Source organism: Legionella oakridgensis ATCC 33761 = DSM 21215 (genome assembly GCF_000512355.1).
In the GTDB taxonomy this organism is placed as follows: Bacteria; Pseudomonadota; Gammaproteobacteria; order Legionellales; family Legionellaceae; genus Legionella_A; species Legionella_A oakridgensis.
Genome location: NZ_CP004006.1, coordinates 1 through 57,671, shown reverse-complemented (window position 1 = coordinate 57,671; position 57,671 = coordinate 1). Strand labels below are relative to the sequence as shown.

Below are 57,671 nucleotides of genomic sequence, written 5' to 3'. Positions count from 1 at the left end.
ACCGATGGTGCTTTGGTTTACCGGGTTGTCTGGCGCTGGGAAATCAACCATCGCCAACCTGGTTGAGCGCCAGTTAAATGCCCTAGGGAAACACACCATGTTGTTGGATGGTGATAACATCCGCCATGGTCTTAATCGTGATTTGGGATTTACCGAAGCCGATCGAGCTGAAAATATCCGCCGTATTGCCGAGGTAGCCAAACTGATGACGGAAGCAGGTCTTATTACTCTCGTCTCCTTTATCTCCCCTTTTGCCGCCGAGCGCGACATGGCGCGATGTTTAATTGGCAATGACCAATTTTTGGAGATATTCGTCGATGCTCCTCTCCAAGTGGTGGAAGCTCGTGACGTTAAAGGTTTATATAAAAAAGCCAAAGCTGGAAAAATCAAAAACTTTACCGGCGTAGACAGTCGCTATGAAATACCGGAAACACCGGATTTAGTCATTAATACGGTAAATCTTTCGCCGCCAGAAGCCGCCGAGCAAGTACTGAAATTGTTAAAACTCTCTGAATGAGGAGATAATCCATTGCCTGTTCAACTCACTGAATCATTGCTCAACCAGCTTATTGATATCGTTTGGGAAGCATCGGATGTTGTCTTGAGACTGTATCAAAACCATTTTGACTATTCTGTTAAATCAGACGGCAGCCCTTTGACCCAAGCCGATCTCGCTTCCCATGAAATTATCGTCCAAAAACTCCAAGGATTAACACCTGATATTCCCATTATTTCTGAAGAAAATGCGGATTTTGAACACATGGAATGGAAAAATCCCCGACAATTCTGGTTGGTCGATCCTCTGGATGGGACCAAGGAGTTCATCCATCGCAACGGCGAATTCACCATTAACGTTGCCTTAATTGACGAGCATCAACCTGTATTGGGCGTTGTGGCTGCTCCTGCCCTAAAAACGCTGTACGCAGGCTTTAAGAAAGGAGGGGCAATCAAACTAGATAGGGCTGGAAATAAAAAAACATTCACGTCATTAGCCCAACCAATCAAGGCCTTTATGTAGTAGGCAGTCGTTCACATGGTGATCAAGCAGCCATGGAGGCGTATTTGGTCAATAAAAAGTAACGCAATTTATCGCCATCGGCTCTTCATTAAAATTCTGCAAAATTGCCGAGGGAGCCGCCCATCTTTATCCACGGCTTGGACGCACCATGGAATGGGATACAGCCGCAGGGCATGCCATTTTAACTGCAGCCGGAGGCAAGGTTGAACGACTTGATGGCAGACCGCTGTCTTATGGAAAACAAGGATTTGAAAATCCTCATTTTGTTGCTAAGTCTTAAATACTCCTTCAATTATTACCCATCAGAAAAGGAATGTCACTTATGCAACCAAGTGAAAAGAAAAGCATCATCGCGGGATTATATGGCAATGCCCTTGAATGGTATGACTTTTTACTGTACGCAAGTTTCGCCCCCATTTTCTCAGACATTTTTTTCCCTACCAACGTTCACTTTCTTTCCATGATCGCCACTTTTACGGTATTTGCCATAGGCTTTCTGGTAAGACCTATAGGAGGCGCTTTACTAGGCCACTACGCCGATCATGTTGGCCGACGAAAAGCACTGATTGCTTCCGTTGCCATCATGACGGTTACAACCACTTGCATTGCGTTTTTGCCTACTTACCAACACGCAGGGATCATTGCCCCCATCTTATTCACACTATTCCGACTTATTCAAGGCATTGCCATTGGCGGAGAATTACCAGGCTCGGCAACCTTCCTGATTGAGCATATGTTTAATTACGGCCGGGGATTTGCAGGCAGCCTGGTTTTATGCACCGCATTTTTAGGTATTTTTGCAGGCTCTCTTACTGCTTCTTTACTTAGTGCAGCTATTTCTTATGAACAACTTGCTGACTGGGGTTGGCGCCTGGCCTATTGCATAGGAGGAATACTAGGCATCTTAGGTATCTATTTACGCTTTAAAAGCGTTGAACCCTCTACCTTTTTACAGGAAAAACCTAGCGAAGAATTGCCAGTAAAACTCGTTTTCACCCGTTACAAAAACAATTATTATTGGCAATCATTTGTACCAGCATTCTTGCAGTAGTCAACTATATTCTCATTGCTTATGTGACTTCTTTTCTGGTTAAGTCAGCCAAATTTTCATTAAATGACGCATTATTCATTAATTTCATAAGTTTGTTTTTGCTGACGTTGCTTATTCCTGTCATGGGATTACTGTCTGATTACCTTGGCCGAAAATTTGTTTTTCTTGCGGGAATTATTGGTATTTTTCTATTTGTATTTCCTGTTTTTTGGCTTTTAATGAGTGGAAACTGGTGGTATGTTTTGGGAAGTGAGGTATTACTTGCCATCATACTGGCTCCTATCAATGCAACCGTACCAACCATCATCGCAGAAATGTTTCCCACGGCCGTACGCGCCAGCGGCACCTCGATTGGTTATAACATTGGACAAGCCCTCTTCGGTGGTACCGCCCCCTTAATCGCCCTATTATTAATAGAAGTAACAGGCAATCATTATGCTCCTGCCTGGTACATTTTTATTTGGACAATCATCGTCATTTTTGTTTCAAAGTTTTTGCAAGAAACAAATCAAAAGGCTTCTTCTAAAAGCCCGCCAGGGACGAAAACAGCCCCCCACTGTTGAATAAAAAAGATTACTTGAAGGCAGGAAAAAATTCTGCCAAATAACTTAATCCTTTTTATAAATTAAGACTTAACGCTGCTTTTTTAAATCACGGTAAAAATTTTCATGCACACCCAATGCTAAAAGTAATCTTTTCTTTGTATCCCATTCATAAGCTAACAACATTTCTTGATGTTCTACCTTAGATTTATAGACATATACGCCAGCTAAATCTCCTTTTTACGTTCACCAATTTCAGGATTTTCAATAATCTTTCGGATCATCTCATTAATTATTGATTTCTGATTTGCATAAAGCTTTTTATAAGCCTTTTTAAAAGCGGGCATCTGGCTTACAATAATTTTTTTTCAGACATCCCTTTCCTCTTCTCCAAATTCAAATGGTTCTGCCAGTGAACGATCTTGATTTTTTGAGATCAAAAGGTCCTTGATAAATTCAATAGGCAGATCCGGATTATCAAGCGCACATTTTCCCACCTTCGCCCAAAATTCAATCTGACCGGGTATAGATCGGCATTCAGCGCGAGCTACTTTTTTTGCATCATTATAAATTGCCTCATCAATTCGTATTGGTATACCCATAATAGCCATCCTACTTAAGTTGCTATAAACTACATTTGTAGTATAGCAAAAACACATTCATGCACCAAACTACAAATGACCTCAAATAACATTTAAAGCCTTTACAAACTGCCCCAAACTCTATACGTTGAAGGACGCGAAAAAATATAAACCCAGCAAACGAGGACAAAATGGACTTGATGTATCCAGTTGCCGGTGCCTTCACCGGATTTATTGTTGGCTTAACCGGCGTTGGGGGCGGCGCTTTGATGACGCCTATCCTGCTTCTCCTCTTTGGCGTTGCTCCAACCGCTGCCGTAGCCACGGATTTATGGTTTGCCACCATAACCAAAATTGCTGCCTTACTCATTCATCATCGTGAACAACAAGTGGACTGGCAAATTGTTCGCAAGCTCTGGCTCGGCAGCCTGCCCGCTGCATTCGTTGTGATTTTGGCTTTATTAACCGGGCTTTTAACCACAATCCACTCAAAATTTCTCACCACCCTTATTGGCAGCGTCATTTTACTGACAGCATTCGGTTTGCTGACCAAAAATTGGTTAAAAAACCATCTTTCCCGGTTCCAATCTTCTCGTGCGCAATCCTTCAATCGTAAGCAAAGCCTCTTAACCATTATCTCAGGCATCATTCTTGGCGTGCTCGTTTCGCTTACATCAATCGGAGCCGGAGCACTCGGTAGCGTGGCATTATTGTATCTTTACCCTGCGAGAATGACACCCAACAGGCTCGTTGGCACAGACATTGCGCACGCCATTCCTTTAGCTCTGGTTGCAGGCCTTGGCTATTTGATTGGCGGACATGTGGACGGCTCACTGCTGTTTTCTTTACTACTCGGTTCGGTACCTGCCGCGGTTTTAGGCAGCATTGCGGCAACACGATTCAAACACGGCAAGCTAAGACTTTGTATCGTCGCAATTTTAAGTGTTTCGGGACTAAAGTTAATGTTTTAACATCACAAACGTTCTCTTTTTATGGTGTTGCCTTAACCTCTTTTTTAAGAAAGAGAGGAAGCGTTAATAATAACCATCTATTTGTCATGTATGAATGTTAGAAAGATCTTAATAACTCGTGCGAGAAAAAAAAGGAGGCAAGAAGAAGACATTAGCAGAAATGCCAATATCATAAGAACTCTACTAAATGTCGGCCAAGATACAGCAAAATTTATTTCTCTACAGTATCTTTTTGTAAAAACCGCATTAAATCAGCTCAAATTTCCCTTAAACCTGCTTAACCTCAGCCTGCAGATAATAGTAGTTCTGTTTGATAAAAATTACCCGAAAAAATTAAAAATCATTACCGTGGCATCCCTTGCCTTTGTGCTTTTATTGACTTGTGCAGCCTGGTCAGTAGCCCCTACCATGACTCTTGCATTAATTGCGCTGGCTATTAGCTCTAATTTAACCATGCTTTTTTATAGGGCAAATAAATTTAAATTAAGTCTGGATAATTACAGAAGAGAAGAAGCCTCCAAGAACCAAGATAACCAACAGGATACGCTTTTTACAGAGCTCGTCAGTCAATATAGACATTTAAAGAACCTGGTGTTTCGCCGCGAACAGCAAGAAATCATTATGAGCGCCGAAAAACATTTGGAATCCTCGCTAGAACAATACTGTCGACTTACGGAAAAAAGACCAACAAAATACAAACAATTTCTAAATCTTATTAATTCAGGCACGGGTGTGGCCCTTATTATATTGCGAGGAATTTCTGCAGTACTGCTTTTAACGGTGGCAACCTCCACGCCACCGCTGGTGCTACCTCTTCTTTTACTAACCTTTTTCACTAACCTAGGTGATTTAATTCGTAATCTCCATTCTAAATATGAAGCGTCATCTTCTTCTGAAAAAAAATTACAGCAAAAAATTCGCTTAATTAATAAACTGGAAGCCTGTTACACAGCCCCCCTGCCGACCAGCGATTATGAAACCATATTCAGCACACTGCATCAGCACACAGGCCAAGTTTCCAGGAATATGAACGACTCTGCACAGCCTACTGCACATTTTAAAAAGACAAGCACCCGCTTTTTGGATATGATCGTTTTCCCGAGTCTAATCCTCCGCTCCCTGCAACTACAACACTCCATCTCTAATAAAATAAGCCTCGTTATCATCTATTGTCATCTAATAGGGATCGATATCAATATAGAGCGTGATAAAATCTATATCTGACTGAGAAATACTGGCTCGAAGTTAAGCTATTCTATGTATGCCTTAAAATAAATTTGAAAATCGATAATAAAAATTATAACTATTTGATGACATATGCCACAAATAGTTATACTATTTGATGGATGCGTTCACGAGAATAGGCATGTTTAAACGTCAGTTAAAAATGGATTTGCCGAAACATCAGTCTGCTTTTTTATGGGGAGCAAGGCAAACCGGTAAATCTTCTTTTCTAAAAAGTAACTATCCTAAATCAATTTATTATGATTTATTAGATACACATGAATTGGCTCGTTTATCAAAAGCGCCCTATTTGTTACGAGAAGAAATTCTTGCTGCTCCAAAAGAACAAATTAAAAAACCGATAATTATTGATGAAATACAAAAAATCCCGGAGCTACTCAATGAAATCCATTGGTTAATTGAAAATAGTCCAGCCCATTTTATTCTGTGTGGTTCAAGTGCTAGAAAATTAAAAACTCAATCCACTAATATCTTGGGAGGAAGAGCTTGGCCATTTTATTTTTCCCTTTAGTCTATCCGGAAATTTCTGATTTTAGTCTGTTAAATGCGTTGCAAAAAGGTCTAATTCCCAATCATTACCTGGCATCTGCTCAATACATTGATGATTATCTGCAAGCCTATGTAGATGTTTATTTAACGGATGAAATTAGAAATGAAGGATTAGTCCGCAACCTGCGAGGCTTCGCACAGTTTTTGGATATTGCAGGGCTAACCAATGGAGAAATGATTAATGTCACAAACATAGCACGAGACTGTGGCATTGATAGATCAACCGTGCAATCCTATTTTCAAATTTTGGAAGATACCTTACTCGGCTATCACATTTACCCATATAAGAAAAAGTGAAGCGTGATATTGTTTCTGCAACCCCAAAATTTTATTTATTTGATGTGGGGGTCGCTAATTACCTTGCCAAACAAAAAATCATAGCCTTAAAAGGAGCCGCAGCTGGCAAAAGTTTTGAACACTATATTCTAATGGAACTTAAGGCCTATATTGGCATGAAACGAAAACGAACCGAAATCTGTTATTGGCGAACAAAAAATGGTTTAGAAGTGGATTTTATTTTATCTCAGGCACATCTTGCCATTGAAGTAAAAATCAATGAGCAAGTACATCAGCAGGATCTTAAAGGCTTAATCGCATTTTGCGAAGAAAATCCCCAAATTAAAGCCATGGTTGTGTCCCAAGACAAACGACCTCGGGCTTTAAAAATCAACGATGAGCTCACTATTAACATATTACCCTGGCAAGAATTTCTAGAATATCTATGGGAAGATAAGCTGTTCTAATAAAAATCTTTGTCTGTTGTTTAAATAAATGAAATTATCGTTTAATTGGCCTATAATGATTAAATCGAACGAAATAATTGAGATTATATTATGGAATCATTATCAGCCAATGAAGCAAAAACCCATTTTGGCGATCTGCTTCTTAGAGTACAACGCGAACCCATTCAAATTAATCGAAATGGCAAAGCAGTTGCTGTCGTATTGTCTGTTGACGATTATCTGAATTTAGAATCTCTTAAAATGCAATATCTAAAAACCTGCATAAAACAGGCAAAAGAGGATATTGCTACTGGTCGAACTATCGAAGGGAGTATCTTTTTCGATGATTTATTAAATGGAAAATTTGACTGATAATGAACCCATATCAATTTTCAACTCAAGCACAAAAAGATCTCATTAAAATCAGACAATTTACTTTAAAGCATTGGGGGGCGAAACAGTCCACTAATTATTTGGAAAAATTAAAAAACACATTGCAACTGCTATCGGAAATGCCATTGATTGGAAAAAAGCTGTGCGGATGACTTAGGAAGAGATATTTACCGGTTTTTATATGGTAGTCATATGATTTATTATCTCACTATGCCAAACTCAATAGTGGTTATTGCTATTCTTCACCAAAGTATGATTCCAGCAAATCATCTTGGAAATCGATTATAAAAATTTCTTAATACTCCCCAAGCATCATTATTGTCTTTAGTAAAACTTATTAAACAAAACTATTTGATGATATATTCACGAAGATAGGTGTGTTTAAGCTTCAATTTACCCTGGCAAGAATTTCTAGAATATCTACGGAAAGATAAGCTGTTCTAATAAAAATCTTTATCTGTTGCTTAAAAATAAATGGAATTATCGTAACCCAGCCCGTCATCCTGAAAACAGCATAGCCGTTTGAGGGATCTCCTCAAGGTGGTCAATCGTAGCCAATTAAACTTTGCTGAATATAAGAATTTAATTCCTTTGGCTTACCAATAAAACTCCACAACTGTTCGCTGCCCGATAAACTTAAATCATTCAAGCGCTGATTTTGACTGACGTGGATCATTTCAAAATTTAGCGATAACTCATGGTAACATTGAAGAATCTCATTAACGCTTACATTAAAATCATAAATATTGTACAAGCCGCCACTCTCTTTATAATCCTCTGATAAAAAGTAAGCGATGCTCTTTATCGCTCTATGGATGTGAATATAAGGTCTAATTTGATTACCACAACCATGCACCAATAAAGGCTCATTAAACGCCATTGCCAAATTGAATTTGTTAATTAAAGAACCATAATGCATGGCCGGACTATAGCCAAATACACTCCCCAAACGCAAAATAACTAAATTCATTTGTGACTTGATGCGAGCTAATTGCTTTTCACCATTTAATTTTGAATGACCATACGACGTACTTGGGACTGGTTCATCAATCACTGAAAATGGTTGCGACGACATTCCATAAATAGCGCCGCTGCTTAAGTAAATTAATTGTCTCACTTTGCTCGTTTCAAGCAATGAGCAGAGTACTGCCGTACCCCAATGATTAACCTGCTCAAACAAATGGGTAAACTCTTCATTGTAGGGGGCTCGCACAACAGCGGCCAAATGACAAACAACATCAACATCTTTCAATGCTTTTTTGAGTTTGCTTTCATCTAAAATATCGCCACGGATGAAACGAATATTGGGAGCATGCACAAATTCTTTTAAACATTGATAATTAGCGCGTAAAAAATTGTCATAAATGGTGATGCGATGGATTTCCGGATCACTCAACAACATCTTGGTCAATTCATAACCAATATACCCCGCTCCTCCTGTAATTAAAACATTCACTCGCTTTCTACTCCCATCAATTCAGTATGCAAGCCACACTCTTCTTTTTTCATCCCAGCCCAGCGTCCTTTTCTTGATAGGGTGTTTGCATCCATTAATTTTGCAGTGCAAGGGATACAACCAATACTGACATAACCCTGGGCTTGCAAGGGATGTTCCGGAAGTCCATAGTATTTTGAATAGTAATAAATTTCTTTTGAAGTCCATTTTAATAAGGGATGATAGCGAACAATACCATGTTTACCCTGGTTTTCTTCATTGAACCCTTCTCGAACTTTGCTTTGTGATTCTCTTACCCCGCTTATCCAAACATCATGTGTTTGAATAATCGATTCTAATGGCAAAATTTTGTTGATATGGCAGCAGCGGTCAGGATCCGTCATGAATAAAAATTGATGGTGTTTATCTATCTGCATCAATTTTGAAACAGTCGATTTAATCGTAATAACGTGCAGCCCTAATTGAGCAATCAATTGCTCTTTAAAAAGGTAAGTTTCCGGAAATAAATACCCCGTATCAATGAAATATATTGGGATAATAAAGTCCAATTCGGAAAGAATATGCAACAATGGCACACTCTGGGTTTGAAAAGAGGAGGTTGCAAAAATCTTTTTTCCCGAGAAATGATAATGAGCAAGTTTTTCCTTAATCATTGTAACTCGCCCGGATAATTCCCCAATCAGTTTCTCTGTAAAACGAATAGATTCCATAAATGACGATTAGCTACTGTGTTTTAATAAAAAGTAATATACAAAGACAAAATGCTACTAAAATCGTGGAAACATTCATAGTATCAACCTCAATATTCCTTTTTTGAATATGCAGTTAACATCATTGAAATCTATCAAAGAAAAGCCAGGTTAATGCTGGATAATCAATCCATCTTATGTTAATTTCAGCAACGCTATGGAGTATTTTTAAATCTATTCTATTTGTTTGAGGGAATACATGGAGAATGTATACAAGGGAAAAAGAATTCTAATTACAGGCGCTGCCGGAACCATTGGAAGTGTTTTAATCAACAAACTTTTGCAACAAGATGTTAAAGAAGTAAAAGCCCTTGATAACAATGAATCCGAACTCTTTTATTTAAATGACCAATATAGAAAAGAGCCACGCTACAATGGATTTTACGCGGATATAAGGGATCTGGATAGACTTAAATACCTCGCTAAAAACATCGATATTATCCTGCATGCCGCAGCGATGAAACATGTCATCATCAGTGAATTAAGCCCCTTTGATGCCGTCAAAACAAACGCCGAAGGCACTTTGAATGTCATCAGTGCCGCCCTTGAATCGCCTTCCGTCAATCGCGTCATTTACACCAGCAGCGACAAAGCAGTCAACTCCACTAATGTGATGGGAACAACCAAATTATTAGGTGAACGACTAATGACATCAGCGGCCAATTTGAAAGGAACTCGCAATATCATTTTCAGCAGCACGCGTTTTGGCAATGTCATTGGCTCCCGCGGTTCTGTCGTACCCATTTTTTACAAACAGATTAAAGAAGGCAAAAATCTTACCATCACCGATGAACGCATGACGCGTTTTTTTATGACCGCGGAAGAAGCCGTCAATTTGGTTATTGAGGCATCCCTGCTCGCAAAAGGCGGAGAAGTATTCATTACCAAAATGCCGGTTATGCGCATCATGGATTTAGCTGCCGCCATGGTGAACCTCGTTGCTCCCAAATTTGGACGCCGGCCTGAAGATATTGAAATAGAATTTATTGGAGCCAAGCCTGGCGAAAAACTATACGAAGAATTGATGACAGAAGAAGAAACGGCAAGAACCTATGAATTACAACATATGTTTATGGTAAAACCTTCCATTCCTCCTATCTATGAACACATTGATTATGACTGTTATGAAACCATTATCAGTAAAGAAGTTGATAGGCCATACATCAGCTCTACTGAACAGCACATGTCTGTAGACGATATTAAAAACTACCTCATTCGTAACAATATATTGGCCTGTCTGGAGTCTGGCGGTCATATAGCGGCATCCTCAAGAAAGGAAAGCTCAAGCCATAGCTATTTCTACCAAGAAGCAACAAATATTTCAGACGTAAGCGAGTTTTAAGGAGAATTAAAGTGGCGCATGTTTTAATACTGGGTGGTGATGGTTATCTTGGTTGGCCTACGGCCATGTACTTTTCAAACCGTGGTTATGACGTTACTGTGGTGGATAATTATCTTCGCCGCAATGCCTGCGTCGAGTTGGACGTCGGAATGCTTTACCCCATACCTTCTTTAATCGAGCGCGCCCAACTGTGGCATCAATTGACTGGGAAAGAAATTAAAGTGGTGATCGGCGATTTAACTGATCCAGAAATCATGCGCGACCTCTTTAATGGTCGAGTGGAATATCAATGGGCTATTAATAAAAAATTTACTGGCATCCCAGCCACAGTAGTTCACTATGCAGAGCAACCTTCCGCTCCTTATTCCCTCATCAACTATAAGTACGCCAATAAAACCTTACAAAATAATTTGTTAGTCACCAATAACCTGGTATTTGCTCTAAAAGACCTGGCACGCGATACCCATATGATAAAACTGGGTACCATGGGTGAATATGGCACACCAAACATTGACATCGAGGAAGGCTGGCTTGAAATAGAACATAAAGGACGCAAAGATAAATTCCTATTCCCAAGGCAAGCAGGCTCCTTATATCACACCACTAAAGTGATGGATACGGATTTACTCTGGTTTGGCGTGCGCATGTGGGATTTAAAAGCCACCGATTTGATGCAAGGCCCGGTTTACGGAATCCAAACTCCAGAATCTAATCTAGATTCGCGCTTACAAACCTTATTTAATTACGATGAAATATTTGGCACCATCATCAATCGTTTCATCACTCAAGCAGTCGTTGGCTATCCATTAACCGTATATGGTAAAGGGGGTCAAACCCGTGGCTACTTAAATATTAATGATACCTTACAATGTGTGCATGCCTCAGAAAAAACACCAGCAAGAAAAGGCGAGTTACGCATATTCAATCAAATTATGGAAACCTTTACCGCCAATCAATTGGCTGAAATGACCAAGAAAGTCGGTGACAGCCTGGGCTTCCAGGTTGAAATAAAAAATATTGAAAATCCAAGGAAAGAACAGGAAGAACATTATTACAACCCTACCTATCAAGGCCTTCAGGACATTGGCGTTATACCCCATTATTTAACTGAGGAAGTCATGCAGGGAATGTTTGAGGTAGTTAATCAATATAAAGGTAACATTCGTAAAGATGTTATTTTTAGAGGGGTGAAATGGTAGTTCATTATAAGCACACGCAATAAACAGCTTCTGCAATAACCCACGTCCCCCATTAATTTTTACCTGAAAATTTAATGGGGGACGTGGGTTATTACTCTGTTTCGCAAAGCCAGATTCATATATATATGTTTTCTTTACTAAACCCTTGTGAAATTTTTTTGGCAACCTTTTTTAAGTTAATATCGTTTTTACGCCAAGTATGGAAATTACTTTTTGAAGAGCGAAAAATTGCAAAATTATAATCATCTATCAATAAAATGGTGTAGCCTTTTTTATGCATTTTTTGATAAAATCAATATCAACACTCGCACGAACCCCCATTTCAAATAAGACAACATTACTTACTTTTTTGTTCCTGCAATTGTAGCCCCACACGGATATCTTTGACAATTAATGATATTGCGAAACCTACTGCCTGACATTTGATAAGTTGCATTTTCTTCTTCAAAATAAACATAAGAAAGTGGCTTCCCAAATACGTCTATTTCAGTAGACTGCCATGCTAAGACCATATCAGTTAAATAATGCTCCCCATAGAAATCATCATCATCCATTTTAAACCATAACTCACCATTTGCCTCTTTTATGGCAGTATTAAGGCAAGTCCCAATATTATTTTCTTGATGTAAAATTAATAATTTCACATTATTTTTATCTTTTATATAGTTATTTATTTTTTCTGCTGCAATAATATCATTTTTATTCAAAGTAATAATTAGCTCTTTATTCGGGTAGGTTTGTTTCTCATAAGTTTCAATAAATTTTTCAATATAATTAGGCCTCTTGCTGGCTAGAATCACGCTGGCCAGAGGAAATTTATTCCAGTTTGTTGAAATATGCAAATCGCAACATATTGTTTCTAATCTATGCATATAAGTATGTGATTTCATTATTTCTCGTCTAGCAACATGAACTGCTTTTGAACGCTCATTTTTATCCTCTAATAATTTCAATGCGTCCGAAGAAAAAGCCCGCTTGTTTGTTTCAAACAAGGCCATTCTTGGTAGTTTTATTTCATTTAATACTATATAACTAATATCATTTGTAAGGACCGATGCACCACAGCATATTGCTTCTAATGAGGCTCTTGCTCTTGCGATAGAAGAAGATAAAGTCGGATCAGGTTGTAACAATATGGGATAACTTTTTAAAGCTGAAATAAATTCAAGATAGCTCATGCTACCCATAATATGGATGTTTAGCTCTGGAGTATAATTAAAAACATTAGTGTTATATTTAAATTTAGAATCTACGATATGAAGGCCGGTTTTGCATAATGGCAATAATTGTGGAGTGAGTATCTCAGTAAACTCAATTACATCCGCCCATCCATCAAAAAGGAATGAAAAATTAGGAGTTATCTTTTTTTTCTTAGTCCAAGTGTCAATTATATATGGATTATGTATAGCTGGTTGCACAGCAATGGCCAGATGTCCTACAGGAATTCCAGATAATTTATTCTCTAACTGTTGTTGGCTTTTTTTATCTGCCGCATATACTTTATCACATAGTTGAGCAGTTTTAACAAATAAAGGGATATGAATAGGGTCAATTGTATACCAAAAAACAATTGGATAGTTTTTCCTTCTGCATTGATAAATTAACTTAGAAAGTAATGAATTAGGTCCAATCGAATTGATTTGTAAGTTCCAGCCTTGTGCTGATACCTTCCATGATGATTCTATTAGTATGAAATCAGGATTATTTTCTTCTAAAAACATTTCCCAGTTGTCTAAAGGAATATTCAAACAATTTGCATCATAATTTAAACATAAAAAAAGAGGCTCACTAATCAAACACGCAATCTTTAGCGAACTTGTTTTATTTTTTTAAAAACAATAGGATCCGAAAAGTACTTAAAATTCAACTCATTTTGTTTAGAACAAACAGGGGTTTTGATAAAATTTTTCACGTGATTTTTAAAAATTTTTTTAAAATACTTTTATTTTCTTTAATCACCATAATTTTATCCCTTTACTCATATACCCACAAAATTGCTATTCTAGAATCATCCTATACTTTTCAGCAGCTATTTTGGCTACCGCTTGAGGAGAATGATGAGCAATCGCCCAATTTCGTCCTTGACTCCCGAGTTGCACCCTGTGCTCAGGGTTATTTATTAATTCACGCATTCGTACTTTAAAATTATCAATAGTTACCTCCCAAATTGGCGCATCTTTAATTTCCTCATAACGTTTTTGACCAACCACAGGAATTCCAGTAAGCATTGCTTCTACAGCGGTATTACCATAACAACCCATTACAATTTGATCGACAACTATATCCACATGATTTAATAACTCCGGAATCATATAATAAGGCAGAGGATAAGGTTTACGATCTTCTGATTTGGTTTTAGAAAAATCAAAATATACAATTTCAGGGAAGTATTGGTGAGCGGTAGTCGCAGTTACAATTTCTATAGGCAACCCTTCATCACGACATTCTCGTAGCATTTGATTTATTATTGTAAAACCTTTCCAAGCAGCATTGTCATGGTGAGGTACATAAATAAGCAAATTATCTTTATTATCTAGTTTATCTTTAACCTTAAAACATTCTGGATCTCTGATTGTAGGTAGCCAGTATGTATGCTTTCCATTTAAATAAGCACCCTTTTCTGGAGAAGAGTAAAAAACCATATTTGTACCCGTTAAAAAATGCGTTGTATTATGTTGAAATGTGTTGCAACAAAATCGTTCAGGTTGTGGTGGGCGCCTAGATCTAATGTCGGAAAAATAATCCTTTAAAGGTAAAATCTCTTCACGGTGTAAATAATGATGAACAAAACCCGTTTCCCTCCACACATGACGCTGCCCCAAAACTTTTGTTAACCAATCATAACATTCGGCAACAGCTGGCCAGATAGGAAACGTTGATGTTTGGATGATATCATAATGCCGAACAGCCCATTTTAAATATTGACGCCAATCTTCATGTGTAAAAATTTGATAAATATTAGCCTCTCCAGGATATACAAAATTTCTACGTGGATAAAATGAAGGCACAATACAGTCAGCCTCAATTCCCTCATACATCATTAAAGCTTTACTCAATCTTCCCATACTGCCATTTACGCTATTAATAAAAAGAACCTTAATATGCGATCTTTTTTTCATTACATAAGGAGATTGTTGAGGCTGAATATCTAACTCATCCCAACCTTTAGTTTCCGAAAGTTTGCTGCCAACTGCCCATTTATGATTTTTTCTTTTAAGCCCACCCCAGAAAATTCTCATCTTTATCCCATTGATGTTTCAAATTAGAAAATTTGGCTGATTGTATCAGCAATACTTAAGCAGGAAGTTAATCCTGGTGACTCAATGCCATATAAATTGATTAAACCGGGGATGCCATGCTCTTTAGGTGTAGAAATCACGAAATCATTTACTGGCTTGTTTTTATAAAATGCCTTTGGACGAATACCAGAATAATCAACTTGCAGTTTATCACCACTCATACTTGGCCAATATCTTTTAATAGCCTGAATAAATGCTAGCCTATCAATATCATTCATTGAATAATCAATAGATTCACACCAATATATATCCGGTCCAAATTTTGCTTTCCCCCCTAAATCAAGAGTTAAATGCACTCCTAAACCATCTTTTACTGGAACAGGATAAATAAGATGTTTAAAATTATGATTGGCGGCCAAACTGCAATAATGACCTTTGGCAAATCTGGTGTCATAAATATATTCTTGGGGAAAGTTTGAGATTTTTAATGCAACTTCTGTAGCCCATAAGCCAGCTGAATTAATTAAAAAATCACACTCAATAGAAAAATTTTTTTCACCCTCAATTGTGTGCACCAAAATCCCATTTTGACCTGCTTCAATTGAGAATACTTTAGTATTAAAAGCAATAAAGCCACCATATTTTTCTAATTCACCATGGAAACCTAGAAGTAACGCATGCGTATCAACGATTCCTGAAGAAGGGGACCATAATGCGGCCGTTACATTCAGCTCGGGTTGTATTGAGGAAATTTCGGAATGGGATAATAACTTTAAATCATCCACACCATTTTTAATTGCATTTTGCTTTAATTGATAAAGAATATCATTTTCTTTTTATTAGTAGCAATTATTAGTTTTCCTATTTTCTGATATGGTACATGAAAGTTTTTACAATACTGATAAATAAGCTCCTTACCCTTGACACAATGGTATGCTTTTAAAGAATTTGGCGGATAATATATCCCTGCATGAATAACCTCTGAATTACGGGAGCTTGTGTGATTTCCTATAAAAGGTTCCTGTTCAATAACAATTACTGAATATCCTCTTTTAGCCAATTCCTTGGCCATTGCAAGTCCTATTAATCCCGCGCCAACTATTAAGCATTCTATTTTTTGCATAATAAGCCTCTTTATCCCGGCAGGTTTCTCAAAAACAGGCGACTCTATCGTATAGAATGTGGGCTAAATATCGCTTATTTGCGCCTTTTTAAACGATTATTTTTTAATGCGTAGGCCATGGAATTTTGTCCTGTAAATTTAATGCATCATTCAGAAATCCACCACTTAGGATGAAATAAAATTTGCATAAATCCATAATCTATATATTGATTAAAGTGGTATATAATTTCATTGATGTTGTTTTTTATAACCGATTTTGCGCGGACAATTTCTGCATATTCAATGATATCATATAACCGATTTTGTTCAGGTATCTGATTTTTATAAAAGCCCCATAACCTTCCGCTGCTATCTGAGATATATGCATTATTTTCAGCAAATGATGCTTCATATTTTAAATCAAAATCAGATAAAGATACCTGGTCAAAAGGAAGGTTACCATTATACTGTTTGGTGTTCTTGAGATGTTTTAAATCCGAATTATTAAATTCTGACCAAATTTCACAATTTAACCATCCATTTTTGTTACAAAAGCTTGAGCCATGGGATGAAACACCATTTACTGGAATATTATTGTCTCTTAAAAAGCTCAATGGCTTTTCAAGAATAGCTTTTATTGGTTCATTTGTTTTAAAATATTGTTCAATGGCATTATTATGTAAGCCAATGAAATGACCACAATCAATTATTTCTTTGCATGCACCAAGCAGTTTGTCACTATAATCGAAATAGTCTGTTGTGTGATTTATAAAATAAGTAGCGCGGATACCCAATTGTTTTTCTAATTTAGCCATTTTCAAAGAATAATTGAGATCCCAATCTTCATCGTGACGCATCCAAATACCTTTATTGGGTACAGATTCCTCGCCATAAATAAAATACTCTGCATGAATGGATTTAATTATTTCCACATAAGAAAATGGCTTAATCCGATGACGCTGAAAGACAGCAGACATATTAGCCCCTTTTTAGAACAACCCAATATAAATTTCCATCATGAGGAGTGCTAACGCTTAGATCCGCATCAATAATCCGTTCATCTCTTTTTTGGAAAAACTTGAAAACACCTTCCTTCGTTTCTTCTACGTGGTTAGGTTTGAAAAATGAATAAGAGGTCAAACTGATAACCACATATAACTTGCAAAGGCTTACTATATCTCTAATAATGCCTACATTAGGCTTTTCTAGGTATACCCATGGATCAAGTATAATAATATCATATTGATTACCATGCTTAAGTGCTTGCTTAACAAAATTAAAAGCATCACCAACTATATACTTCCAATTTTCTGGATATATTTTTTCATCTCAAGCATCTTTTCCTCATCTATATCTACTAGCGTGACATCCTCAAGGCCGTGATTGTATAGATGGATAACATCTCGTTGCCCATACAAAGCTACAGAGTACATGCATAATCCTGACTTTGCATTGACAAGCGTATACTCTGGGAATGGACGTTTTTCCGTCTTCTCATTAATCTCTTGTAATAATTCTTGACGAGAAAGATTAAGTGTTTCCATTAAGTAACGAGGTTGAAATAATGCTTTTTTTTTCCACATTGTTAACCCGGGACGAGAATCAATCTGTCCGACCAATTCTGTCCAACCTGCATAAGAAATATAAAACAACCCTGGCAGGGTACAATATACCCATTTAACTAATTCAAAAAATAAGAAATACATAATTCCATACTTAAGATAATCTCCATGACCAAGAATATGGCGTAAATGAGCAAATTCTCCATGCCGTTCCAACAAAATATATCCAATAAGTTTCTCACCTGTTTCAAGTCCCTCCCCTCCTTGTTTATACCCTTCAGAACGCTCAAAAATGCCAAACCAATAATCTGTATGCAAGTTGCAGTAAGGAGGTGTGAACAGTTTTTCTGTTTGCGATAGACCACCCAATTCATCTAATGAATATAGATAGGGGGCTCGCATCTCCCCCTGACGTATGCTTTTAGAGGTATTTATTTGCCAAATGTCATAGATGTAGTTATCACGAACAAAAAGTTTACAATAAAAACCTAGCTTTTTAGCCTTGCAAGCATCACGATAGGTATTTCCACTGTATTTTCTCTTCACTTGCAATAGATAGTCATCGAAGGTATTAAAATCTTTTAAATCGAGTATTGCCATTGCTCGTGTACTATTAAAAGCTGTCGGCATATTAGCAAGCAGAGCGAGTCGGCGTTGTTTACAATGATCGGTACAATCCTTATTCAAAGCAAAATTTACTATTTTGCGTGGAAAAGGCCTTAATGAGGGAATGATTTGCTTGGAATATTTTTTATTTCAATTAAATGTTGTGAGATAACTGGTTTTAATTTCTCAGCTTCATGAGTACCAAGATTTAATAAATCAAAGATTAAGTTTTCTAAAGCCAAGCTTGTCTTTATTAAATGTTCAACTCGATCAATTTCTTTGAAATAAACTTGATAATAAAATTCTTCTAATAAAATTTTTTCAACTTTAGCTTCCTTTGCTCTTTCAAGCAGTTGAGCTCGAATTGACAAAGATTTTTTCAATTGCTCTTGGGCCTGTTTTAATTTCAATTTATAATTAGTAATGACCTTTGTGAGTTGGTCTACCTTTGCTTGTAATACATCGTTCTTATTCCGTATATCATTGGTTTCCGTTATGGCCATTTTTTAACTCATATCCTATATTGAAAGCAAACATTCAATATACACATTTTTCCTGATATCGAAAACAATTTAAAAACGAGTCAGAAGCTCCCAGCCATTAAATTGTAAGCCCGATGTTTCTTAGCAGGTATTTTTAAAAATTATGTTGTAGTTGCTAACCTTCTTGAAGGAGGCCGGGCCGCTGGGCCTTTTCTTTCGACTGGATTTTGGAATCCTTTATATGTTACCTTAGGAAGTTGCAGTTCTGGATAGGGCATTTCCAGCGTTAAAGACAGAACTTCGAATCCCAACTCCAAGAGTTTTTTAGTATGTCGATAATACCTATTATTAGTCCCAACGGATTTATTAGCAATTAATAACACTTTTCTAAAGGGTTCATCGCCCATTACTTTTCTAACATAAGTTTCAAATGTTTTTTGCTCATTTTCCCAGCATAGCTCTCGCGCTGCTGTTTCTGCATGTTTTTTTAATTCAGCGAGCTTGTTTGGGGTAACTGCCTCATCAAAGATCTTTGCTATTTCTTTAGGATTGTTTGAGCCATACCAAACTCCATTTTTATATTCATGCGTTAACGCTTTAATCAGAGGCAAGTCGGAAGAAATTATTGGCAATCTGCTCATAATCGACTCAAAAACTCGATTGGGAAGGCCTGTATAATGATTAGGAAAAGACGGATCTAAAGGAACTAAAGCACAATCAGCCCCACTGCGATATTGGATTAATTCTTGTGGGGATTTTAGTGGGAGAAAGTGCATACGGGAATTTACCCTATGCTTAATTGCTAAATTAATAAGGTCTTCTTTAATTTGAGGCATCATTGTGCCCATAATTGCAATATGAATAGGAAAGTTTGTATAGGAAAGAGCCTCAACGCAAGGTTCTAGGCCACAACCTTTAAAAACTGTATTAGGATATAAAATTACTAAAGAATCATTCGATAGCCCACAATCTTTTTTTAACTCTAAAGTAGGAATTAACTCTTGATACTCCCTGCAGTTACGCACAGAAACAGCATTTGGCAGATTTTTCTGGCTATTAAACCATTCCGCTACAGCTGGAGTTCCTGTCATTATACCATCAAGTTCATCAATTATTTTTCTTTCACTGAGCTGTAATAAATTAGTAAAATGCGGATATGCCAAGTAAGACTGCTTAATAACCTCTCCTGCTCGTTCAGCGTAATTAGGATATTCAACACAATCATAAATTGTCTTGCATTTTTTTTCTGCCTTTACCGCCCAAAGAGCCCCTAAGCCGAAAGAGTCATGCACAATGCATAAATCAAAATTTTCAGATTGCGTTTCTTTTACCACCCAATCAGTAAAATTGAAATTTTTATGCAATCGAATTACCCATGGCGTAATTAATTTTGCATTATGATTTTTATTTTCTAGCTTTTTTATTTCATAATCCACTCTTTGAATTCCCAACGCCTCCTTTGCTTTTAGTAATTGTTGTTGTAATTTATCAATCTATTAAATTTTTTTATTTAATGTACCTTCAATTTTCATTTTTTCATCAGAAATGCATTTTAATTCTTCATGTAAAGCCAAAGTTTCATGATTGAAATTAATTATGTTCTTATTTTTTTAAATAAAGATATGAGATTTTTAAACATCCGATTCCTCCAATTTTTATATCCAAAACGTCAAAATCATATTATTGAAGCATTAGATTATGTATAATGATATTCTTCCATGAATTCCTTAATTAGCATCTTTGTATCGAGTTCGTAATTAATAACCTCCGTTTTGATAATTTGATTTAGTTGCTTAGAATTTAATTCATTTTTATATCTACCAACTGATGATGAGTTGATTCCATCCAGTGGTGAAAAATTCCATCCATTTTGTTTTTTTATTTCACCAAAAATATTCGAGCCATGTGGATATGAGATTAAAGGCCCAATATCGAGGAAATCAAAAATAGATGCAATAATTTTTTGGGGCTTAAGAACTAAATCTTCATACTTAACTAGAAGATAATTGTGATTGTTTTTAGCTTTAAAAGCACTTGCATTTAATGTTGCCCATTGTTTCAAAGTAAGACTAATCATTTCTTCATCTGATATATCAGTAAAAAGTGCTTGATATTTTCTCCTTGCCAACATGGAGGCAACAGCATCTCTTGGATCGCGAATGATATGAACTCCATAAGCATTAGAAACCTGTAATAAATCAGGGAAACAAATTGCATTAGTGGGAGAATGCTCAATAAAAGTTAAATCGTCATTAAGAATTTTTAAGATCTTAAGATGCTCATATAATTTATTAACAAAATTAGGCCAATAATATACATTTTCTTGTAATTTAAATTTTGCTTCAGACGAATCTAATATTAAGTCTTTTTTATTTGTTAAAAATAATGATGGAAGCACATGAAATAGATTGCCATTTTTTAATCTAATAGGACTACCTATGTGATTTTTTGCATAAAGTCCTTTATGTAGGTTAATTCGAAATGATTCTTTATTGAAAAGACCAGGATGTGATGCAATATTTAGCTCAGGGCCTGTGATAAACGGTTTGAAATTCGCCATTTGAACAGCTAAGAGGTGGCTGCCAGAGCTCCCCCCAGATGCTATAAATATAGATTTAAAATTTAATGTTAAATTACTATTATTAGTTACTTGCTCGTCCTCCTTATTAGAAATTTTGGAATGAGTTAATACTATTTCTTTTCTTAATGCTTCAATATTTTTTCTCTTAAAAATTAATTCTTGAGTTATTTTTTTTATTATTTCTTGCTGATTTTTATTCTGTAATTTTTGTTTCAAATTGGATTGCTTATTTACTGAAATTACGTCTTTTAATTTAGAATTATTAAGTTTTTTTGTTTCAACAAGCATCTTATTAAGAAACGAAATTTCTTTATTTTTATTTTTTATAATATTTTTAAATTTATGAATAACTTCTTGATTTTTTAATATAAGTTGTTTTTTTCTATTAATGAGAATATTTTTATTTTTGATTTCATCTTTTAACTTACTAATTTGTGCATTAAGTTGTTGAAAAGCCTGTTGTCGAATTTGTTGGGTTAATTCTTTTTTTTCTGAAATTAAAGCGATTTTATGCAACTTTTTAAGTGTTAATATTTCGTTATGTTTTTCTTTTAAGCTATTTTTTAGCGCTCGACATTGTTCTAAGTTTTTACTAATTAATATTTTCATTTCATTTACTAAGCGTGCTCTATCCGAGAGTAATTGCTTTTTAGTGTCTTCTGTATAGATAAGTTTTTGATGCAGAGTAGATACCTTCTTAAAAATGTCCTGAACTATTTGATTTCTGAGATCAGAGATAATAGTATTTTCAATATTGGAATGAGTTTCATTTTTCACTTCAGAGTTTTCAAGAAAGGTGGTTTTTTACTCATGACGTAACTTCCCCTCTATAAGTGCTTATTTCCTTTGCAGGCACACCAGCTACCTTACACTGAGCTGGAATATTTGAGATAACGGTTGCTCCTGCTCCAATTATCGCAAAATCGCCAATTTCAATAGTAGGGATTATATTACATCCAGTATAAATAATGGCTGATTTACCGATTTTTACCCAACCAGCCAATGTCACATTAGGAGCTATATTAGCAAAGTTGTCTACAGTAACATCATGTTCTATGACAACATTGCTGTGAATCATGACTCCATTGCCAATTTTTGCAAAAGGTTGAATAATACTTCCTGCATTAATAATAGTACCCATTCCAATTTTGGCGGTACTTGCAATAATCGCCGTAGGATGTATTACAGAATAAGAGCGTAATCTTACCTTTGAGACAATATTCCATAAACGTTCTTTTTCCTTTGGACTTGCCGTGCATATAATGGCATGTGTGGCACCGAGTCGAAGAATATTATGGGCAGAGAGATCAAATGGAACAACTCGTGTATTATAATATCCCACCCAAGTTAATTCATGATCACTCTGTAAATTCATAACGGCGATAACCTCTACTTGCATAAGTCCGCAAGTTTCCAGAACATATTTAGCCTGTGCGCCGCCACCAATGACCAAAAGCCTAATTTGATCGGACATGATTCCTTTCACTTAATTGATCTTAAAACATATGCGATTCGGCTAATTTCTTCATGCGTTAAATCAGGACGATTGGGAAGTCCAATAACTTTCCCAGCAAGCTTTTCTACATTGGGTAAATATTGACGACCATAATCCATTAAGTTTTCACCTGCAGATAATTTTAAAATCGCTGGTAAATTTTGATTAAGAAGGGGTTGCTTATATAGTGGTACCTCATATCTATGGCGTACTTCTATTTCTTCTTCCTGAAGCTTCTGAATGAGTGCTTTGGTACGCATTCCTAATTTTTCCTCATCTATTCCAATATGACACCAAAAGTAGGTGTGTTTTACATGCTTAGGAATGTTAGGAACCGTTAACCACTCAATATCTTTTATGGCTGCTATCAATTGTTCACAAACTTTGATTCTTGCTGCGTTCATTTCATCCAATCGCGCTAGTTGAGTTAAGCCCACAGCGCCAGCAAATTCTGGAAGTCGGTAATTATAGCCAAGTATGACATGATCATTTCTACCCTCTAGTCCATGGCTGCGAAATTTTTTCATATATTCAGCATGTTGGGTATTATTAGTCAGTATCATGCCACCTTCGCCTGCAGTCGTCATATGTTTGGTTGCAAACATGGAGAAGGCACCAAAATGACCAATGCTTCCAACTTTTTTATGTTTATATTCTGTTCCATGCGCTTGAGCACAATCCTCAATCACAAATAAGTTATGCTGATGGGCAATTTCCATTAATGCATCCATTTCTGCAGCATGACCAAAATAATGAACAGGAATAATTGCTTTAGTTCTTGGCGTAATTCGTTTAATAACGTCTTCTGGGTCTAGACAATAATTATCGACTGAAATATCAGCAAATATGGGAACTGCTCCCTGATGAATAACTGCAGTAGCAGTAGAAAAAAAAGTAAGGGCAGGAACAATGACTTCATCACCTGGGCCAATTCCTGCAGCTGCTAAAGCAGCATGAATAGCTGCTGTTCCATTACTGACAGCAACAGCATATTCTGTTCCACAATAATGAGCAAATTGTTTTTCAAACTCAGTTACAATAGGTCCAGAGGTCAAGTGTTCAGATTTTAATGCAGTAATTGCGGCATTAATATCTTGGTCGTTAATTTGAGGCGCAGCAACTTTAATAAATGGCTTGTCCTTTTGCATATGTTATTCCTAATATGGTTAACTCTAAATTTTAGATATAATTAAAATTATTATTGCGCCATTGAGGACTTTCAGGATCAAAGTCTCTGGACTTAAGTCTTTCAACCAATTCTTTAATGCCATCTTCTACCGTATATTTAGCTTTCCAATTGAGCATATTTTTAATTTTTTACAGCTAATTCGATAATCTCGGCGATCCGTTTGCGCTTGCTCTAAAAATTCAACCTCAGTCTCTGGAAGACATTTTTTTACATATTGAGCAATATCACGAACGAGTACATTATTATTTTCTTCACCAATATGAAAAATTTCCCGATTACGCATATAGTTAGGTGCTTCCATCGCTGTCACCAAAGCACTGGCTACGTCTTTAACATGAATTAGTGAACGATATTGGCATCCATCACCAAAGATTGTTATTTTTTATCTTTATAAGCTTTATAGACAAATTGATTTGTTACTAAATCTAGCCGAGGCCGTAAAGACCACCCAAAAATAGTTGTTAATCGCATAATAGTTGGTGAAAATTGTGGAACTTCCTTAGCTTTTTGTAGAATAATTTGTTCTGCGCGTAGCTTACCATCTGCATAACTTGAAAGGGGCATTGTTGAGGTTGTCTCGGTAACTTCCTCATAGATTCCGGCAACATTCCCATACACCGAACAGGAAGAACAAAAAATTAGATTTTTTACGAATTTTAATTCAGGATCCGTCATGCAATTTACAAGAGTACGTGCGCTTTCTACATTAGTTGTATAATGAGCTTTTGGATTATTAGCACAAGCCGGAGCCCCTACAATTCCTGCAAGATGTATAACACTATCAACTTTTTCTAGAGCATAGACAAGATCCCGACTATTTCGAATGTCCCCTTCGATGATCTCTATCTTGTCTTCAAGTCCATGTAAACCTGAGCCACCCCAAAGAAAAATGTCATAGACAATTGGCTTATGACCCCGTTTTAGTAATTCATCAACTACAGCTGAACCAATATACCCTCCACCTCCAGTTACTAATACTTCTGCCATAAAAATCCTTTATTTTAACTTATTATAATAAAACAGCTAAGTCATATTTGGAGTTAGTCAGCTGCTTGAAAACCTTCCTTCGTTAAAAATCGCGTAATTCATTTAAGAACATGATATTAATATAAAGCAAAAGCCTGCATAGTCAAGATACTAAACGTGAGTTCGATATTAGCAGCTTTTTATGGAAAATCAGATTGGTTAGCATATCCTTGCCATGGCCAACTTTGTCCTAACCATCGTTACCAAGATCAAAAATTCTAAAATCAATAACCCAAAATTGCTGAAATAGGGATTCACATAAATATAATTGACTAATCCAATGCCTCAAATAACCTGACGGACATTTCCACTGTATTGTCAACGAACCAATTCGATGTGGCACGAGTGCGTTTTATCAAGCACGGTATCAAATACAACATAACCTAACCAAATCGTGACTCACCCCAGATATTTATAGCTTTGATTGAGCACTTTTAAGCATCAGAATAATATTTGCACGACTTAACAAAGATCATCCTAATTATCTGCCAGGGCTTGTCATATCAAACAGCCGCTTGATCATAAGAAAAGTTAACATAATAATTTCTTTCTTTTTTAATGGTTTGATAGAGTCTCATCATAAGTGCTTCATAATCAGCAACACGGCGTTTATTGATGCCAAACTCTGGAACACCATATTCAGTACATGTTGTTCTTGAATTCTTCCTATGAGCCGAAAAAGTCAATACTAGTGGAACCCTTACAAACCGCTTCCGACCATAAAATAAGAGAATTCGTTCCTTATACTCTGAATCAGCCCCCAGTAAATCCGTATAAAAATAACCTAAAATTTTAATAATTTCTGCCCTAAATAATAATGACGCCATACAGATTTGATTTATTGGATAAATTACCTTGGAAAATAATTTTCCACTTGAATTCACCCGAATCATTTCTGACATGGAAGCAATTGCCTTTGAATCTATTACAGCCTTTAGCTGAAGCTCAAGACGCTGAGGATGTGCCCAATCATCAGCATCATGAAATGTAATAAAATCACCATTCGCTTTTTCTAACCCCAGGTTTCGACAATAAAATGGCCCTTTTGACTTTTTAAGTGTAATGATATGAAAATCACTAAAATTATTTTTTCTACAGACGAATTGAAAAATGTCTTGAGTTTTATCTACTGATCCATCATTTATAAAAATAATCTCAATGTTTTTGTAAGATTGGTTGATAATTGATTCTACAGAATGGGCAATCAACTTCTCTTCATTTTTAGCACTGATAATAATAGAAATTTTTCCATGATCGTTACTATTATTTACTTTGGTTAAAACACCTACATTATCTATATATAAGGGCAAAAGTTCATTTTTTTTTTCAACACATAATAAGTTTTTATTAAAATAATATTGATTTAATATTTTCTCACCATTAGATAAATTGGTTTCATGATAATAATTATATAAATTAAAAATGGATAATGGTTTTCTTTTTAAAATTTCCTCCAAGCTATTTTTGCAAGCATCATATGGATTAAAATATGCCTTACAAAGTAACATATAATCATTTGATACATTCAAATGCTCAAGCATACGTAACCCCATTTCAGGTTGAAAAGGCATAAGGGCACGGGCAATTTCGTATGCATCTTTAAACGGTAATTTTTGGAGAAGCGTAATTAAAAGTTCAAAATCATTACTTTGTAAATTTCCAAGCTTAATATTAGATAATATGACAAATTTATTGATTTTTTATCACCTGCACTCCTACAGCGTTGATACAATTGCTTTTTATACAGCAACTTTAAATAAAACGCATTATTTGTAAGCTTTAAGAACTCACATAGAAAGATAATATAAAAAATCAATTGGGGATTATTCATTTTATCTACTTACATTTAAGGGGAATAATCATCATGTCGATACCCACTCATTTTTTGATTTTCATGCCTAAAAAATAAAAATATAACGATAATCCATCAACTTGCTTTTTTAAAATTTGAATTATCATAAGTTAAATTCAATCTATCTGTTATAAGATAATCTAGATACTCATCTAATTGGCACTTTCTTGCTAAACCAGGAGTATAATATCGGCTGAGAATAACAAATAAAAAATGAAAAATATCGCTCAATGCTCGTTTACGAGTACGTGTATTAAGCTGAATTTTATCAGAAGTTAACCCCAAGTTGGCAAAAAATGGAACACCATAACAAGTAACTTTTTTACCTGCCATTAGTGCTTCAAATCCAATTGAGGAAGTCACAATAAATATTTCTTCTACTAGATTAAATAAATCATAAACATTGATGGTATAATCCAATAAAAAATATTAGGATACTTATTTAAATAAGACGCAATTGCCCACTGGCTCAAATGGGATTTTTGTTTATTTTGAATAAAATCTGAAGATGGTTTTATTAATAGATCATATTCGGGATATTTATTTAGAACATCGTCAAGCATTTGTTTAAATTGTTCCTTCCCACCTCTGCCTCCAGCAACGACAGGATCATCATAACATTCATCTATCAATAATAATTTAGGGCATCCAATTCTTCCTGGCAATTCCATTAAATCTTTTGTGTATTCAGAGAAAGATATTCGATTATTTACAATACGCTGCATACAGTATGCAGCATATTCCTTCTGCACTGATGTTAACTCTTGGTTGCTATTTAACAGTTGTTGTAAGCGGGTAATTTTATTTGCTTCATAATAATGACCAACATCATCCATGATGATTGATAAATAAGGTTTTTTGGTCTGATAAGCCCCTTGCTGACATACAGTTTTGATAATTTATATAAATGGCGTTGCTTTTTAGCTCTCCTGTTATCATCAAAATCAGACAATTGAATTGTCATATCTGCCCAAGGAAGTAAATTGGTATCCTTATTTGTTAAAATTCTTTTCGTCCGAATAAGTGCGGGCAAATAAGAGTATGATTTTGTAAACGAAGGCACATAAACCATATCAGCGCCAGGTAAATCATCTTTCAAAACACGTTCAATGGCGTTATCCAATTTTAGCACTGGATTTTTAATCTTACTTTCTAAAAAATTTCTTATTCGGATGGATGCTTGACCATCAAATTCTCCTGATGAGTAGGCCTCTTTCGCCCAAGTGGTAATTTTTCCTAAAGTAGGTTCCGTTGCTTGCAACCATTCATCCAATATTTGTATTAACTCTGAACGAGTATTAATGCATGGGACACCCGCTTTTTCCCAACCTTCTTCAAAATTAAAATACCTGACTGAAAGTGTCTGCTTACCCATAAGAAGAGCTTCAAATAACATAGTACTATTAATAGAAATAATGACGTCTGCATGATAGATTGTTTCTTCTGGTTCAAAACAATAGCCTTTGATTGAGTTATCAATAAAAAATCTTTCCCGCTTCATTCGGGTGATAATCCGCTCATTAACGATTGGAAGTTGAGTCGGAGGGTAGCGCAAAATAAACCCATATTGTCGCTTGCAACAATAGCTGATTAATTCATCAATGATTTTCTGCTGAGCTTTTAAAGCTAAAGGTTGATTTACCTGTACATCCAATGACTGTGCAGCATATACAACAATTTTACTATGCGAATTAAGCTTTGCTTTTCTGCAAAATTGCTCTCGCGTAAATTTTGGCTGAAAGTTGTAATAATGATCAAATTTGGGCGCACCAACTACGCTTATTCGTTCCCCAGGATAGTCTCGGCTAACAAAAATATCTTTTTGTAATTGCCCCCAGCAAAGAACATAATCACATAAAGGTGAATTTACGCCCGATATAGCATGATAATAATATTTATCCCGATTAAAAAACACTGACTCATGAGGAATAAGTATGGTTTGAATATGAAGTCGGCGGCAAACTTTTAGTATTATTCGTTGTAAAAAATTGTAATCAAAAGTAAAAATAACTCCCGCGATATTCGTCGCAACTGGCTCTAGCCAACCTAACAACAATTGTTCCAACTCTTCAGGATTGGTCCGAACATAGAAACTTATTTTTTCCTGCTTGCAAGTGCATGAGTATCAGCAAATATACCTAATGGAACTAAACGATAATGATCCGAGATATTAATATTATTAATTAATTTATTAGTTAATGTTTTTATCCAAGGTAAGTACAAGAAACAATTATAATTTTCACAATCATTTAGATATTTTTTACTTGGCTTTTCATTAATAAACCTGGATTTTTTGATTAGATAATTTTTAAATTTATGATGTATGAATAGAACCAGTTTGCCATATTGCTTTAATAATGGAATTTTAAATAGAGACTTTCTCAACTCTGTTCGCCTCATGCCCCTTTACTCCCTGGCCTGAAATTATGGATATATGGTGGTTCCTATCTTACTCATGTGTGCCAATAACTCTGTATTATCTATCGTATGCTTTAGTGACAAATCTATTTTCCACGGTAACAACAAGTCATCAATTTGATTTTCAATAGCTAAAAGCTCGCTCAATGTTAACGCTGAGCCAACGATGCATAAATCAATATCCGACCCAGTATGATAAGTACCTTTAGCACGCGAGCCATATAATATTACTTTTTCTATATTCGGGTGCTTTTTAAAAACATTTTTTAAAGACTTGATTACTGAAGACGGCAAGCCATAATCATCCCTAGTCTCGTTACTCATGTTCTTTTAACACTTGCATTTTTTCTAAAAATCGTTCGAAACAGAAGTAATAGCGCTCTTTAATGTGATTAACGATCTCATCTGCCACTTTTTGATTACAGGTGTGAGAGGTTTGATTGCGACTTTTTATCATCTCCATCCAAATCTCGCCCTCATCAATTAAGCCTTTATTAAACGCTTCACGTGCTGCATCACGAGATCCCGTTATATTAGACTGTCCCTGAAAAAAGAAATAATCTTTCATCACATTCCAGGCTAGTTCGTGTGTAAATTCAAACGATTGAATTAATCCCTGTTTTTCAAGTTCAGAGAGTGGCCTCTGATTTGCAAGCTCCACTGCAGAAGATAATTGCTCCAATGCTCTTTTATAATTGCCAAGTCGCTGGTGCCAACGGATGTCTGGGTTCTTCATGGCTTTATATTTTGCATCTTATTATTAAATTTACGTTTATTCCTGGATAGCGCTTTGCGCTATCCAGGCTACTGTTTTTTATTTAAATTTGCATGGCGACTCGGGCGGCAATGGCTAATTGATATAAAATAGAAGACATCATACCCGTCACTTTTATACCGCTTTCAGTTTCTTTCGGCAGAACCACTAGCTGATCACCGCCTTCAAGCGGAATTCGGCTATTTTGATGGCTATTATTCTTGATGAGCTGAACCTGACCATTTTGACGCATTAATAAAAATTCACCGGTATTGGCCGTTTTCTGGAAACCACCGGCCGCATTAATATAATCAATCAAACGATAATTAGGATTTATAGTCAGTGAGATGGAATTAACCACATCACCACTGACTGTAACCACATTGGTTTTTGCCGGTATATTAATCACGTCATTATTTTCCAGGCGCACTCTTTCCCAATGCGAAGGCTCTCCAATGACAACCTGACCTTTGGTCTCAATTTCTTTAGCTTCCTGCACAAATTTCATGATTAACTCCGATCGAGTTGCCTGAATTTTAGCATCATCGCCAGTCAGCGAATCGCCTGTCATCGTTTGGCGTTTTAGTCGCGACAAGCTGGCATTTAATGCTTCTTTTTGCTGCCTGGCCACCGATTCGCGAAATAATTGCACGTTTTCAATATTGGCATCCGGCGCCAGCTGCAGAGTTTTAATGAAGTCAGCTAATGTGGTTCCCTGCTTCACCACATATTGATGAGGCCCTTTAACCTGACCAGTTACTGTAACAATGGTCTGCTGGACTTCCTTATCAGCGACAAACGTTACTCGATCACCCGCTTGAATATAGACTGGTGCTTCTTGTTTTATCTTTTGATAAATAAACGTAGGTTTCATCCCCTGGTTTCTTTGAATACGCACATAAGTTGCTGTTGGTTCAACATTTGCCAGTTTAATCAAAGAAGTTAGTGGAATATTATGAGTAGTTAATTCATATTGATAAGGATTTTTAACATCCCCCGCCACGGATACCATGTATTTTTGTGGTTTCACCACAATAGTATCACCTTGATGAAGTTGGAACGTGCTGATGTTTCCTTTAAGTAAGAAATCATAGAGATCAACCTGACGAATTTCCTTACCAGCTCGGACAATATCAATGTCCCGAAAACTGCCTTCCTGCAGATTAACCCCGCCTGCGGCACATAAAAAATAAATGATGGAATCTGACGATAAACCATCATAAAGCCCGGGGGAATTAACATAACCCGTCACATATACTTGCACCGGCTGTGCAGTAACCAAATCAGCGTATACATTAACCCCTTTTTAAAGGTTTTTTCACATGTTGCTGAATGATGTCATTTAATTTCTGGTTTTCTATCCCCTCCACTTTGACCGGCCCAACTTCGGGAATAAAAATATTTCCCTGGGTATCAACGGGAAATCGCTGCGACAGTTGGAATGCCCCCCACATTTGAATATTGACTTCATCACCTACCGTTAGCCGATATTCGGGGTTAAAAAACCGCGCCTGATGAAGTTGACTACATTGAGTGCCAAAAAGATTTTGGCCAAATACCGGCAATTTATGGTTTAAAACATCGCCCATATGCGTTGAAGATTTCAATTTTATGTTAAATTCTTCATCGTTATCTTTTGACTTGTCCAAGCTATTACTGGAAGCAGAAAAACCGGTTGCTGAAAGTGCTGTATTGTTGTTTTCTGAAGGCTTATCGATGGATGCAAAAATAGAACCCTGAGGCTGGGAACCTGTTTCCGCAGCCCAAACCAACGTCGGGATGATCAATAAAATTAAAAACAGCTTTTTCATCAATCAATATGCTCCTTCACAATAATTATTGCCATCTTAGTCAAGACAAACAGAATTAACAATACAAATAAAATATTGGTTAAATCAAAAAACGGCAACGGGCTTGCACGCTCATCAGGCAAATTAGGCGACTCAATCTCAATAACAATATTTTGATTTTTGGCAAGATTAATAGCAGCCGCATCATAAGCTTGTTGAGAAGCCTGATACTCTGCTTGCGCAAATTTTTGCTGTAATTGTATCCATTCGAAATCTGAAACAATCTTATTAAGCTTGCCATTTTTTTCTTTTTGACCTAATAAAAGATTGGTCTGTCGTTCGATTTGTTCTTTAATGGCTTTAATTTCTTCTTGTAATGTGATGATTCTATTGGCATTGGGCTGCATAAACGAAGAAAGCGTAATATATTCCGTTTGCTTTTCAACAAGACTGCCTTTCAATTTGGCCATGACATCGGAAACCACATGCGCCGTTTCTTTGGGGTCAAACATGCCATTTTGGTTTTGCCACTCAATCACGTCTTTGCTGGTTTGAAACAACTTATCCTTGGCAAGGCGCAATTTCATTTTTGCAAAGTTATATTGTTTTTTGGCCAAGGTATTTGAAACACGATTAACGAACCCCTTGGTCTCTACAATAATTTCCGTTAATAATTGTTTTGCCGTTTCGGCGCTGAACGCAGCGGCCGTAATGATGATCTCATTGGTTTCCAGATCAACCACAGCCTTAACCTTATGGCGATAATACTCTAAAAATGAATTTTGTGACGTGTTTTTGCCTAAGCGAGAAATAAAATCAACATGCTTTGATTGAAAGTGGCTTTTAATACCAAGCCTCTTTTCGACTTGCGCCAGCACTTCCCTTGATAACACGTGCTCTCGAGTCAGATAAATTTCCGAAGACGCCGCTTGACTGCTACCTAATAATCCCATGGAAATATTCATGGGATCTTTTTCATCTTTTTCAATGAGAATTTTAGCCGTACTTTCATAAATGGGGGATTGCATCGCCAAAATATAAATGGCAGCAACCAACCAGGGCAAAAGCACTAACAAGGAAAATAATTTTTTAGTTTTAAGAAAAAGAAAACCACGCTCAGCCAGCGGATGTGACTTTAAAATCATATAGGTTTTATTTTGCTGCAACGATTTGAGTTGTTCAACAGGTATTAAGGCGGTGCTCCGTTTAATAAGGCGTCGAAACTTTTTCAAAATGTTAATCCATATTTGATATTGATATCTAATAATCAGCAACCAAATCAACCAGAGCATTCAAAGCAATTGAATTACTCATTACTGAAGAAATTGAGCTTTTCCTTCAAGCTAAGAATAAGAGATTTACCCAGGAACCTCAAGAATTATACTTCCACACTATTTTCAGTTTGACCAAGATTGGTCTGATTAATATCATCACGTAATCCTTTATATAATTTAATGATATCATTGATATTATCCCCTTTAACCACTTGATTATTATGTAAAAAAATGCCTCGATTACAAAATTGCCTTATCAATCCTACTGAGTGAGAAACCATAATAACCCCTTTATTTGCTGCCTTTTGACTAAATATTTTCCTGCACTTTTCTTTGAAAGCAGGATCCCCTACTGCTAACGCCTCATCGACAATATAAAAATCAAAATCAAACGCCATGGATAAAGCAAACGCTAAACGGGAGCGCATTCCTGAACTATACGTTTGTACCGGCATGTCAAAATAATCACCGATTTCTGAAAATTCTTTTACAAAATCAATTTTCTCTTTGACTTGTTCGCGATCATCCATAAAAAGACGGCATACAAACTTTACATTTTCTCGACCTGTGAGATTAGGAACGGCTCCCCCAGTTACACCCACGGGCCACGATAAACTGCTGGTAATATTGATTACCCCGCTGCTCGGTTTTTCAATACCACATAAGATGCGTAGTAAAGTAGATTTTCCTGCACCATTTCTGCCCATCAGAGCAACTCGTTCACCAGGATGTATGGTCAAAGATAAATTCCTGAATACCTCTTTCTTTTTCCCTTGCACGATATAATGCTTGCTGATGTTGATGGCTTTGATCATCGTTGTTCTATTTCTCTCATGATTTTATGATACATTGAAAGATATATACCTGAACCAAGCATCAAGATAATTAAGGAAGATTTAAACAAATAAGCACTGGACGCATAGGGAATATAAGAATAAGCTGGCATGAAACATTCTCTGGTAAGTTCAATAAATTGAAACACTGGATTATAAAGCATGATTGTGCGAGCTTGTTCAGGCAATGTGGCCGCACTAAAAAATATCCCTGAAAAAAGGTAGGCTAAACGCATAATGATAGACATGCAAATATTAATAAAGTTAAAGAAAAAGCAAAGGATTGCTATAATCAAAGCTAGCCCTAATAAAAATGCCACATAAGTAGCTATATTGATCAGCCAAAATAAAAAATCATAAACATGCCAAGAAATGCTAAACCAACTTAAAATGGCTAGAATAACAATAAATACTGCTGTATTGATTAGCAGTTCACTGATTAAGTTAGCAAGAATTGGATCAATAGGCTTTATTTGCCGAAAAAGATAATAACTTTTATTGCCTTTGATGCTACTCTTAGCCGAGTTAATCACATTACGAAATAAAAAAAATGGTATAGCGCCAAGTACTATAAATAAGGAAGGGGAAAGCGGTGTATGCGTTGTACTATGTCTGACCAATGTACGAATTAACATCCATGCCCCAATATGAAGCATTGGTTCTAATATAATCCAAAAAAAAGCAAGCGAGCGTGGGGTATTAACCGATTTAATGAATTTTTTTTGAATATCACGGATAACAATGGCAAACACAGACGCACACATAACCTGCCAAGACGCACGTCCATGTTGAACCATAGAAAAACCTCAAAAACCAAAAGCATCAGCAGCCATTATCAAATGGCTGCCAATTAATTACATACCAGCAGAAACATCAGTAACCCCATCATCATCATCATCGCTATTAGCTACCACTAAAATGCCTGCAACAACAGCAAAAGCCACCAAAATAGCGACTAACCCACCAGTAGATAAACTGCCAGCAGCCGCCAACGCAGGAGAGCTAAGCAACAACGCATACAAGCCAGTCATGTATTTGTTGAATAATTTAGAAATTATTGTTTTTATCATTGTCCTCATCCTTGTTTTCCATGGAATAGACTCCATATTGAGTCATAGTTTTTTACTATAAAATAGAAAAGTGGGGAGATCAAGTTTCGATAATGGTTTTTCATAAAATTTACCTTTAATCTATAACCTCGACTAAACTACCCGTCTTCCCTCCCGGACAAAACTCAATGGTATAATTCACCGCACTTTGGCCATTGTTTGAAGGACAAGTAAAGGTTGAAGCCTTGTCATCATAAGGATAAACGTACGCTGAAGGGCATCCTTGCTTTAGCCATACCAAGCCGGGCAAAACCGCGCCGGAAAGCGTTGCCTGTTTTGTTGAACCGGCACCCCAATTGGAGTTTGGATATTGGCATTGCTGAACAATAGAGGCTTGCGTCGGAATAATAATTCCTTGATCTTGCCAATTGGTGCAACCACAACAAGTTTCATTGACCGTCGAAACATTAAAACAACTAACGGCAGCGCCGCCGGCGCATTTTAAAAGATCGATGATGCTGTTACCAGCGTTACCAATGTTGTTTTCTGTACAATCCACAATGCCTGCCTGATTATATTGATCATTTTTGGCGCATATTTCATTCTGGTTCCAATAGCCAAGAGGGGTACCACAAGTGGTTTGTGCACTATTTTGAGTAATAGCGTCTTGGGTAAGGCCACAGCGAAATTTAGAATTAATTGCCTGGCAAGTCGTATCCTGAGTACATGGCGTGTTATTGTTTGAATCCACCCAACGAAACGCCACGGAAGCAGGCGAGAAGCTCCAACTGCACCCGCCAATACTTCCCGCGTTTGTTACTATTTTGCTAGGACTACCCGCCATAGCGCAAAGATAGGGGTTATTATACTTTTGCGGCGTGCCTTTACTGTTGCCACTAGGATATATGGCAACAGGAAGGGTTAAGCCGTTGATGACAGTAATATCGTAAGTATCGGGTGTAAGGCCAACAAACGTTGCTTCCGCCAGCGTGGAAGGCGCTTCGAAAGACTCTCCCAACTGGCATCCACCCTGACCATCACCAATGCCATTATTATTACAATTGGCCGTTTTGCAGGTCAACTTGTTTTGGGCAAACGTACAACCCGTGCGGCCAGCAAAACCACCGCTCCATAACAAAGTATAACCGTTGACGCCGGAGTTATCTGGCAAAATCAAGCTGTTACTGGCAGGCTTGCCATCGTTTTTATAAGGACTTAGACGATAATGTTTTTGAGCCGCATTTTGAGGTGCCGGAACTGTCCAAAAACAAAGATTATTGGTCGTATCGCATTGAGCGCCAGTGATGCAGTCATTGTCACTATCACAATGAGTACAAGCGGCACTTGTACCGCCGGCAGGAACAGCACACGTCTTTGCATGAGTATTCACGCAATCTGCATCCGCTCTACAAGCTCCTCCTCCACAAAAGCCATTAACGCACGATGAAAACGTATAGGCGGCACACTGCGCATCACTGGTACATGCGATAACGTTTTTATTTTTAGCAGGTGCCGAGGCTGAAGCAGCACCAAGCCAGACGTTAAAAGGACAATAATTTTTAAAGGTGATCACCCGCTGAGTAGACGTAGGAATTGTAATTGGAATTTTAAATGTCTGGGTCGGCTCGGTCTTGCCACGGCCATTGGTTTTGGTAAACATGACCGTCCCAGTGACGGGCCCTTTAACTTTTTTCGTTGTCGTCAGCGTAAGCTGAATGGTAACAGGATGACCGGCTTGAACCCCCACTCCTCCAGATGACACACAGCCATTGTTATTAAAGGATGCGGTGAGTTCTGGATGATTGCTGGTAAATTCGCAGTGCACATCAACAGCACTAGGTAGAGGAACTGTTGTCGTGATGGTATAGACAAGGTCTTGTGAGCTACCAGGCACCATATTTTGAATCACCGCAGGCGTTTCAACTGAAAAAGTTGATGTCGCCGTGACAGGAAAAGCAACACTAAAGCTAATTAAAGTAAAAATAATATAAAGGATATATTTTTTCATGCTTAATGATTCCTATCAGTCTAGGTGTTAAAACAAGTAACTTAAGCCAAACAGCCAAGCTTGCGTTGAAAGAGGCGTTTTCAATGGAGCCTCTAGTGGTACATTCCCACTTGCAGCAGTCACCGCATCACCAAGTTTTGTATATAAATAACGGAAGGATATATCCATGTTTTGTGTCAGCAGCAATTTCAATCCAGCACCCAAATTATAAGCAAATTGATAGTGCGCCCGGCTATCGAGATGAACGCCAGTGCCGCCCACATCTGCTAAGGGATAATCTTGATAAGAAGCGGTGTTGCGCGCATATCCAAATCCGGCTACTGCAAAAGGAAAGAGTCTCCTGCCTAAGGGATGTGCCGTCCATTCGCTGTTCACCATAAACCGCAAACTTTTAATGGGCAAGTGATAGTTATAATTATTAAAGTCAGCATGCTGATATTGCCATACATGACCATTTTGAGTGGTTTTAAAATAAAACAAGTCAAGTCCGGCAGCAATATCATGAAGCACGTGTTGGTTAGAGGAGGGTAATACAAAGCGATAAGCAACGCCACCCCCCCAGCTAAAATCGGTATGCCGGTTATCGTTACGACTGGGATGAAGTGAATCAATTTCATTTATTAGAAACAGCCGCCCAGGGTTTACTTGACTGTTGGTAGCACCAGCATAGAGATTGGCTTGGGGTCCCGAAATCTCCATTCCTGCTAACACAGAGGGTGCAAAAACCAGTAAAACCACTGAAATGAGAATGGTTATATTGTTTGACATCGAGAAAATCCTTTTTATTAAAGCCTAAATATTAACTCCATTTTCCATATCGTATTGCGGATAATGATTGCGAGAAGGGCGAGAGCGTAAATAGGTACGTCCAACAGCAAATAAGTTGTATATTAAAATACACAACAATAAAGTGTGTAGCCAGGTAACTGTTAAACGTGTAAACACAGGCAGAGTGATGAATACCCCAAGGCAACCAGAAAGACTTAAAATCAATGTCTTTTTTAAAGGGATTTTATCGTGCTTAAGAAAAACCATGGTCGTTAGCGGTTGTTGTAAAGCACCTGCTGTGGTCATGATAGGAAAAGCAACCACCGGCGAAACATTCATTAAAAATAAAACACCTTGCACCATGACAAACAGGCCAATGCCCACAGACGTTAACGCACCACAAACAATCATGGCAAAAAATCCAAGAATTAACTTCCCTGAGTGCAATTCTACTACATCTCCACCCATCATCGGCAATAATTGCAACTGATGACATAACAACAAACTGATAATCAGTATAAAACAACACATCATCGCCAGACGAATAGCCTGTTTACTTAAGCGACTGACGACCGTCCCACCAATTAACCCACCAATACAAGTGCCAATGACCAGCGTCAATAAGGTGGTTAAATCCACATCAATAAGTTGCATAAAAAAAAGCGACTCTATCGTTCCTGGAATAACCTGAGCACCATTATTCACCGCCGGCATCTCATCATCACGAAAGGTACCAAGAAGCTTTGCTAAAGCAACATTTACTGCAAAACTGCCAACTCCCAGTGTATCTGCTATAAAAGCAACGATACCGCTAAAGCCAAGTTTAACATATTCCAGGAACGATAATTCAACAGCAGGCTGCCGCCTAACCAGATAAAACATGGCAGCAGCGCAGAATATGGTAAATATTAATATGGCGAGAATAATGCAGGTAATAGCCATTATTTATGCACTCATGCTCGGAACGAAGAAGGTCGAGGCAAAACATCAAGATCAACAGCAAAAGGATTGGGGTTCCAATTGGGATCCTCTTCGGATTTTGCCTCTTCATTTTGTTTTGCTAATTTAAGCTCCTGAGAACGTTGATCTAATAATACTGTTTTCTGGACATAACCAGCCGCCTGATAAGCAGCCAATCCCACTGCCGTACCCGCCACCGTACGAACCGTATCTACAGTAACGGTCCTTGCAACATTGCTAAAAAAACCAAACATCGCGAATCCTTTTAAAGTCCAAGTACAGCCTGAGTTTAGCAGAGGGCGTTTTTATCTAGCAAGTAAAAAGTTTAATTTGTGACCAAAATAAGTAGGTAAATTTACTCACCTTACTAAGGTAAGGTGAGTATTAACCTCAGACAACCGGTGGTCTTCTGGTTGGCTGCTGTTCAGGTTCAGGCATCTCAGTGACACGAGCTCGTTCTTTTGGCGCTGCAAAAAATCCAATAGAAGCCAAAGGTTCGGAACCTAATGCAGCGGAAACACCAGCAACAATAGCAAACGTCAAGCCAGTGCGAGCCATTCTCACTGGAGCTTGTTTTAAAAAGTCCCTGCCAGCTTTCTTGCTTGCCTCAACAAATCCGACCTCCCTAACATACGCCGCTACTTCTCTACCCGCATCAAGAAGCCCTGGTATTTGTAACCTGCCATCTGAACCAAGTCTGGCACGATACAAGACAGAATCTGCATAGTAACTAAATGGATAAGCAAATACAGCAGCCGTCATGCCACTGGCTGCACCAGCAGCAAAATGGCGAGTAGACTCATGACTAAAAGGCATATAACGCGCATACACCCCTTCAACCAAACATAGGGCACTAAAACTAACGAGTCCACCAGAATAGCGCGCAAAAAATCCAGTTGCGGCCATTTGCCTAAAATTGTAGAAATTCATCTTGAAATCATCAGGAATGACATGAAGCTTGTGCAAAAATTCTCTAGTCGCAGGAATCTTGGTTACAGCAAGATCACCAAAAGAAATAGCGCTGACAAGCCCAACTCTTTGGACCACGCCAGAACCACTCACTTCTACCTCTGGTTTAATTTCTTCAACGCCAACTTCAGCAGTCGCTTTTTTAGCACCGGTGACATAAGTTGTGCGAAGACTTGAGCCAACCATACTGGAACCCAACGCCGCATACAAACCTCTTACCGCCGCTAATCTTCCTGCACCTGGACCAACAGGAGCTAATACCGTTCCGTGGCGCATCAAATTAGCCACAATACCATTTAAAGGATTTTGGACCAACGCGATGGCTGTGCTGGTAGTCGCTACGGTAACAACGAAATTAGAAGCCTGCCATCCAAAAGTCGATAAAGTCTCCGGGGAAGGAATATAGTGTCCAATCAGAGATCTTACGGGCAAACTCATTCTTGATGAATCTGTGCTGGCTGAATTTGTACTGGGAGTAACTGGGGTTTCTGTTTCTTTAGGCATTGTTTATTCTTACTATTCATTGTTTCTTTAAGGTGCAGACATAATAACAAATGAACATTAAGGAAATATTAAGAATTTAGAAAAGTGCTTGTTTTCCCAGGGCGATTTCATCAAAGTTTAAAAACCAATCACTTTTTTTAAATAGTGAATAGGTAAGAACCATTGCGCTTGAGTGTCACTTCATCAGAAGAATAATTTATATGGAACATAATGTTCCAATTGGGTTTTCATTTAAATAAGCTCTTGACACACCATATAGAAAACTGTTTAGTAAAAACTATACTAATTTAAAGAGAAAATGTAGAATTGAATACAAATTTAGCATCAGCCGTACTTATTTTAACAACGTTGGGCATTTTACTTGGTTGTGTAGCGCACCCTCATGCTGACCCCGAAGAAAAAATTGCTCGCTCTGTTTATTCCAGCGGCAAGCCCGCCTCTGTTTCATTAATAACCATAAAATCCAATGACCCCCTAGATGATCATTCGGCTTTACTCATCGATGGAAAACAAGCCGTAATATTTGATCCTGCCGGCAGTTTTAAATCTCCCAAAGCAACCAAATACGATTTAATTTATGGTGCGGATCCGTCATTGATGCAGGAATTCATAACCCATTATGTTAATGAAAATCATAATGTTGTTATTCAAACCAAACATGTTTCACCTGAAATAGCAGATGCTTTATTGGGCAAGGTAGAACACCAGAATCCTGTATCTTACGCGCTATGCTCTCATACAATATCTTCGATATTGCATCAAACTACAGGATTTGAACAAGTGAATAAAAAATTACTACCTACGCGCACCATGCAAGAATTTGCAAAATTAACGGGAGTAAATACTATTCTATATGCGTATGGTGAGCCACCTAAAGAAGTTACTCTATAATAGTATCAGCACCGCACCCGAAGAAGAATGCCCGGCATTTTCTAAAATTGACCACCTCTGCTGGCACTAATCCAGCAACAAGAATTTACTTGGTTGACTGCGTTTAAGGTCGCTGTGTTAGAATAAAAATTCTTGACTGCAATATGGGAATTCTATGCCTCTTCGAACATTATTTTTTTTAGTGCTTACTGGTTTGTCACTCACAAGCCATGCAAAGGCAGACATCGTTTTGCAAGACATTCAAGGACAAGAAATTCCATTTTCTTCTCTCAATGGCAAATGGGTGTTTATTAACTATTGGGCCAGCTGGTGTCAGCCATGCGTGGATGAAATTCCAGAATTAAACCGTTTTTATGAAGAAAACAAAACCGGGAATGTAGCCATATTCGGGGTAAATTACGACGCATTGCCGATACGACAACAAAAAATGCTGGTCAAGCAATTTGATATTCGCTATCCCAATTTAAAAAAGATCCTTCAAACCTCCTGCACTTGGGAAACATTAACGGCGTTCCAGTCACGTTTGTATTTAACCCACAAGGAGAATTAAGTCAGACATTATACGGCAGCCAAACGGTTCAAAGTTTAAGCGAGGTCATGACATTAGGATAGACAATTTATTACACGCGATTTAGCGATTATTCAAGGCACTAACCCTCTTGAAACAATCGTTGTTTCTCAGTTGGGCTTATACGAATCAATAAACGCCATCCACCTTCCGGCATTAACTCTTCATGCACCACAGCTGCAAGCTTATATAATTGTGCTCGCAATCGCGCCTCATGAGCACCAAGCTCGATTTCCTCCTCAATAACTGTTCCATGCAACTGTTGCGCGATAGTATCCAGCAACAAATCAAGACCAGCACCAGTGGTGGCCGATAACCATACCTTGCAGCTTTTTTCACTGCAATCGGATTTAGGCTGCCATCCTTCTTGCCGATCAATTTTATTAAATACCTGAATTATTTTGATCTTTTCCGCATTAATTTCTTTTAAAACGTGCTCAACCGCTATCACATGTTCTCGCCAACTTGGATCAGATACGTCAATAATATGCAACAATAAATCAGATTCCTTTATCTCTTCCAGGGTCGCACGGAAAGCATCTACCAATTGATGGGGTAAATCACGAATGAAGCCTACAGTGTCAGCAAGAATAATGGAGGCTGAACCAGGTATATCCAGCTTGCGCATGGTAGGATCAAGCGTTGCAAACAACTGATTTGCTGAATAAAGGTCTGCGCCCGTAAGTGCATTAAATAGCGAGGATTTACCAGCATTGGTGTAACCAACCAGTGAAACCGTTGGCATAGCAGCACGGCGCCTCGCTTGTCGGCTTTGATCGCGGTTACGACGTACCTTTTCCAAACGCTTTTGAATGGTTTTAATCCGCTCACGCAGCAAACGTCTATCCGTTTCTAACTGAGTTTCACCCGGGCCACGCAGACCAATTCCCCCTTTTTGCCGCTCAAGATGGGTCCAGCCGCGTACCAAGCGAGTTGACAAGTGTTGTAACTGCGCCAGTTCAACTTGCAGCTTACCTTCAAACGTTCGGGCTCTCTGCGCAAAAATATCAAGAATCAATCCGGTTCTATCCACCACTCGGCATTGCAACAAACGTTCCAAATTTCGCTCTTGTGAAGGAGAAAGCTCATGGTTTACCAAAACTAACTCTGCCTCATGCGCCAGAATTTGTTGCCGAACTTCTTCGGCTTTACCTTGTCCAATGTAATATTTGGGCTCAGGCGTTGCGCGCGCTCCACGCACATGACTCACCACGTCAGCTTGGGCGGAAGTCGCCAATTCTTCAAATTCTGCCAAGGCAGTATCTGTATCAATCTCTGGAAGAGCCAGCTGCACTAAAACAGCCCGCTCTCCACTTTTTGGACGTTCAAACAAAATAAACTTTCCATTCTTTGAAAAAATAGCTGCCAGTCTGCCATAAATTTATTTTATTCACTAGGGGGCAAGGTCACTGGTCTGGCCGGTACAACTGTGGAAATAGCATGCTTGTAGACCATTTGCGTAATTGAATTTTTTAACATGATGACATGTTCATCAAAACACGCAATAACGCCATGTAATTTAATTCCGTTAACCAGAAAAATGGATACTGGCATTTTTTCCTTAGCTAATTCTTTAAGAAAAGAATCTTGTAATGCATGACTTGAAGACATTGCCCGCTCCTTATAATTGTTATTATTTTAAGGCAACAACACTTATCTCAATCATCGACCTGAAAAAATAAAACTTTAATTCGACTATGACAGTGCAAAATGATTCAGCTATGATTATAGACCCCTATTCAATAAGGAAATTGATATGCAAGAAAAATTGGAAGCATTGTTGAGAGGCCCGCTCACCTCTGAGGAACTGACAGAAAACAGACTCCTGCTGGATGCCTTACCTTCTCGGGAAAAAATTGATATAGCAACACAAATGGTATTGTCTGTTGCCAGTGAATCACTCAGAGCGTTCAATTACGACGTTGAAGCATTAAGACATCCGGAAAAAAATGAAGAAACCTTTCATGAAACCATTTCACAAGCGTTAGAAGTACGTCAACGCCTTGAAAGTATTCTTGACTTACGAAACCGCCATCCTCACCGGCAATTACTGGCTCCCGAATTTAATGTTGATTTATACATTAAATTCTCGTTCTTATGTATTTCTTTAATTGCAGAGCAAGCAGAAAAACTTGCCGCTCGGCTGGCAGAAACAACGCCTTTTGAGCATAAAAGCGAGCTGGCGCGTAATATTAATTTGGCATTTGGCGAACGCAGCCCATTGGCTTTGGCCATCAATGAGGCAATGTTGGCAAGAACATCATCGCCAACAAGAACCCGCCAAGCCATATTCAGCAATAGCACTGTGGCTGCAGAACAACAACCACCAAGTTTTAGCGAAGCCTCTCAATTTAGAGCTTAGACCCATAAAAACACTCCTCTCTTTTAAATAAGAGAGGAGGATTAATCTGCTACAAGCAAAAAAGAGTTGCTCCATGCAATCTTATAATATTAACATTCAATAAGCTTTGTAAATATACGATTCATACAGGCTGTCCCATTAAACAGTCATCATTGTGAACGAAGTGAAACAATCAAGATCAATGCGACCTAAAAACATCGACCTGAATTGCTTCGCTAACGCTCGCAACGACAAATTATGAGTTATTATAATCAATAAAAAACATTGGATGCTCAAAATTCATAATGGGACAGCCTAGCGACTCATAAGGTTTTTATGCCAATTTATAAAGGGATTTTAATACTATTTCTAACATTCCTTGCTGGGTGCCACTCTATTGGCCCCTCGGTTCTTCATAACGATCGCTACTCGTATAATCTGGCATTAGGTGACAGTAAGAATCAAGAATTATTACTTAACATGGTGCGCTTACGCTACGACCATCCACCAGTTATCCTAAGTGTGGGTAATATTTCTGGCAGTACAAAAATACAAAGGGAAGGAAGAATTGAAGCTTATTCAAAATTATTTACACAGCCAACCTCTACTGAAAGTAAATTAGAAGGGACAACCGGACTCATCTACAGTGATAATCCTATCATCAGTTATACCCCTATGGACGATAACGAGTTTCATACTCGCTTTTTATCAGCTCTTAGTTTAAAACATATTGAATTATTGCTTGAATCTTCTTGGAGCATTGCACGGGTATTTCGCGTCACCCTCCAACGGGCTGGTGATGCTATCAATGCCTCTAGCGCTGCACGCCCAACATCCATTCATATGCCCCATTATCGAGAATTTATGGATATGGTCTACGTATTAAGACGTTTACAAATTAATGATGCCTTTATCATTTCTTATCAAACGGATAATCATCGTGAAACCTTAACATTACATCTTAATAAGAAAGCAAAATTAAGCGTCAAAGAAAAACAGATCTTGCGTAAAGCAGGAATAAACCTGTATGAAAATAAAATTATTTTTACAAATTATGAAGCACCTCATGCCACAACCGTAATAACCCGTTCTGTTTTAAGCATTTTGAATTATTTATCCAAAGGCGTCATTGTTCCACAGGAAGATATAGAAAGTCACATTGTCAAAATGACTTATACCCCAGAAGGGAACCTATTTAATTGGCAAAATGCTTTACGGGGCATGATGAAAATTAACTACTGCGAAAAACAACCTGTAAATGCGGCTGTTGCAATCCCTTACATAAATCGGTGGTATTATATTGATAATAGAGACAGCAACTCTAAACAAACATTAATGATGCTTACCAGTATTATCGGGCTGATTTCCAGCCCTGTGCCTCCATCGCCGGTGGGGTTAACTCGTAATACTTAAACACATTCATAAACTCTGCAAATTATGAAGAGGGAAAACGCTTAAATCATGAAAAATGAAGTTAAAGTAGCTTATTTGTTATTCATGCTAGCCGTTATAGGATATCTGTTTAAATTTGCATTAAACGTGTTTTTGGCTCGCCATCTTGCCGCAAGCCTCTATGGTGATTACAGTGTAGCCATAAAAATTCTGAATATATTGGTTACCTTATCTTTATTTGGAACAAACGTCGGCGCAAATCGTTTTTTTGCAAAATATTTGCGTTTAGATAATAAAGCAAGGGCAACCAATTACATAGCGTGGAATATAAAACTACTCAGCCTCACGTTCTTAATAACATTCATCCTTGCCTTTGCAGCATTTGGATTAATGTTATTGTTACATCATCTCGGTATTCGGGACATCAATCGTTATCATTTAGCCATCTATACCTTGTGGTTAGTGCCATTTTCGGCAATAAATACACTTCTAATCAGTTTTTTACTGAGTACAGACCGTATTTTTATTTCATCTATGTTTTCAAATATATTCAAATACTTATTTGAATTAACATTATTTATTATCGTTGTATTATTTATTGATCCAACCCTGAACAATACAAATATTATTCTTGTTTTATTTTTTCGTTTGTTTTATTGTCGACACTGTCCACTTTATCGATGAATAAGGAAGTATTACTAATATTGGAAACAGGGATAAAAAAACTGCTAAAAACTTCTCTGTCACAAATGGACTGGCTGCGAACTTCCTCTCGTTTAATTGCCAATAACATTATTTTTTCAGTGACCTGCACCATCGATTTATTAGCAGTTGAAATATTTTCAAGCAATGAAAGCAACGTAGGATTGTATGCAGCCATTCTTACGATTATTTCTTTCCTTTGGTTAATCCCAACGAACATTTACCAGGGACTCAAACCCAACCTTGCACTCATGCTCAGTGATATTAATAAGCGAAGTGAATTGCAATCTAAATTAAATAGAACCAATCTCGTTGCCTTTATTTTAATTGGTATACAGGGATTTCTAATTATATTTTTTTCCCGAGAGATTCTTTTACATTTTGGACCACATTATATTGCTGCACAGCCTGCGCTCATTATTTTAACGTTAGGTGTTTGTTTTTCTTGCATTGCTCGCATTGCTCCAGTCCTCTTAGTCTACGCCGGCGATGAGCAAATTGTTTTAAAATGGAGTATCGTTGAACTGCTCCTGATGTTTTTATTAGTTATACCCGCTACTTATTATTTTGATATAATAGGCACAGCATCGGCAACAACCGTTGTCCTGATTATCAAGCCGTTTGTTACTATACTGATAGCCCGTAAAACATTAAACTTGCGGCCAATTTCTATCTTTTAGTAAAATTAAAAACAACTTATTTCAGGAAGACTGCATCATAAACAAGGAGAGTTAATGAATAAATGTTATCTCATCATCTTGCTCTTTTCATGGGCACTTTTTATTGATTCGGCATATGCCAATAAAAATAAATTTGTAAGCCATTCTTACAATATTGAATCAATCAATCAGAACATCAGTGATAAAGAATGCCAAGAACTTTATTCTGAACCAATTTATTACACCATTCAAAATGACAAACCGATTTATGAATTAAATCACAAGATTAAGATTATTAATTACCAACGTTTACAAACAACCTTTCTAAATGACAATCAACGGCTTTTTCTAGGAAGACAAACCGTTAGCTTTACTTTAAAAGGTAAAACCCATCAAGTGGAAAACATCCTTTATTTTATTCTGGACAGACGCTCCCATACCACCCAGGGTGGATGGTATAGCCCCGGGTTTTGCAAAGGTAACCTGATTGGCATGGAGTTGGGACTAAATGAGTGGCGTCATCCTGAAACATGATGCAACAAAATTTTATTCTATTAAAATATCTTTCAGGTCTTCGTTTTTATAACGTGTTGTTGCCATTTTATGTCTTGTATGGCCGCTACATAGGCTTAGATTACCAGCAAATTTTTTTGACGCAGACCATTTTCTCACTTACCTTGATTTTGTTGGAATTACCAGCAGGCATATTTGCTGATCTAGTAGGGAGAAGGATTAGTCTTATTTGCGGCAGTATTTGTTATTTAATGGGTGGTTGTAGTTTCGTTTTTTGGCCAACGTTTGTTGGCTTTTCTTTTGCTGAAGGTGCACTCGCCGCAGGTTATGCCTTTTTTTCAGGAAGCGATTCAGCATTACTTTATGAATCAGCTAAAGAATCAAATCAGCTGGAACAATACTTGCACCAGGAATCACAAGTGCATGCCTATGCACGCTTTGGCGAAAGTATTTCGGGTATTACTGGTGGATTTATTGCCACCATCAATATCTTTTTACTGGCCATCATCTCTGCTCTGACGGCAATTCCTCTCATTATTCTAAGCTTTCTCCTCAAAGAACCTACCTCACAAATTAAGCCTCGTTTATTTAAACAAAAACTCATGCGGGGTTTTAAAAAGCAAGGATTACGACTTCATTATTTTCTCTTCAGTAATAAAAATAGGCAAATTCAAGTTATCATTTTATATTCTTCACTGTTAAGCATTATCTCACTTGCTTCATTCTGGCTATTACAAGTCTTTATTAATGAATATCAATTATCATTTATAACCATTGGAATAATTTGGCTATTTTATAATTTACTAGCCGCCATTACCTCCAGTTATGCCGCAAAAATCATTCAATTTTATAAAGAAAAAATATATTTATTATTACCTATTTTTTTACTGATTATGTTGCTGATATTAAGTTCATCGTCAGCTAAATGGCAATTTGTCTTTATTTTATTTGCCGCCTTAACATTTGGCATTAAAATGCCATTTATTTATTTTTTAATGAATCAACGTTTGGCGTCTCCTGCAAGAGCCAGTGTATTAAGCGTTGATTCTCTCATGACTCGTTTATTGTTTAGTGGTTTAGCGGTTCTTTTGGGATATGTTCTTGACCATCAATCTCTACAACAAGCATTCCACGTTTTATTAGTTCCTGCTGTTTTTGCATTATTGCTCGGAGTCTACCTGTTTAAACGGTTTAAATTTGATATATAAAGGTTTACATAATTAAACACACTCTACTATGCTTAAGCTTACCTTCTAACAACTGAAAGGACATAAGAAAATGGATAATGTGCATAAAAAACATCCAAGTATAGACTCTGGCAAATCACAGGTAGGAGAAGCTGCTGGTGAATTGCTTAAAGAAAGCAGAAAACTTGCGCAAGAAATCTATGAGGAAGGATTACATAAAGTTGAAGATGCTCAAAAAAATATTAAAGAATACTCTGATGAATTATTAGAAAAAGTTAGAAAAAATCCGTTGGCGTCTGTATTAATTGCTGCAGGTGTTGGCTTCCTTCTTTCTTCCATTTTAAGAAAATAATGCGCATTGTAGATGAACTGCTAGGTCTTGTTTCCAGTAAACTGGAAATGATAAAACAATCATTGCCATCATGAAACTGGAAACAAGGCTTGCCCGCTTAAGTGTCTTTCCTTTATTGTTAAATTTATGTATGTTGTTTGTGGTTTTAATAACCCTGTGGTGGACAGCCATGTGCATGCTGGGTTATAGCGTTCACTTGCTGTACAACAACACCATCATTGCAATCTCATCCGTTTTATTCCTAAATCTCATTGTATTTATTTTATTGCTTAAATATCTGCAATTTAATGTAAAAAATATGGGATTTACAAAAACAAGGGAAATTCTATTTCAACACAAGGATGGCCATCATCATGAACGCCCGCAAACAAATCATTCTGACGATAACCGAGCTGGATCAAAAATTTCAGCAACAACAGATTAAAGCCAATCAATATAAATGCCATCTACAACAATTAATACAAGAAAATAAATTTATCATCATTACTGGATTATTAACGGCCTTTATTTTAGGTTTTCGAGTAGCCCGTGCAAATCACGCCTTAACACGATTTTGGCAGTTTACACAACTTCTCGTAGCAGTAACCTTAACCAGTGTGAAAAACAAACTATGGCTGGCCCTTATCGACCAAGGTACTTCAAGCGTATTGAGATATTTCTTACATAAGAATCAGACGAAATCACCATGACACACTCTGTGAAAAAGTTATACTTAGATCACAGGGAACGACAAGGATTGTCTGACAAGAAGTCAACAAGGACCGGCACGCTGGAAAATGCTTTACCGCAAGGATGCGGTTTTTAGGCCTTAAGGATATCATACGTCAATATTTTCAGCTTCTAAAGCATTTGCCTCGATAAATTCTCGTCTTGGCTCAACTTGATCACCCATCAACGTAGTAAAAATTTCATCCGCCGCCACAGCATCCTCAATAGTCACTTGCATCATTCGTCGAACTTCCGGATCCATTGTGGTTTCCCATAATTGCTCAGGATTCATTTCACCCAAGCCTTTATATCTTTGGATGGTTAGGCCACGCTTTGCTTCCTCCATGAGCCAATCAAGTGCCTGTTCAAAATGTTCAACCGCATGAACCTTATCACCGCGTTTGATATACGCACCTTCATCAATAAGGGCACGCAAATGATTACCAATGTGTGTCAACTCCTTATAATCTTTAGACAGGAACAAATCCGTATTAAGAACTAATGCCTGATTCATGCCATGTTGATTAACAAGTACGCGTGGCAAATAATGATCGTTTACCTGATCATGGATAAAATCCACAGAAAATTTTTGTGACTTGGAATCCACTTGCAACAAACTCATATGAAGCTGCTTAACCCAATTACCCACTGTGGCTTGATTATTAAGATCATCTTGTTGAAGCATCGGTAAATAAGAAATGCGTTTTAATACGTCTGGATGGTAACGTCTGGAGTAACGTTTAATTATTTTTTCCATTCGACGAACTTGATGTACCAATTTTTCCAAAGCTTCTGCGGTTATTGCTGGGGCACCACTTGCCGGATAAAATGCCGCGCCATCTAAGGCATTTTGTGTTAAATAATCATAAAGCGCATCATCGTCTTTAACGTAACGTTCCTGTTTTCCACTTTTTACCTTATAAAGAGGTGGTTGAGCGATATAAATGTAACCCCGTCCAATAAGTTCTGGCATTTGACGATAAAAGAAAGTCAATAACAATGTACGAATATGAGAACCATCGACATCCGCATCCGTCATGATGATGATGCGATGATAGCGGATTTTGTCAGGGTTATACTCATCGGAACCAATACCACATCCCAATGCAGTAATTAGCGTTGCAACCTCTTGGGAAGACAGCATTTTGTCAAAACGTGCTTTTTCAACATTAAGAATTTTACCTTTCAGTGGCAAAATGGCTTGGAATTTTCTATCACGACCTTGTTTAGCCGAACCACCTGCTGAATCACCCTCAACAATGTATAATTCAGAAAGAGCTGGATCTTTTTCCTGACAATCAGCCAATTTTCCTGGAAGACCAGCAACATCCAAAGCACCCTTACGCCGCGTCATATCTCTAGCTCGTCTTGCTGCCTCTCTGGCTCGTGCTGCCTCAATCATCTTACTAACAATTGCCTTGGCAACGGCTGGATTTTCCAATAAGAAATCATTGAATTTTTCTGCAACCAGAGATTCAACTGCGGCTTTTACTTCTGAAGAAACAAGCTTGTCTTTTGTTTGCGATGAAAACTTTGGATCGGATACTTTGACCGACAAAACAGCCGTTAGACCTTCACGAGCATCGTCTCCAATCGTGGTTATTTTTGCTTTTTTTGCAAATCCTTCGTTTTCTATGTAATGGTTCAAAGTACGCGTTAACGCGCTACGAAAACCAGCCAAATGCGTACCACCATCTCTTTGTGGAATATTGTTGGTAAAACAGAAAATATTTTCCTGATAAGAATCATTCCATTGCATGGCAAGTTCCACAACCACTTGATCTTTCTCGCCACTCATTGAAAATACAACAGGAATAACAGGATTCTTGTTACGATTCAAATGCTCAACAAACGCTTTAATACCACCTTCATAGCGAAAAGTATCCTGCTTATTTGTACGTTCATCCAACAAATGGATGCAAACGCCAGAATTAAGAAAGGACAACTCGCGCAGACGCTTGGCTAAAATATCATAATGAAATTCAATATTAGTAAACGTGTTAGGACTTGGCTTAAACCAAATTTCCGTACCGGTACCTTCAGCTTCACCAGTGATTGCTAAAGGAGCATCTGGTTCACCATTTCGATAATGCTGCTCATGCACTTTTCCTCCACGACGAATTAATAAATGCAATTCATCCGAGAGCGCATTAACAACAGAAACTCCCACCCCATGCAATCCACCTGAAACTTTATAGGAATTATCATCAAATTTACCACCAGCGTGCAAAACCGTCATGATGACTTCTGCTGCTGAGCGACCTTCTTCCTTATGAATATCAACAGGGATGCCGCGACCATCATCTTTTACAGTAATGGCCTCGTCTGCATGAATAGTAACGTGTATTTCTTTACAATAACCAGCAAGCGCTTCATCAATGGCATTATCCACCACTTCAAATACCATATGGTGAAGTCCTGTGCCATCATCCGTATCACCAATATACATCCCAGGACGTTTTCTTACGGCATCCAATCCTTTTAATACTTTAATATTGGTTGAATCATAGCTGGTATCAACACTACTCATGAGCCATCCTCTGCCTAAAATAAAGGCCAAAATGCAAATTATACCACTATTCAAGCTTGGTTTGTACGTCAGATTTTCAATACTACGAGCCAAATCATTTTTTACAAAAATATCTATGACAACCAGGATTTTTATCAACAACCTGAAGAATAGAAACCATTTAGGTATCATTATCTTAATATTTTTTACCTAGTCCCTATTTCATTAATCTTTACGTAACTCCCCACGTCATCCCGAGTGCAGCGAGGGATCTGCCTGCAGTGGCACAATTTTTAAAGTAGCGATGGATACAAATCGTTCTATTCAGGATTCAATGCATTAATCAAATCATGCTTCTTTTTTCGAGACCACCCTTTGATTTGTTTTTCTCGCTCAATAGCCATGACGATGCCTGAACAAACTTCAAAATAAACCAGTCGATCCACATTGTATTTTTGGGTAAATCCAGCCACCAGTTTATTTTTGTGTTCATAAACACGGCGTATCAAATCATTGGTAACACCGGTATACAAAACATTATTGTGTTTATTGGTCAGAAGGTAAACGCAAGACTCCGTACGCATATACTATTCCTTGCTCTGTTGGACTGTATTGTTATCTCAGATTCCTGATAACACAGGGATAGTACCAGAAAATATAGATTGGATGGAACTGATAATGCTTAATCCTTGTTTACGGATCGTACTGATAAATCCTCGGATACGAGCAAATTGTTCAGCGCCTTGAGCGGTCCGAAAACCACCGGATATTTTTTGTTTGCATTTCATCATTCGTAAATCACGCTCAGCATCATTATTGGTAAATGGAACTGCCAGATCATGAAGAAACCGTAATACGAATAACTTCACCGTATTGGACAGGAGCAAGAACACCTGCAGGAAATGCTGCTGTTATCGTTTTATTACAGCACTCGCAATATTTTACTTCAGCCTGATGTTCCGTGACTTCAATTTTGGGTGGTGGAATATCAAAAACCTGGCGCTTCACAATTCCAATCACCGGCGTTGAAAGTAATGAACCATAACAATCCGGGCATGTTAGCAATACATGGTTTTTGACAATATCTGGTGATTTAATCTGTTTTAACGTTTCGCCCTTGTGGCCTTTTGGCCACCACTGTTACGTTTCCCATTTTCACGTAGTGATGTCGTACGGCGTAGTTTGCCTAACCCGTCACTTGACGGGGGCTTTGAGCTGTTGCTGCTATTCTTGTTCAGTCGTTTTTCCAGCTCTGCTATTTGTGCAGCTTGCTGTTCTACGATTTTTTCCAGTTCAGCAATCTTTGCCAAAAGCGTTGTGATGATTTGTTCATGGTCTTTCATGCAGCTATTTGATCATAACCGCATAATTTTTCAAGTGTTTTTTACATTAATTTAATACCTGCCAGTTGCTGGAGATCCCTCGCTGCACTCGGGATGACGTGGGGAGTTACATCTTTACAAACATTCACCTGAAATCATCCATTATGACCATTATTTATACTTGCCAAAATTTTAAATGCTTCTGTTAATATCAATGAATTATTCTAGTAGGCATGTGTTTCACGTGAAACACATTGAATTTGGCCTTGCTCTAAAGAATAAACCATCATGCTTCCCACGGTTTCCAATCGTTGTACATAATTTTTATCCGTAACAGTAAACAGAAACTGTCCTTTGATTTTCTCTAGACAACGCAACAAACGTTGTAAATGTGTTTCATCTAATTCCGCAAAAATATCATCAAATAAATAAATGCATGGCTTTTGTAATAAATGCGCTTGAGCCAATTTTAATGCGGTTAAAATAATTTTTTGCTGGCCGCGTGATAATAAATATTTTGCTTTAATGGTGGATGAACAATCAAAAACAAAATCAGCCTGATGAGCTCCTGATTGAGTGTATTGACGTTGACAATCACTGGCGAATTGTTCTGTCAGAATTTGTTGCAATTCTTTACCTTGATTACGCCTGTCCCATCCTTTTTCATAATGTATTTTACAAGAGATATCCGTTAAACCAGAAAGAAAATGCTGAAATACTTCTACCCACTGTGCAAAATAATCAGAGCGCATTCTATCAAGCTCATGAGACAAATCGACTAGTAATTTATCCCAAGGAACAAATTGTTGACGATTGGCTTTCTGCTTCAATAAAGCATTACGCTGTTTAAGCACTCGACGATATTCTTTCCATACACCATGATAGGATTGTTTCACGTGAAACAATCCCCAATCCATAATATTACGACGTACAGATGGACCTGCATCAATAATATAAAAAATATCCTGATAAAAAACCTGGCAGGGCAAAAATCGAGCGAGCTCGCTGCTATTGCGGCAAGGTTGTTGATTGAGCTTAACGATGGTTGAACCCGCCAGGGATTTTTGCATACTGATAGATTCATCCATATGAGTTTTTGCAAACAACGTTAATGCTTTTTCCTCATGTTGTATCAAAGGAGAAATTTCACGAGTCCGAAATGAATGCCCAGTTCCAAGCAAATAAATAGCTTCCAACATGGAGGTTTTTCCACTGCCATTTGCACCATAAAAAACATTCATTCGCGGATGAAACGCAAGCCGGGCAAACCGTATGTTACGTAAATGATGCACATGCAATTCGGTGAGAATCATAAGAATAATTTCTGCATATTTGCAACTGGAAAGAAATTCCTCTTATATTAACAGAGCCAAACACGCTTGCCATTGAAAGTTTCAGTGATTTCTTATTTTTAATCTTAAAAAAATCAGGCCTGACTTAGAGTCAGGTTGAGCTATAATAGGATAAACTTATCAGCATCGTACAAAAATGAATGACATGACGGACCGTTCGTGCACAACTTTAGACAGTTTCCTTACGACGAACATGCTAACATTGATTAGATTTTCATCGGCATAATGATGTATTTATAATGATCATCCTGCATCGATTCAACAAGAATACTACTATCAGCATTTGTCATTGATAAACGTAACAGGCCTTCTTCTACATGATTCAGCACATCTAATAAATAACTGGCATTAATACCTATTTTTAATTCACCACCTTGTGTTTGTGCTTCCACTGTTTCAATGGCTTCTTCTTGTTCCTGATTATTAGCAATTAAAGTCAATTGAGCTTCTTGCACATGCAACAAAACAGCCCTTGATTTTTCATGAGCTAAGATAACAATACGGGAAAGAGCACGCCGCAATAAATCACGTTCCACAATCACTTGTTTATCCTGATTTCTTGGAATGGCCTTAGCATAGGGAGGAAAACGTGCTTCAATTAATTTAGATACAAAAGAATATTGACTTGCAATCAAGCGAAAATGATTTTTCCCTACAGAAAGAGATAATTGCTCATCAGAAATGTTATTAAGCAATCGTAATATTTCTTGCACGCCTTTGCGGGGAATTAAAAGACGATGATGTGTATTTACAGTCTGGCAAGGGAGCCGGCATATTGCCATCCGATGACCATCGGTTGCAACCGCTGTGATGAATTGATTATCCAATTCTAATAACAATCCATTTAAAAAAACTCGAACATCTTGCTGCGACATGGCAAAATGTGTTGATTGCAACAAACGAATCAAATGGCTCCTTGACAGAGAAAACTCTACCTCGCTATGTTCTTCTTCACTATTAGGATAATTTTCCGCAGGCAGTGTAGCCAGCTTAAACAAGCTGCGTCCTTCCTTAATGGTCAGTATTTTACTATCACAAGAAACAGTTGGATTGGCATCCTCATTTAGTGAACGGATAATATCAACCATCTTTTTAGCTGGGACGGTAATAGAGCCGGCACCTTGCAAGGGAGTACAAGAAATAATAGCCGTAATTTCTATTTCTAAATCAGTAGCCGTCAATAAAAGTTGTTGATCCGTTTGCTTAAGTAATACATTGGATAAAATTGCAAGTGATTGTTTTTTATCAACAGCACCAGCCACTGTTAATAATGGGGTCAGCAACTGCTGTTTACTGATATTGAATTCAAACATAACGAGTCTCAAATCAAGAAGATAAAGTGCGCATTAAATTTTTGTAATCCTCAGCAAAATCGCCGGCTTCCTGCACCAACTCCTTAACTTTACGGCAGGCATGAATGACGGTGGTATGATCGCGACCACCAAAATGATCGCCTATTTCGGGAAGACTGTGATTAGTAAGTTCTTTTGCCAATGCCATTGCCATTTGTCTTGGTCTGGCAATAGAGCGGCTACGCCGTTTAGATAATAAATCTGCTACTTTAACTTTATAATACTCAGCCACCGTCTTTTGGATGTTTTCAATAGTGACCAATTTATCCTGCAATGCCAAAAGATCACGCAATGCATCATTTACAAATTCAATCGTAATAGGTTTACCGGTAAAATGAGCATTAGCAATAACACGTCGCAAAGCCCCTTCGAGCTCACGAACATTTGAGCGTATACGCTTAGCTATAAAAAAAGCAACTTCATAAGGTAACTCAATATTAGCAAGCTCTGCCTTACTGATTAAAATAGCCACTCGCGTTTCAAGTTCCGGTGGCTCAACAGCAACAGTTAACCCCCATCCGAAGCGGGATTTTAAACGCTCTTCCACTCCTTCAATTTCTTTAGGATAACGATCACTTGTCAAAATAATTTGCTGCTGCCCTTCAAGTAAGGCATTAAAAGTATGAAAAAATTCCTCCTGAGAACGATCCTTGCCAGCAAAAAATTGAATATCGTCGATAAGCAAGGCGTTCAAAGAACGATAAAATCGTTTAAATTCATTAATGGCATTGGTTTGCAATGCTTTGACCATATCTGCCACAAATCGCTCTGAATGTAAGTATAATACCTTCGCTTCAGGATTATTTTTTAAAATACTATTACCTATGGCATGCATTAAATGAGTTTTACCCAAACCGACACCACCATAAATAAATAAAGGATTGTAAGCGTCCCCGGGTCTTTCAGCCACTTGCAGTGCTGCAGCTTTTGCCAGTTGGTTTGAATTTCCTTCAACAAAGCTATCAAACAAAAACTTTTTATTGAGGTAAGTGTTTTTATAATGATCGGTTGTTTTCTTTGGAGAAGATTTAACGGCAGAAGCCTCTTTTATGACAGGTTCATCAATAACGGCGGGCTTCACGGTTTTACTACCAATCTCGATGCTAACCAATTTAATGTCATCTGCACTTAATTGACCAACTAATTCCTTGATGCGGGAATAAAAATGTTTTTTGACCCAGTCTACTACAAAGCGATTAGGAGCAAGTAATACCAGAGTGCTTTCTTCTGCTTCAGCTTGTAAGGGACGTAACCACGTATTGAATTGCTGAGCCGGGTATTCTTCTTGTAAATGCTCTAAACATTTCTGCCAAACATTCGCAGACACAGATAACTCCTAAAAATTTTTTCTACACTTTCCTGCAAATAATATCCATAAAGAATGCAAATACCACATTAGATAGTGCCATCGATCATACCTTGAGGGCAAGAAAAAACAACGTAGATTATTTAGAATACATCATCAATTATTTTCATAGAAAAGTAAGACGAGGATGGATAAAAAATCGACATTATTAATTTAACTTATTGATTTTTATATTTTC

At 37.5% G+C, this 57,671-nt stretch carries 67 protein-coding genes and 3 pseudogenes (1 of these 70 running past the window's edge); 24 read left to right on the top strand and 46 right to left on the bottom strand.

What is annotated here, in order from left to right; translation table 11 throughout:
• From cysN to LOA_RS15665, 5 genes are all read left to right on the top strand, one after another.
• Positions 1 to 517: the 3' portion of a sulfate adenylyltransferase subunit CysN gene (cysN, locus tag LOA_RS00320; RefSeq protein WP_025384657.1), read on the top strand. 1,373 nt of this gene lie to the left of the window's left edge; only the last 517 of its 1,890 coding nucleotides appear in the window; its start codon lies off the left edge, out of view; it ends in the stop codon at positions 515 to 517.
• A 12-nt stretch (positions 518 to 529) separates the two neighbouring features.
• Positions 530 to 1,018: a 3'(2'),5'-bisphosphate nucleotidase CysQ family protein gene (locus LOA_RS13990; RefSeq protein ID WP_081726598.1), complete on the top strand. Its 489-nt coding sequence runs from the start codon at positions 530 to 532 to the stop codon at positions 1,016 to 1,018.
• Positions 1,019 to 1,088: 70 nt separating this feature from the next.
• Positions 1,089 to 1,298 (top strand): inositol monophosphatase family protein, encoded by a 210-nt coding sequence (locus tag LOA_RS13985; protein ID WP_148294842.1) that lies wholly within the window; start codon positions 1,089 to 1,091, stop codon positions 1,296 to 1,298.
• A gap of 42 nt (positions 1,299 to 1,340) precedes the next feature.
• Complete coding sequence (locus LOA_RS15670) at positions 1,341 to 2,069, top strand: MFS transporter (RefSeq protein WP_274544613.1); 729 nt, start codon at positions 1,341 to 1,343, stop codon at positions 2,067 to 2,069.
• Entirely contained in the window at positions 2,036 to 2,632 is a 597-nt protein-coding gene (locus LOA_RS15665; RefSeq protein WP_274544612.1) for an MFS transporter, read from the top strand. The genes LOA_RS15670 and LOA_RS15665 overlap by 34 nt, the downstream gene beginning before the upstream one ends.
• Positions 2,633 to 2,701: 69 nt before the next feature.
• On the opposite strand, the pseudogene LOA_RS00305 reads toward LOA_RS15665, so the two are convergent.
• Positions 2,702 to 2,958 (bottom strand): annotated as a pseudogene (locus LOA_RS00305) (type II toxin-antitoxin system RelE/ParE family toxin).
• Positions 2,959 to 2,979: 21 nt separating this feature from the next.
• Entirely contained in the window at positions 2,980 to 3,213 is a 234-nt protein-coding gene (locus tag LOA_RS00300) for a ParD-like family protein (RefSeq protein WP_025384656.1), read from the bottom strand.
• Positions 3,214 to 3,392: 179 nt separating this feature from the next.
• Between LOA_RS00300 and LOA_RS00295 the strand changes: the two genes are divergently transcribed.
• The 7 genes from LOA_RS00295 to LOA_RS14975 all read left to right on the top strand — a co-directional run bounded on the left by LOA_RS00295 (position 3,393) and on the right by LOA_RS14975 (position 7,224).
• Positions 3,393 to 4,163 carry a sulfite exporter TauE/SafE family protein gene (locus LOA_RS00295; RefSeq protein WP_081726665.1) on the top strand — a complete coding sequence of 257 codons (771 nt, stop codon included), beginning with the start codon at positions 3,393 to 3,395 and terminating at the stop codon, positions 4,161 to 4,163.
• Positions 4,164 to 4,253: 90 nt separating this feature from the next.
• Positions 4,254 to 5,387, top strand: coding sequence for a hypothetical protein (locus tag LOA_RS00290; protein WP_025384654.1), 1,134 nt, complete (start codon positions 4,254 to 4,256; stop codon positions 5,385 to 5,387).
• Positions 5,388 to 5,529: 142 nt separating this feature from the next.
• Entirely contained in the window at positions 5,530 to 5,919 is a 390-nt protein-coding gene (locus tag LOA_RS14865) for an AAA family ATPase (protein ID WP_202961890.1), read from the top strand.
• Complete coding sequence (locus LOA_RS14860; protein ID WP_202961889.1) at positions 5,895 to 6,254, top strand: DUF4143 domain-containing protein; 360 nt, start codon at positions 5,895 to 5,897, stop codon at positions 6,252 to 6,254. Before LOA_RS14865 ends, LOA_RS14860 begins: the two co-directional genes overlap by 25 nt.
• Positions 6,251 to 6,700, top strand: a complete 450-nt coding sequence (locus LOA_RS14855) for a DUF4143 domain-containing protein (protein ID WP_202961888.1) — start codon at positions 6,251 to 6,253, stop codon at positions 6,698 to 6,700. Before LOA_RS14860 ends, LOA_RS14855 begins: the two co-directional genes overlap by 4 nt.
• Before the next feature lie 90 nt (positions 6,701 to 6,790).
• Entirely contained in the window at positions 6,791 to 7,051 is a 261-nt protein-coding gene (locus LOA_RS00280; protein ID WP_025384653.1) for a type II toxin-antitoxin system Phd/YefM family antitoxin, read from the top strand.
• A 2-nt stretch (positions 7,052 to 7,053) separates the two neighbouring features.
• On the top strand, positions 7,054 to 7,224 hold the full coding sequence (locus LOA_RS14975) for a type II toxin-antitoxin system RelE/ParE family toxin (RefSeq protein WP_237758055.1): 171 nt from the start codon (positions 7,054 to 7,056) through the stop codon (positions 7,222 to 7,224).
• Positions 7,225 to 7,616: 392 nt separating this feature from the next.
• Here LOA_RS14975 and LOA_RS00270 read toward each other — a convergent pair whose 3' ends face one another.
• Entirely contained in the window at positions 7,617 to 8,528 is a 912-nt protein-coding gene (locus LOA_RS00270; RefSeq protein ID WP_025384652.1) for an NAD-dependent epimerase/dehydratase family protein, read from the bottom strand.
• Positions 8,525 to 9,238 carry a phosphoadenylyl-sulfate reductase gene (locus LOA_RS00265; RefSeq protein WP_058388923.1) on the bottom strand — a complete coding sequence of 238 codons (714 nt, stop codon included), beginning with the start codon at positions 9,236 to 9,238 and terminating at the stop codon, positions 8,525 to 8,527. The genes LOA_RS00270 and LOA_RS00265 overlap by 4 nt, the downstream gene beginning before the upstream one ends.
• Positions 9,239 to 9,476: 238 nt before the next feature.
• Between LOA_RS00265 and LOA_RS00260 the strand changes: the two genes are divergently transcribed.
• Together LOA_RS00260 and LOA_RS00255 are read left to right on the top strand one after the other, a co-directional pair.
• Positions 9,477 to 10,619 (top strand): SDR family NAD(P)-dependent oxidoreductase, encoded by a 1,143-nt coding sequence (locus LOA_RS00260; protein ID WP_025384650.1) that lies wholly within the window; start codon positions 9,477 to 9,479, stop codon positions 10,617 to 10,619.
• Between the two features lie 11 nt (positions 10,620 to 10,630).
• Complete coding sequence (locus tag LOA_RS00255) at positions 10,631 to 11,818, top strand: NAD-dependent epimerase/dehydratase family protein (RefSeq protein ID WP_025384649.1); 1,188 nt, start codon at positions 10,631 to 10,633, stop codon at positions 11,816 to 11,818.
• Positions 11,819 to 12,159: 341 nt separating this feature from the next.
• On the opposite strand, the gene LOA_RS00250 is transcribed toward LOA_RS00255, so the two are convergent.
• The 31 genes from LOA_RS00250 to LOA_RS00105 form a co-directional block, all read right to left on the bottom strand.
• Entirely contained in the window at positions 12,160 to 13,614 is a 1,455-nt protein-coding gene (locus tag LOA_RS00250; RefSeq protein ID WP_025384648.1) for a glycosyltransferase, read from the bottom strand.
• A 201-nt stretch (positions 13,615 to 13,815) separates the two neighbouring features.
• A complete protein-coding gene (locus LOA_RS00245; protein ID WP_025384647.1) occupies positions 13,816 to 15,057 on the bottom strand; it encodes a glycosyltransferase in 1,242 nt (413 codons plus the stop codon).
• A gap of 23 nt (positions 15,058 to 15,080) precedes the next feature.
• A complete protein-coding gene (locus LOA_RS00240) occupies positions 15,081 to 15,854 on the bottom strand; it encodes an NAD(P)/FAD-dependent oxidoreductase (protein ID WP_274544682.1) in 774 nt (257 codons plus the stop codon).
• 11 nt (positions 15,855 to 15,865) lie between these two features.
• Positions 15,866 to 16,180 carry an NAD(P)/FAD-dependent oxidoreductase gene (locus LOA_RS15660; RefSeq protein WP_052335853.1) on the bottom strand — a complete coding sequence of 105 codons (315 nt, stop codon included), beginning with the start codon at positions 16,178 to 16,180 and terminating at the stop codon, positions 15,866 to 15,868.
• A 146-nt stretch (positions 16,181 to 16,326) separates the two neighbouring features.
• Positions 16,327 to 17,136 (bottom strand): hypothetical protein, encoded by an 810-nt coding sequence (locus tag LOA_RS00235; protein ID WP_025384646.1) that lies wholly within the window; start codon positions 17,134 to 17,136, stop codon positions 16,327 to 16,329.
• Between the two features lie 315 nt (positions 17,137 to 17,451).
• Positions 17,452 to 18,408, bottom strand: coding sequence for a hypothetical protein (locus LOA_RS00230; protein WP_148294841.1), 957 nt, complete (start codon positions 18,406 to 18,408; stop codon positions 17,452 to 17,454).
• A 32-nt stretch (positions 18,409 to 18,440) separates the two neighbouring features.
• Entirely contained in the window at positions 18,441 to 18,830 is a 390-nt protein-coding gene (locus tag LOA_RS00225; protein ID WP_025384644.1) for a hypothetical protein, read from the bottom strand.
• Positions 18,831 to 18,970: 140 nt separating this feature from the next.
• Positions 18,971 to 20,260, bottom strand: coding sequence for a glycosyltransferase (locus LOA_RS00220; protein ID WP_148294840.1), 1,290 nt, complete (start codon positions 20,258 to 20,260; stop codon positions 18,971 to 18,973).
• A gap of 245 nt (positions 20,261 to 20,505) precedes the next feature.
• Positions 20,506 to 22,167 (bottom strand): sulfotransferase family protein, encoded by a 1,662-nt coding sequence (locus LOA_RS00210; protein WP_025384641.1) that lies wholly within the window; start codon positions 22,165 to 22,167, stop codon positions 20,506 to 20,508.
• A 31-nt stretch (positions 22,168 to 22,198) separates the two neighbouring features.
• Entirely contained in the window at positions 22,199 to 22,864 is a 666-nt protein-coding gene (locus tag LOA_RS13455) for an LbetaH domain-containing protein (RefSeq protein ID WP_025384640.1), read from the bottom strand.
• An 8-nt stretch (positions 22,865 to 22,872) separates the two neighbouring features.
• Complete coding sequence (locus LOA_RS00200) at positions 22,873 to 24,033, bottom strand: DegT/DnrJ/EryC1/StrS family aminotransferase (protein ID WP_042238585.1); 1,161 nt, start codon at positions 24,031 to 24,033, stop codon at positions 22,873 to 22,875.
• A 126-nt stretch (positions 24,034 to 24,159) separates the two neighbouring features.
• Positions 24,160 to 24,375, bottom strand: coding sequence for a hypothetical protein (locus LOA_RS00195; protein WP_025384638.1), 216 nt, complete (start codon positions 24,373 to 24,375; stop codon positions 24,160 to 24,162).
• A gap of 74 nt (positions 24,376 to 24,449) precedes the next feature.
• Entirely contained in the window at positions 24,450 to 25,061 is a 612-nt protein-coding gene (locus tag LOA_RS00190) for an NAD-dependent epimerase/dehydratase family protein (RefSeq protein ID WP_025384637.1), read from the bottom strand.
• Positions 25,062 to 25,603: 542 nt separating this feature from the next.
• Positions 25,604 to 26,641 (bottom strand): glycosyltransferase family 2 protein, encoded by a 1,038-nt coding sequence (locus tag LOA_RS00185; protein WP_158422994.1) that lies wholly within the window; start codon positions 26,639 to 26,641, stop codon positions 25,604 to 25,606.
• A gap of 386 nt (positions 26,642 to 27,027) precedes the next feature.
• A complete protein-coding gene (locus LOA_RS00180; protein WP_238551276.1) occupies positions 27,028 to 27,315 on the bottom strand; it encodes a capsular polysaccharide export protein, LipB/KpsS family in 288 nt (95 codons plus the stop codon).
• A 17-nt stretch (positions 27,316 to 27,332) separates the two neighbouring features.
• A complete protein-coding gene (locus LOA_RS00175; RefSeq protein ID WP_148294839.1) occupies positions 27,333 to 27,788 on the bottom strand; it encodes a hypothetical protein in 456 nt (151 codons plus the stop codon).
• Positions 27,728 to 29,005, bottom strand: coding sequence for a hypothetical protein (locus tag LOA_RS14595; protein ID WP_025384633.1), 1,278 nt, complete (start codon positions 29,003 to 29,005; stop codon positions 27,728 to 27,730). Before LOA_RS14595 ends, LOA_RS00175 begins: the two co-directional genes overlap by 61 nt.
• 41 nt (positions 29,006 to 29,046) lie before the next feature.
• On the bottom strand, positions 29,047 to 29,352 hold the full coding sequence (locus LOA_RS00165; RefSeq protein WP_148294837.1) for a hypothetical protein: 306 nt from the start codon (positions 29,350 to 29,352) through the stop codon (positions 29,047 to 29,049).
• A gap of 24 nt (positions 29,353 to 29,376) precedes the next feature.
• Positions 29,377 to 29,694, bottom strand: coding sequence for a nucleotidyltransferase domain-containing protein (locus LOA_RS00160; RefSeq protein WP_042238581.1), 318 nt, complete (start codon positions 29,692 to 29,694; stop codon positions 29,377 to 29,379).
• Entirely contained in the window at positions 29,687 to 30,106 is a 420-nt protein-coding gene (locus LOA_RS00155; protein ID WP_025384631.1) for a nucleotidyltransferase substrate binding protein, read from the bottom strand. The genes LOA_RS00160 and LOA_RS00155 overlap by 8 nt, the downstream gene beginning before the upstream one ends.
• A gap of 82 nt (positions 30,107 to 30,188) precedes the next feature.
• The gene (locus LOA_RS00150; RefSeq protein ID WP_238551275.1) at positions 30,189 to 31,376 is read right to left on the bottom strand and encodes an SLBB domain-containing protein; all 1,188 of its coding nucleotides are present in this window, start codon (positions 31,374 to 31,376) and stop codon (positions 30,189 to 30,191) included.
• Positions 31,377 to 31,419: 43 nt separating this feature from the next.
• Positions 31,420 to 31,935: a polysaccharide biosynthesis/export family protein gene (locus tag LOA_RS13450; RefSeq protein ID WP_052335851.1), complete on the bottom strand. Its 516-nt coding sequence runs from the start codon at positions 31,933 to 31,935 to the stop codon at positions 31,420 to 31,422.
• Positions 31,935 to 33,146 (bottom strand): KpsE/RkpR family capsule polysaccharide export protein, encoded by a 1,212-nt coding sequence (locus tag LOA_RS00145; protein ID WP_158422992.1) that lies wholly within the window; start codon positions 33,144 to 33,146, stop codon positions 31,935 to 31,937. Before LOA_RS00145 ends, LOA_RS13450 begins: the two co-directional genes overlap by 1 nt.
• 146 nt (positions 33,147 to 33,292) lie before the next feature.
• Positions 33,293 to 34,003 carry an ABC transporter ATP-binding protein gene (locus LOA_RS00140; RefSeq protein WP_025384629.1) on the bottom strand — a complete coding sequence of 237 codons (711 nt, stop codon included), beginning with the start codon at positions 34,001 to 34,003 and terminating at the stop codon, positions 33,293 to 33,295.
• Positions 34,000 to 34,818, bottom strand: coding sequence for an ABC transporter permease (locus tag LOA_RS00135; protein ID WP_025384628.1), 819 nt, complete (start codon positions 34,816 to 34,818; stop codon positions 34,000 to 34,002). The genes LOA_RS00140 and LOA_RS00135 overlap by 4 nt, the downstream gene beginning before the upstream one ends.
• 57 nt (positions 34,819 to 34,875) lie before the next feature.
• The gene (locus LOA_RS00130) at positions 34,876 to 35,091 is read right to left on the bottom strand and encodes a hypothetical protein (protein ID WP_025384627.1); all 216 of its coding nucleotides are present in this window, start codon (positions 35,089 to 35,091) and stop codon (positions 34,876 to 34,878) included.
• 115 nt (positions 35,092 to 35,206) lie between these two features.
• A complete protein-coding gene (locus LOA_RS00125) occupies positions 35,207 to 37,078 on the bottom strand; it encodes a thaumatin family protein (protein WP_025384626.1) in 1,872 nt (623 codons plus the stop codon).
• 27 nt (positions 37,079 to 37,105) lie between these two features.
• The gene (locus tag LOA_RS00120) at positions 37,106 to 37,846 is read right to left on the bottom strand and encodes an outer membrane protein (protein ID WP_025384625.1); all 741 of its coding nucleotides are present in this window, start codon (positions 37,844 to 37,846) and stop codon (positions 37,106 to 37,108) included.
• Positions 37,847 to 37,870: 24 nt separating this feature from the next.
• Positions 37,871 to 38,788, bottom strand: coding sequence for a TSUP family transporter (locus tag LOA_RS00115; RefSeq protein WP_025384624.1), 918 nt, complete (start codon positions 38,786 to 38,788; stop codon positions 37,871 to 37,873).
• 11 nt (positions 38,789 to 38,799) lie between these two features.
• Positions 38,800 to 39,060: a hypothetical protein gene (locus LOA_RS00110; protein ID WP_025384623.1), complete on the bottom strand. Its 261-nt coding sequence runs from the start codon at positions 39,058 to 39,060 to the stop codon at positions 38,800 to 38,802.
• Positions 39,061 to 39,196: 136 nt separating this feature from the next.
• Entirely contained in the window at positions 39,197 to 40,279 is a 1,083-nt protein-coding gene (locus LOA_RS00105; RefSeq protein ID WP_025384622.1) for a hypothetical protein, read from the bottom strand.
• A gap of 306 nt (positions 40,280 to 40,585) precedes the next feature.
• Between LOA_RS00105 and LOA_RS00100 the strand changes: the two genes are divergently transcribed.
• On the top strand, positions 40,586 to 41,170 hold the full coding sequence (locus LOA_RS00100) for a hypothetical protein (protein WP_025384621.1): 585 nt from the start codon (positions 40,586 to 40,588) through the stop codon (positions 41,168 to 41,170).
• A 154-nt stretch (positions 41,171 to 41,324) separates the two neighbouring features.
• Entirely contained in the window at positions 41,325 to 41,720 is a 396-nt protein-coding gene (locus LOA_RS00095; RefSeq protein ID WP_238551274.1) for a TlpA disulfide reductase family protein, read from the top strand.
• A gap of 100 nt (positions 41,721 to 41,820) precedes the next feature.
• On the opposite strand, the gene hflX is transcribed toward LOA_RS00095, so the two are convergent.
• Together hflX and hfq are read right to left on the bottom strand one after the other, a co-directional pair.
• Complete coding sequence (gene hflX / locus LOA_RS00090) at positions 41,821 to 43,071, bottom strand: ribosome rescue GTPase HflX (RefSeq protein WP_025384620.1); 1,251 nt, start codon at positions 43,069 to 43,071, stop codon at positions 41,821 to 41,823.
• A 53-nt stretch (positions 43,072 to 43,124) separates the two neighbouring features.
• Positions 43,125 to 43,349, bottom strand: a complete 225-nt coding sequence (hfq, locus tag LOA_RS00085) for an RNA chaperone Hfq (RefSeq protein ID WP_035892069.1) — start codon at positions 43,347 to 43,349, stop codon at positions 43,125 to 43,127.
• A gap of 145 nt (positions 43,350 to 43,494) precedes the next feature.
• Between hfq and LOA_RS00080 the strand changes: the two genes are divergently transcribed.
• From LOA_RS00080 to LOA_RS00040, 8 genes are all read left to right on the top strand, one after another.
• Positions 43,495 to 44,100, top strand: a complete 606-nt coding sequence (locus tag LOA_RS00080; protein ID WP_025384619.1) for a hypothetical protein — start codon at positions 43,495 to 43,497, stop codon at positions 44,098 to 44,100.
• Positions 44,101 to 44,415: 315 nt separating this feature from the next.
• Positions 44,416 to 45,492, top strand: coding sequence for a hypothetical protein (locus tag LOA_RS00075; RefSeq protein WP_025384618.1), 1,077 nt, complete (start codon positions 44,416 to 44,418; stop codon positions 45,490 to 45,492).
• A 48-nt stretch (positions 45,493 to 45,540) separates the two neighbouring features.
• Positions 45,541 to 46,155, top strand: a complete 615-nt coding sequence (locus tag LOA_RS00070) for an MATE family efflux transporter (RefSeq protein WP_025384617.1) — start codon at positions 45,541 to 45,543, stop codon at positions 46,153 to 46,155.
• On the top strand, positions 46,152 to 46,853 hold the full coding sequence (locus LOA_RS00065) for a lipopolysaccharide biosynthesis protein (RefSeq protein WP_148294836.1): 702 nt from the start codon (positions 46,152 to 46,154) through the stop codon (positions 46,851 to 46,853). Before LOA_RS00070 ends, LOA_RS00065 begins: the two co-directional genes overlap by 4 nt.
• Before the next feature lie 54 nt (positions 46,854 to 46,907).
• A complete protein-coding gene (locus tag LOA_RS00060; protein WP_025384615.1) occupies positions 46,908 to 47,366 on the top strand; it encodes a hypothetical protein in 459 nt (152 codons plus the stop codon).
• Entirely contained in the window at positions 47,363 to 48,553 is a 1,191-nt protein-coding gene (locus LOA_RS00055) for an MFS transporter (RefSeq protein WP_025384614.1), read from the top strand. Before LOA_RS00060 ends, LOA_RS00055 begins: the two co-directional genes overlap by 4 nt.
• Before the next feature lie 70 nt (positions 48,554 to 48,623).
• Positions 48,624 to 48,884 carry an ElaB/YgaM/YqjD family protein gene (locus LOA_RS00050; protein ID WP_025384613.1) on the top strand — a complete coding sequence of 87 codons (261 nt, stop codon included), beginning with the start codon at positions 48,624 to 48,626 and terminating at the stop codon, positions 48,882 to 48,884.
• A gap of 353 nt (positions 48,885 to 49,237) precedes the next feature.
• Positions 49,238 to 49,573: a hypothetical protein gene (locus tag LOA_RS00040; protein WP_118996598.1), complete on the top strand. Its 336-nt coding sequence runs from the start codon at positions 49,238 to 49,240 to the stop codon at positions 49,571 to 49,573.
• 128 nt (positions 49,574 to 49,701) lie between these two features.
• Here the strand turns inward: LOA_RS00040 and gyrB are convergent, their stop codons facing one another.
• The 9 genes and pseudogenes from gyrB to dnaA all read right to left on the bottom strand — a co-directional run bounded on the left by gyrB (position 49,702) and on the right by dnaA (position 57,454).
• Positions 49,702 to 52,122: a DNA topoisomerase (ATP-hydrolyzing) subunit B gene (gyrB, locus tag LOA_RS00035; RefSeq protein WP_025384610.1), complete on the bottom strand. Its 2,421-nt coding sequence runs from the start codon at positions 52,120 to 52,122 to the stop codon at positions 49,702 to 49,704.
• A gap of 299 nt (positions 52,123 to 52,421) precedes the next feature.
• Positions 52,422 to 52,685, bottom strand: a complete 264-nt coding sequence (locus LOA_RS00030; RefSeq protein ID WP_042238576.1) for a GIY-YIG nuclease family protein — start codon at positions 52,683 to 52,685, stop codon at positions 52,422 to 52,424.
• A 36-nt stretch (positions 52,686 to 52,721) separates the two neighbouring features.
• Positions 52,722 to 52,958: pseudogene (locus LOA_RS00025) on the bottom strand (IS66 family transposase); the annotation flags it as partial.
• Positions 52,939 to 53,166: an IS66 family transposase zinc-finger binding domain-containing protein gene (locus LOA_RS13975; protein WP_274544606.1), complete on the bottom strand. Its 228-nt coding sequence runs from the start codon at positions 53,164 to 53,166 to the stop codon at positions 52,939 to 52,941. The pseudogene LOA_RS00025 and the gene LOA_RS13975, both read right to left, overlap by 20 nt.
• Before the next feature lie 38 nt (positions 53,167 to 53,204).
• Positions 53,205 to 53,444 carry a DUF6444 domain-containing protein gene (locus LOA_RS13445; protein ID WP_025384608.1) on the bottom strand — a complete coding sequence of 80 codons (240 nt, stop codon included), beginning with the start codon at positions 53,442 to 53,444 and terminating at the stop codon, positions 53,205 to 53,207.
• Between the two features lie 203 nt (positions 53,445 to 53,647).
• Complete coding sequence (recF, locus tag LOA_RS00015) at positions 53,648 to 54,736, bottom strand: DNA replication/repair protein RecF (protein ID WP_025384607.1); 1,089 nt, start codon at positions 54,734 to 54,736, stop codon at positions 53,648 to 53,650.
• Between the two features lie 140 nt (positions 54,737 to 54,876).
• Positions 54,877 to 54,951 (bottom strand): annotated as a pseudogene (locus tag LOA_RS16085) (hypothetical protein); the annotation flags it as partial.
• Between the two features lie 30 nt (positions 54,952 to 54,981).
• Positions 54,982 to 56,088, bottom strand: a complete 1,107-nt coding sequence (gene dnaN / locus LOA_RS00010) for a DNA polymerase III subunit beta (RefSeq protein ID WP_025384606.1) — start codon at positions 56,086 to 56,088, stop codon at positions 54,982 to 54,984.
• A gap of 13 nt (positions 56,089 to 56,101) precedes the next feature.
• Complete coding sequence (gene dnaA, locus LOA_RS00005; RefSeq protein WP_025384605.1) at positions 56,102 to 57,454, bottom strand: chromosomal replication initiator protein DnaA; 1,353 nt, start codon at positions 57,452 to 57,454, stop codon at positions 56,102 to 56,104.
• Between the last annotated feature and the right edge of the window lie 217 nt (positions 57,455 to 57,671).

Coding starts and splice junctions, on each gene's coding strand:
- LOA_RS15670 (WP_274544613.1), top strand. CDS start 1,341: ATGCAACCAAGTGAAAAGAAAAGCATCATCGCGGGATTATATGGCAAT.
- LOA_RS00300 (WP_025384656.1), bottom strand. CDS start 3,213: ATGGGTATACCAATACGAATTGATGAGGCAATTTATAATGATGCAAAA.
- LOA_RS00295 (WP_081726665.1), top strand. CDS start 3,393: ATGTATCCAGTTGCCGGTGCCTTCACCGGATTTATTGTTGGCTTAACC.
- LOA_RS00290 (WP_025384654.1), top strand. CDS start 4,254: ATGAATGTTAGAAAGATCTTAATAACTCGTGCGAGAAAAAAAAGGAGG.
- LOA_RS14865 (WP_202961890.1), top strand. CDS start 5,530: ATGTTTAAACGTCAGTTAAAAATGGATTTGCCGAAACATCAGTCTGCT.
- LOA_RS00280 (WP_025384653.1), top strand. CDS start 6,791: ATGGAATCATTATCAGCCAATGAAGCAAAAACCCATTTTGGCGATCTG.
- LOA_RS14975 (WP_237758055.1), top strand. CDS start 7,054: ATGAACCCATATCAATTTTCAACTCAAGCACAAAAAGATCTCATTAAA.
- LOA_RS00265 (WP_058388923.1), bottom strand. CDS start 9,238: ATGGAATCTATTCGTTTTACAGAGAAACTGATTGGGGAATTATCCGGG.
- LOA_RS00260 (WP_025384650.1), top strand. CDS start 9,477: ATGGAGAATGTATACAAGGGAAAAAGAATTCTAATTACAGGCGCTGCC.
- LOA_RS00245 (WP_025384647.1), bottom strand. CDS start 15,057: ATGAGAATTTTCTGGGGTGGGCTTAAAAGAAAAAATCATAAATGGGCA.
- LOA_RS15660 (WP_052335853.1), bottom strand. CDS start 16,180: ATGCAAAAAATAGAATGCTTAATAGTTGGCGCGGGATTAATAGGACTT.
- LOA_RS00235 (WP_025384646.1), bottom strand. CDS start 17,136: ATGTCTGCTGTCTTTCAGCGTCATCGGATTAAGCCATTTTCTTATGTG.
- LOA_RS00225 (WP_025384644.1), bottom strand. CDS start 18,830: ATGGCCATAACGGAAACCAATGATATACGGAATAAGAACGATGTATTA.
- LOA_RS13455 (WP_025384640.1), bottom strand. CDS start 22,864: ATGTCCGATCAAATTAGGCTTTTGGTCATTGGTGGCGGCGCACAGGCT.
- LOA_RS00200 (WP_042238585.1), bottom strand. CDS start 24,033: ATGCAAAAGGACAAGCCATTTATTAAAGTTGCTGCGCCTCAAATTAAC.
- LOA_RS00195 (WP_025384638.1), bottom strand. CDS start 24,375: ATGGAAGCACCTAACTATATGCGTAATCGGGAAATTTTTCATATTGGT.
- LOA_RS00190 (WP_025384637.1), bottom strand. CDS start 25,061: ATGGCAGAAGTATTAGTAACTGGAGGTGGAGGGTATATTGGTTCAGCT.
- LOA_RS00185 (WP_158422994.1), bottom strand. CDS start 26,641: ATGCTTGAGCATTTGAATGTATCAAATGATTATATGTTACTTTGTAAG.
- LOA_RS00175 (WP_148294839.1), bottom strand. CDS start 27,788: ATGGATGATGTTGGTCATTATTATGAAGCAAATAAAATTACCCGCTTA.
- LOA_RS00165 (WP_148294837.1), bottom strand. CDS start 29,352: ATGAGGCGAACAGAGTTGAGAAAGTCTCTATTTAAAATTCCATTATTA.
- LOA_RS00160 (WP_042238581.1), bottom strand. CDS start 29,694: ATGAGTAACGAGACTAGGGATGATTATGGCTTGCCGTCTTCAGTAATC.
- LOA_RS00155 (WP_025384631.1), bottom strand. CDS start 30,106: ATGAAGAACCCAGACATCCGTTGGCACCAGCGACTTGGCAATTATAAA.
- LOA_RS13450 (WP_052335851.1), bottom strand. CDS start 31,935: ATGAAAAAGCTGTTTTTAATTTTATTGATCATCCCGACGTTGGTTTGG.
- LOA_RS00140 (WP_025384629.1), bottom strand. CDS start 34,003: ATGATCAAAGCCATCAACATCAGCAAGCATTATATCGTGCAAGGGAAA.
- LOA_RS00135 (WP_025384628.1), bottom strand. CDS start 34,818: ATGGTTCAACATGGACGTGCGTCTTGGCAGGTTATGTGTGCGTCTGTG.
- LOA_RS00130 (WP_025384627.1), bottom strand. CDS start 35,091: ATGATAAAAACAATAATTTCTAAATTATTCAACAAATACATGACTGGC.
- LOA_RS00125 (WP_025384626.1), bottom strand. CDS start 37,078: ATGAAAAAATATATCCTTTATATTATTTTTACTTTAATTAGCTTTAGT.
- LOA_RS00120 (WP_025384625.1), bottom strand. CDS start 37,846: ATGTCAAACAATATAACCATTCTCATTTCAGTGGTTTTACTGGTTTTT.
- LOA_RS00115 (WP_025384624.1), bottom strand. CDS start 38,788: ATGGCTATTACCTGCATTATTCTCGCCATATTAATATTTACCATATTC.
- LOA_RS00110 (WP_025384623.1), bottom strand. CDS start 39,060: ATGTTTGGTTTTTTTAGCAATGTTGCAAGGACCGTTACTGTAGATACG.
- LOA_RS00105 (WP_025384622.1), bottom strand. CDS start 40,279: ATGCCTAAAGAAACAGAAACCCCAGTTACTCCCAGTACAAATTCAGCC.
- LOA_RS00095 (WP_238551274.1), top strand. CDS start 41,325: ATGCCTCTTCGAACATTATTTTTTTTAGTGCTTACTGGTTTGTCACTC.
- hfq (WP_035892069.1), bottom strand. CDS start 43,349: ATGTCTTCAAGTCATGCATTACAAGATTCTTTTCTTAAAGAATTAGCT.
- LOA_RS00080 (WP_025384619.1), top strand. CDS start 43,495: ATGCAAGAAAAATTGGAAGCATTGTTGAGAGGCCCGCTCACCTCTGAG.
- LOA_RS00075 (WP_025384618.1), top strand. CDS start 44,416: ATGCCAATTTATAAAGGGATTTTAATACTATTTCTAACATTCCTTGCT.
- LOA_RS00070 (WP_025384617.1), top strand. CDS start 45,541: ATGAAAAATGAAGTTAAAGTAGCTTATTTGTTATTCATGCTAGCCGTT.
- LOA_RS00065 (WP_148294836.1), top strand. CDS start 46,152: ATGAATAAGGAAGTATTACTAATATTGGAAACAGGGATAAAAAAACTG.
- LOA_RS00060 (WP_025384615.1), top strand. CDS start 46,908: ATGAATAAATGTTATCTCATCATCTTGCTCTTTTCATGGGCACTTTTT.
- LOA_RS00055 (WP_025384614.1), top strand. CDS start 47,363: ATGATGCAACAAAATTTTATTCTATTAAAATATCTTTCAGGTCTTCGT.
- LOA_RS00050 (WP_025384613.1), top strand. CDS start 48,624: ATGGATAATGTGCATAAAAAACATCCAAGTATAGACTCTGGCAAATCA.
- LOA_RS00040 (WP_118996598.1), top strand. CDS start 49,238: ATGAACGCCCGCAAACAAATCATTCTGACGATAACCGAGCTGGATCAA.
- gyrB (WP_025384610.1), bottom strand. CDS start 52,122: ATGAGTAGTGTTGATACCAGCTATGATTCAACCAATATTAAAGTATTA.
- LOA_RS00030 (WP_042238576.1), bottom strand. CDS start 52,685: ATGCGTACGGAGTCTTGCGTTTACCTTCTGACCAATAAACACAATAAT.
- LOA_RS13445 (WP_025384608.1), bottom strand. CDS start 53,444: ATGAAAGACCATGAACAAATCATCACAACGCTTTTGGCAAAGATTGCT.
- recF (WP_025384607.1), bottom strand. CDS start 54,736: ATGATTCTCACCGAATTGCATGTGCATCATTTACGTAACATACGGTTT.
- dnaN (WP_025384606.1), bottom strand. CDS start 56,088: ATGTTTGAATTCAATATCAGTAAACAGCAGTTGCTGACCCCATTATTA.